The 57671-nt window shown below is 40.2% G+C and carries 64 protein-coding genes and 1 other annotated feature (1 of these 65 only partly in view); of the genes, 9 read left to right on the forward strand and 55 right to left on the reverse strand.

All coding sequences use genetic code 11. The features are described from left to right. Positions 1–112: 112 nt before the first annotated feature. From ileS to KH400_RS10925, 33 genes are all read right to left on the reverse strand, one after another. Positions 113–2872 carry an isoleucine--tRNA ligase gene (ileS, locus tag KH400_RS10765; RefSeq protein WP_217224543.1) on the reverse strand — a complete coding sequence of 920 codons (2760 nt, stop codon included), beginning with the start codon at positions 2870–2872 and terminating at the stop codon, positions 113–115. Between the two features lie 71 nt (positions 2873–2943). After that, positions 2944–3177: a binding site (T-box leader), on the reverse strand. A gap of 73 nt (positions 3178–3250) precedes the next feature. Next, positions 3251–3739: a DivIVA domain-containing protein gene (locus KH400_RS10770; RefSeq protein ID WP_217224546.1), complete on the reverse strand. Its 489-nt coding sequence runs from the start codon at positions 3737–3739 to the stop codon at positions 3251–3253. Positions 3740–3831: 92 nt separating this feature from the next. After that, positions 3832–4605, reverse strand: coding sequence for a YlmH family RNA-binding protein (locus KH400_RS10775; RefSeq protein ID WP_217224547.1), 774 nt, complete (start codon positions 4603–4605; stop codon positions 3832–3834). Positions 4606–4620: 15 nt separating this feature from the next. Next, positions 4621–4875, reverse strand: coding sequence for a YggT family protein (locus KH400_RS10780; protein WP_217224548.1), 255 nt, complete (start codon positions 4873–4875; stop codon positions 4621–4623). A gap of 22 nt (positions 4876–4897) precedes the next feature. After that, positions 4898–5332, reverse strand: coding sequence for a cell division protein SepF (locus KH400_RS10785; protein ID WP_217224549.1), 435 nt, complete (start codon positions 5330–5332; stop codon positions 4898–4900). Between the two features lie 14 nt (positions 5333–5346). Beyond that, positions 5347–6036, reverse strand: coding sequence for a YggS family pyridoxal phosphate-dependent enzyme (locus tag KH400_RS10790; protein ID WP_217224550.1), 690 nt, complete (start codon positions 6034–6036; stop codon positions 5347–5349). A gap of 26 nt (positions 6037–6062) precedes the next feature. Beyond that, positions 6063–6893: a peptidoglycan editing factor PgeF gene (gene pgeF, locus KH400_RS10795; RefSeq protein WP_312889132.1), complete on the reverse strand. Its 831-nt coding sequence runs from the start codon at positions 6891–6893 to the stop codon at positions 6063–6065. Between the two features lie 139 nt (positions 6894–7032). Next, positions 7033–7290 carry a YlmC/YmxH family sporulation protein gene (locus KH400_RS10800; protein ID WP_217224551.1) on the reverse strand — a complete coding sequence of 86 codons (258 nt, stop codon included), beginning with the start codon at positions 7288–7290 and terminating at the stop codon, positions 7033–7035. 179 nt (positions 7291–7469) lie between these two features. Beyond that, positions 7470–8255: an RNA polymerase sporulation sigma factor SigG gene (sigG, locus tag KH400_RS10805; protein WP_217224552.1), complete on the reverse strand. Its 786-nt coding sequence runs from the start codon at positions 8253–8255 to the stop codon at positions 7470–7472. A 182-nt stretch (positions 8256–8437) separates the two neighbouring features. Further along, entirely contained in the window at positions 8438–9151 is a 714-nt protein-coding gene (gene sigE, locus KH400_RS10810) for an RNA polymerase sporulation sigma factor SigE (RefSeq protein ID WP_217224554.1), read from the reverse strand. A 43-nt stretch (positions 9152–9194) separates the two neighbouring features. Beyond that, complete coding sequence (gene spoIIGA, locus KH400_RS10815; protein WP_217224556.1) at positions 9195–10124, reverse strand: sigma-E processing peptidase SpoIIGA; 930 nt, start codon at positions 10122–10124, stop codon at positions 9195–9197. 462 nt (positions 10125–10586) lie between these two features. Further along, positions 10587–11750, reverse strand: a complete 1164-nt coding sequence (ftsZ, locus tag KH400_RS10820) for a cell division protein FtsZ (protein WP_217224557.1) — start codon at positions 11748–11750, stop codon at positions 10587–10589. A 50-nt stretch (positions 11751–11800) separates the two neighbouring features. Next, complete coding sequence (gene ftsA / locus KH400_RS10825) at positions 11801–13078, reverse strand: cell division protein FtsA (RefSeq protein WP_217224558.1); 1278 nt, start codon at positions 13076–13078, stop codon at positions 11801–11803. 200 nt (positions 13079–13278) lie between these two features. Further along, positions 13279–13641 (reverse strand): small basic family protein, encoded by a 363-nt coding sequence (locus KH400_RS10830; RefSeq protein WP_217224559.1) that lies wholly within the window; start codon positions 13639–13641, stop codon positions 13279–13281. A 2-nt stretch (positions 13642–13643) separates the two neighbouring features. Continuing rightward, a complete protein-coding gene (locus KH400_RS10835) occupies positions 13644–14351 on the reverse strand; it encodes a DUF881 domain-containing protein (protein ID WP_217224560.1) in 708 nt (235 codons plus the stop codon). Between the two features lie 5 nt (positions 14352–14356). After that, positions 14357–15052, reverse strand: coding sequence for a DUF881 domain-containing protein (locus KH400_RS10840; RefSeq protein WP_312889137.1), 696 nt, complete (start codon positions 15050–15052; stop codon positions 14357–14359). Further along, positions 15042–15830, reverse strand: a complete 789-nt coding sequence (locus tag KH400_RS10845; protein ID WP_217224562.1) for a cell division protein FtsQ/DivIB — start codon at positions 15828–15830, stop codon at positions 15042–15044. Before KH400_RS10845 ends, KH400_RS10840 begins: the two co-directional genes overlap by 11 nt. Positions 15831–16106: 276 nt before the next feature. Then, positions 16107–17015 (reverse strand): UDP-N-acetylmuramate dehydrogenase, encoded by a 909-nt coding sequence (gene murB, locus KH400_RS10850; RefSeq protein WP_217224563.1) that lies wholly within the window; start codon positions 17013–17015, stop codon positions 16107–16109. Positions 17016–17092: 77 nt separating this feature from the next. Continuing rightward, positions 17093–18184 (reverse strand): undecaprenyldiphospho-muramoylpentapeptide beta-N-acetylglucosaminyltransferase, encoded by a 1092-nt coding sequence (gene murG / locus KH400_RS10855; RefSeq protein ID WP_217224564.1) that lies wholly within the window; start codon positions 18182–18184, stop codon positions 17093–17095. Positions 18185–18209: 25 nt separating this feature from the next. Then, positions 18210–18518 carry a hypothetical protein gene (locus KH400_RS10860; protein ID WP_217224565.1) on the reverse strand — a complete coding sequence of 103 codons (309 nt, stop codon included), beginning with the start codon at positions 18516–18518 and terminating at the stop codon, positions 18210–18212. Next, positions 18518–19618: a stage V sporulation protein E gene (gene spoVE / locus KH400_RS10865; protein ID WP_217224566.1), complete on the reverse strand. Its 1101-nt coding sequence runs from the start codon at positions 19616–19618 to the stop codon at positions 18518–18520. Before spoVE ends, KH400_RS10860 begins: the two co-directional genes overlap by 1 nt. A gap of 82 nt (positions 19619–19700) precedes the next feature. Next, complete coding sequence (gene murD, locus KH400_RS10870; protein ID WP_217224567.1) at positions 19701–21056, reverse strand: UDP-N-acetylmuramoyl-L-alanine--D-glutamate ligase; 1356 nt, start codon at positions 21054–21056, stop codon at positions 19701–19703. Beyond that, positions 21057–22031: a phospho-N-acetylmuramoyl-pentapeptide-transferase gene (gene mraY, locus KH400_RS10875; protein ID WP_217224569.1), complete on the reverse strand. Its 975-nt coding sequence runs from the start codon at positions 22029–22031 to the stop codon at positions 21057–21059. It lies immediately after the preceding gene. Between the two features lie 19 nt (positions 22032–22050). Next, positions 22051–23418, reverse strand: coding sequence for a UDP-N-acetylmuramoyl-tripeptide--D-alanyl-D-alanine ligase (locus KH400_RS10880; RefSeq protein WP_217224572.1), 1368 nt, complete (start codon positions 23416–23418; stop codon positions 22051–22053). Then, positions 23415–24881, reverse strand: a complete 1467-nt coding sequence (locus tag KH400_RS10885) for a UDP-N-acetylmuramoyl-L-alanyl-D-glutamate--2,6-diaminopimelate ligase (RefSeq protein WP_217224573.1) — start codon at positions 24879–24881, stop codon at positions 23415–23417. The genes KH400_RS10880 and KH400_RS10885 overlap by 4 nt, the downstream gene beginning before the upstream one ends. A 301-nt stretch (positions 24882–25182) precedes the next feature. Next, complete coding sequence (locus KH400_RS10890; RefSeq protein ID WP_217224575.1) at positions 25183–27108, reverse strand: stage V sporulation protein D; 1926 nt, start codon at positions 27106–27108, stop codon at positions 25183–25185. Positions 27109–27263: 155 nt separating this feature from the next. Beyond that, entirely contained in the window at positions 27264–29447 is a 2184-nt protein-coding gene (locus KH400_RS10895) for a penicillin-binding protein (protein ID WP_217224576.1), read from the reverse strand. A gap of 138 nt (positions 29448–29585) precedes the next feature. Next, positions 29586–29948, reverse strand: a complete 363-nt coding sequence (gene ftsL, locus KH400_RS10900; RefSeq protein ID WP_246589505.1) for a cell division protein FtsL — start codon at positions 29946–29948, stop codon at positions 29586–29588. A gap of 9 nt (positions 29949–29957) precedes the next feature. Beyond that, on the reverse strand, positions 29958–30890 hold the full coding sequence (gene rsmH / locus KH400_RS10905) for a 16S rRNA (cytosine(1402)-N(4))-methyltransferase RsmH (RefSeq protein WP_217224645.1): 933 nt from the start codon (positions 30888–30890) through the stop codon (positions 29958–29960). Positions 30891–31015: 125 nt separating this feature from the next. Then, entirely contained in the window at positions 31016–31447 is a 432-nt protein-coding gene (mraZ, locus tag KH400_RS10910; RefSeq protein WP_217224578.1) for a division/cell wall cluster transcriptional repressor MraZ, read from the reverse strand. A 154-nt stretch (positions 31448–31601) separates the two neighbouring features. Continuing rightward, positions 31602–33224 carry a bacillithiol biosynthesis cysteine-adding enzyme BshC gene (bshC, locus tag KH400_RS10915; RefSeq protein ID WP_217224580.1) on the reverse strand — a complete coding sequence of 541 codons (1623 nt, stop codon included), beginning with the start codon at positions 33222–33224 and terminating at the stop codon, positions 31602–31604. A gap of 90 nt (positions 33225–33314) precedes the next feature. After that, positions 33315–33701 (reverse strand): DUF3397 domain-containing protein, encoded by a 387-nt coding sequence (locus KH400_RS10920; protein ID WP_217224582.1) that lies wholly within the window; start codon positions 33699–33701, stop codon positions 33315–33317. Further along, a complete protein-coding gene (locus tag KH400_RS10925; RefSeq protein ID WP_217224584.1) occupies positions 33698–34618 on the reverse strand; it encodes a 2-dehydropantoate 2-reductase in 921 nt (306 codons plus the stop codon). The genes KH400_RS10920 and KH400_RS10925 overlap by 4 nt, the downstream gene beginning before the upstream one ends. Positions 34619–34977: 359 nt before the next feature. On the opposite strand from KH400_RS10925, the gene KH400_RS10930 reads away from it, so the two are divergent. Further along, on the forward strand, positions 34978–35457 hold the full coding sequence (locus KH400_RS10930) for an N-acetyltransferase (protein ID WP_217224585.1): 480 nt from the start codon (positions 34978–34980) through the stop codon (positions 35455–35457). Between the two features lie 86 nt (positions 35458–35543). On the opposite strand, the gene KH400_RS10935 is transcribed toward KH400_RS10930, so the two are convergent. The 4 genes from KH400_RS10935 to KH400_RS10950 all read right to left on the reverse strand — a co-directional run bounded on the left by KH400_RS10935 (position 35544) and on the right by KH400_RS10950 (position 38016). Continuing rightward, positions 35544–36197 carry an RsfA family transcriptional regulator gene (locus KH400_RS10935; RefSeq protein ID WP_217224586.1) on the reverse strand — a complete coding sequence of 218 codons (654 nt, stop codon included), beginning with the start codon at positions 36195–36197 and terminating at the stop codon, positions 35544–35546. 128 nt (positions 36198–36325) lie between these two features. Then, positions 36326–37099, reverse strand: a complete 774-nt coding sequence (locus KH400_RS10940) for an enoyl-CoA hydratase/isomerase family protein (protein WP_217224587.1) — start codon at positions 37097–37099, stop codon at positions 36326–36328. Positions 37100–37250: 151 nt separating this feature from the next. Further along, positions 37251–37424 carry a 50S ribosomal protein L32 gene (gene rpmF / locus KH400_RS10945; RefSeq protein WP_217224647.1) on the reverse strand — a complete coding sequence of 58 codons (174 nt, stop codon included), beginning with the start codon at positions 37422–37424 and terminating at the stop codon, positions 37251–37253. 79 nt (positions 37425–37503) lie between these two features. Then, positions 37504–38016, reverse strand: coding sequence for a YceD family protein (locus tag KH400_RS10950; protein WP_217224588.1), 513 nt, complete (start codon positions 38014–38016; stop codon positions 37504–37506). Between the two features lie 338 nt (positions 38017–38354). Between KH400_RS10950 and KH400_RS10955 the strand changes: the two genes are divergently transcribed. Then, positions 38355–39593: a nucleotidyltransferase gene (locus tag KH400_RS10955; RefSeq protein ID WP_217224589.1), complete on the forward strand. Its 1239-nt coding sequence runs from the start codon at positions 38355–38357 to the stop codon at positions 39591–39593. 18 nt (positions 39594–39611) lie between these two features. Here KH400_RS10955 and KH400_RS10960 read toward each other — a convergent pair whose 3' ends face one another. Together KH400_RS10960 and KH400_RS10965 are read right to left on the reverse strand one after the other, a co-directional pair. After that, the gene (locus tag KH400_RS10960; protein WP_217224591.1) at positions 39612–40658 is read right to left on the reverse strand and encodes a SepM family pheromone-processing serine protease; all 1047 of its coding nucleotides are present in this window, start codon (positions 40656–40658) and stop codon (positions 39612–39614) included. Then, a complete protein-coding gene (locus KH400_RS10965) occupies positions 40624–41442 on the reverse strand; it encodes a patatin-like phospholipase family protein (protein WP_217224593.1) in 819 nt (272 codons plus the stop codon). Before KH400_RS10965 ends, KH400_RS10960 begins: the two co-directional genes overlap by 35 nt. A 162-nt stretch (positions 41443–41604) precedes the next feature. Here KH400_RS10965 and spoVV point away from each other — a divergent pair, with 162 nt between their 5' ends. Continuing rightward, a complete protein-coding gene (spoVV, locus tag KH400_RS10970; RefSeq protein WP_217224595.1) occupies positions 41605–42846 on the forward strand; it encodes a dipicolinic acid transporter SpoVV in 1242 nt (413 codons plus the stop codon). A 23-nt stretch (positions 42847–42869) separates the two neighbouring features. Here the strand turns inward: spoVV and coaD are convergent, their stop codons facing one another. After that, positions 42870–43349: a pantetheine-phosphate adenylyltransferase gene (gene coaD / locus KH400_RS10975; RefSeq protein WP_217224597.1), complete on the reverse strand. Its 480-nt coding sequence runs from the start codon at positions 43347–43349 to the stop codon at positions 42870–42872. Between the two features lie 25 nt (positions 43350–43374). Then, the gene (rsmD, locus tag KH400_RS10980; RefSeq protein ID WP_217224598.1) at positions 43375–43944 is read right to left on the reverse strand and encodes a 16S rRNA (guanine(966)-N(2))-methyltransferase RsmD; all 570 of its coding nucleotides are present in this window, start codon (positions 43942–43944) and stop codon (positions 43375–43377) included. 420 nt (positions 43945–44364) lie between these two features. Here rsmD and KH400_RS10985 point away from each other — a divergent pair, with 420 nt between their 5' ends. Further along, positions 44365–44754, forward strand: coding sequence for a DUF7147 family protein (locus KH400_RS10985; RefSeq protein WP_217224599.1), 390 nt, complete (start codon positions 44365–44367; stop codon positions 44752–44754). 31 nt (positions 44755–44785) lie between these two features. Here the strand turns inward: KH400_RS10985 and KH400_RS10990 are convergent, their stop codons facing one another. The 4 genes from KH400_RS10990 to uvsE all read right to left on the reverse strand — a co-directional run bounded on the left by KH400_RS10990 (position 44786) and on the right by uvsE (position 48171). Then, positions 44786–46012, reverse strand: a complete 1227-nt coding sequence (locus KH400_RS10990) for an MFS transporter (RefSeq protein WP_217224600.1) — start codon at positions 46010–46012, stop codon at positions 44786–44788. A 312-nt stretch (positions 46013–46324) separates the two neighbouring features. After that, positions 46325–46603, reverse strand: coding sequence for a YlbG family protein (locus KH400_RS10995; protein WP_217224601.1), 279 nt, complete (start codon positions 46601–46603; stop codon positions 46325–46327). 101 nt (positions 46604–46704) lie between these two features. After that, on the reverse strand, positions 46705–47145 hold the full coding sequence (locus KH400_RS11000; protein ID WP_217224602.1) for a YlbF/YmcA family competence regulator: 441 nt from the start codon (positions 47143–47145) through the stop codon (positions 46705–46707). Between the two features lie 60 nt (positions 47146–47205). Further along, the gene (gene uvsE / locus KH400_RS11005; RefSeq protein WP_217224603.1) at positions 47206–48171 is read right to left on the reverse strand and encodes a UV DNA damage repair endonuclease UvsE; all 966 of its coding nucleotides are present in this window, start codon (positions 48169–48171) and stop codon (positions 47206–47208) included. A gap of 116 nt (positions 48172–48287) precedes the next feature. Between uvsE and KH400_RS11010 the strand changes: the two genes are divergently transcribed. Next, the gene (locus tag KH400_RS11010) at positions 48288–49055 is read left to right on the forward strand and encodes an ATP-grasp domain-containing protein (protein WP_217224604.1); all 768 of its coding nucleotides are present in this window, start codon (positions 48288–48290) and stop codon (positions 49053–49055) included. A gap of 114 nt (positions 49056–49169) precedes the next feature. Here the strand turns inward: KH400_RS11010 and KH400_RS11015 are convergent, their stop codons facing one another. The 3 genes from KH400_RS11015 to ylbD all read right to left on the reverse strand — a co-directional run bounded on the left by KH400_RS11015 (position 49170) and on the right by ylbD (position 50570). Then, positions 49170–49622 carry a hypothetical protein gene (locus KH400_RS11015; RefSeq protein ID WP_217224605.1) on the reverse strand — a complete coding sequence of 151 codons (453 nt, stop codon included), beginning with the start codon at positions 49620–49622 and terminating at the stop codon, positions 49170–49172. A gap of 222 nt (positions 49623–49844) precedes the next feature. Then, positions 49845–50111, reverse strand: coding sequence for a YlbE-like family protein (locus KH400_RS11020; protein WP_217224606.1), 267 nt, complete (start codon positions 50109–50111; stop codon positions 49845–49847). Positions 50112–50141: 30 nt separating this feature from the next. After that, positions 50142–50570, reverse strand: a complete 429-nt coding sequence (gene ylbD / locus KH400_RS11025; RefSeq protein WP_217224608.1) for a spore coat protein YlbD — start codon at positions 50568–50570, stop codon at positions 50142–50144. A gap of 162 nt (positions 50571–50732) precedes the next feature. Here ylbD and KH400_RS11030 point away from each other — a divergent pair, with 162 nt between their 5' ends. Both KH400_RS11030 and KH400_RS11035 read left to right on the forward strand, forming a co-directional pair. Next, positions 50733–51236 (forward strand): PaaI family thioesterase, encoded by a 504-nt coding sequence (locus KH400_RS11030; protein WP_246589509.1) that lies wholly within the window; start codon positions 50733–50735, stop codon positions 51234–51236. A 12-nt stretch (positions 51237–51248) separates the two neighbouring features. Next, positions 51249–51617, forward strand: a complete 369-nt coding sequence (locus KH400_RS11035) for a hypothetical protein (protein WP_217224610.1) — start codon at positions 51249–51251, stop codon at positions 51615–51617. Between the two features lie 80 nt (positions 51618–51697). Here KH400_RS11035 and KH400_RS11040 read toward each other — a convergent pair whose 3' ends face one another. Continuing rightward, on the reverse strand, positions 51698–51925 hold the full coding sequence (locus KH400_RS11040; RefSeq protein ID WP_217224612.1) for a DUF5683 domain-containing protein: 228 nt from the start codon (positions 51923–51925) through the stop codon (positions 51698–51700). Between the two features lie 102 nt (positions 51926–52027). Further along, positions 52028–53083, reverse strand: a complete 1056-nt coding sequence (locus tag KH400_RS11045; protein WP_217224613.1) for a CAP domain-containing protein — start codon at positions 53081–53083, stop codon at positions 52028–52030. Positions 53084–53337: 254 nt separating this feature from the next. Here KH400_RS11045 and KH400_RS11050 point away from each other — a divergent pair, with 254 nt between their 5' ends. Continuing rightward, positions 53338–53688, forward strand: a complete 351-nt coding sequence (locus KH400_RS11050; RefSeq protein WP_217224614.1) for a YugN family protein — start codon at positions 53338–53340, stop codon at positions 53686–53688. Between the two features lie 94 nt (positions 53689–53782). Here KH400_RS11050 and KH400_RS11055 read toward each other — a convergent pair whose 3' ends face one another. Further along, entirely contained in the window at positions 53783–54244 is a 462-nt protein-coding gene (locus KH400_RS11055; RefSeq protein ID WP_217224615.1) for a TcaA NTF2-like domain-containing protein, read from the reverse strand. Positions 54245–54598: 354 nt separating this feature from the next. Here KH400_RS11055 and ytvI point away from each other — a divergent pair, with 354 nt between their 5' ends. Further along, a complete protein-coding gene (gene ytvI, locus KH400_RS11060) occupies positions 54599–55657 on the forward strand; it encodes a sporulation integral membrane protein YtvI (RefSeq protein ID WP_217224616.1) in 1059 nt (352 codons plus the stop codon). A 176-nt stretch (positions 55658–55833) separates the two neighbouring features. On the opposite strand, the gene KH400_RS11065 is transcribed toward ytvI, so the two are convergent. The 4 genes from KH400_RS11065 to ctaD all read right to left on the reverse strand — a co-directional run. After that, a complete protein-coding gene (locus KH400_RS11065; RefSeq protein ID WP_217224617.1) occupies positions 55834–56391 on the reverse strand; it encodes a DUF420 domain-containing protein in 558 nt (185 codons plus the stop codon). A gap of 220 nt (positions 56392–56611) precedes the next feature. Continuing rightward, on the reverse strand, positions 56612–56956 hold the full coding sequence (locus tag KH400_RS11070) for a cytochrome C oxidase subunit IV family protein (RefSeq protein ID WP_217224619.1): 345 nt from the start codon (positions 56954–56956) through the stop codon (positions 56612–56614). Between the two features lie 6 nt (positions 56957–56962). After that, on the reverse strand, positions 56963–57586 hold the full coding sequence (locus KH400_RS11075; protein WP_217224621.1) for a cytochrome c oxidase subunit 3: 624 nt from the start codon (positions 57584–57586) through the stop codon (positions 56963–56965). Positions 57587–57588: 2 nt separating this feature from the next. Then, positions 57589–57671: the 3' portion of a cytochrome c oxidase subunit I gene (gene ctaD / locus KH400_RS11080; RefSeq protein WP_217224622.1), read on the reverse strand. The gene runs 1774 nt beyond the window's last position; 83 of the gene's 1857 nt are visible here — the last part of the coding sequence; its start codon lies beyond the right edge, outside the window — the gene reads right to left on this strand; the stop codon is at positions 57589–57591.

A 57671-nucleotide genomic window follows, 5' to 3' on the forward strand; every position in this document is an offset into this window, starting at 1 on the left:
TGGCAAGTAGAAGCGCTTTTTTGCTTCTCTTGTCAGTCCGAAGTGACCTCGAGCCGATGGCGCCTGGAGCTAGACAAAAACCGCGCTGTCAACTGACAACGCGGTTATCATCTTAATAATGAGCCGAAACAGTTGTTGCGCAATCAGAGCATAACGATGGATGTTCATCGTTTTCTCCAACTGTTGGTGAGACAACCCAACAACGTTCACAAGTCTCTCCATCTGCTTTTTTAACAACGATCGCTAATTCCTCAAATTGTTCAGCCTCAGCTGGTGCATCCGTTTGCTCTCCAGCAATGCTCACTTTCGATACGATAAAGAGCTTATGAAGACTTGGCAAGGCTTCTAGCAGCTGCTTAACTTCTTGATTCGGATATAGTGTAATCGCTGCGGTTAATGACTTCCCGATCACCTTTTCATTACGAGCATTTTCCAGTGCTTTTAATACATCATCACGAACAGTCATGATGTGATCCCATTTTCCCTTTAATGTGTCTGCTTGTTCGAAAGACTCAACTTTTGGCATGTCCGTTAATTGCACACTCTCTTCACTCACATTAGGAATGAACGACCATACCTCATCGGCGGTATGAGATAAAATTGGAGAGACAAGCTTAGTAAGTGTGACTAGAATCTCATACATAACCGTCTGAATCGCACGACGTTCCTCACTATCTGCATGATGAATATAAAGTGTATCTTTTGCAATATCCATGTAAAAAGAGCTTAATTCAATCGTACAGAAGTTATGGATCGTGTGATAAACCGTTGAAAATTGATAGTTATCATAAGCCTTCGTTACACGCTCAATCACATCGTTTAACTTGATTAGCATATATTGATCCATCTCAGTAAGATTTTCCCTTTGGACCGTGTGAACCGTAGGGTCAAAATCGTTTAAGTTCCCAAGCAAGAAACGGAATGTATTACGAATCTTACGATATACTTCTGAGACTTGCTTTAAGATCTTATCTGAGACGCGAACATCCGCTTGGTAGTCAACCGAAGCTACCCACAGACGTAAAATGTCAGCTCCTAATTGCTTCATAACATTGTTTGGTACAACCACATTACCTAATGACTTACTCATCTTACGTCCATCACCATCTAATGCAAAACCGTGACTTAATACCCCTTTGTATGGAGATTGACCAGTAACAGCCACACTAGTTGATAACGATGAGTTAAACCAACCTCGATATTGATCTGATCCTTCTAAATAAAGGTCTGCAGGACGTTGTAGTTCCTCACGCTCCACTAGGACAGCTTGGTGTGAAGAACCAGAGTCAAACCAAACGTCCATAATATCCATTTCACGTGTAAACGTACCATTCGGGCTGTGAGGTGACGTATACCCTTCAGGAAGAAGATCTTTAGTCTCCCACTCAAACCAGATGTTAGATCCATGTTCTCTAAATAAGTCTGAGACATGATTGATCGTTTCATCGGTCACAATCTCTTCACCGTCCTCCCCATAAAAGATTGGGATCGGTACGCCCCATGCACGTTGTCTTGAAATACACCAATCACCACGGTCTCTGACCATATTAAACAAGCGTGTTTCCCCCCATTCCGGGATCCACTCAACACCTTTGATCGCTTCTAATAAGTCCTCACGGAAGTCTTTAATGGAAGCGAACCATTGCGCTGTCGCTCTAAAGATGACTGGCTTCTTTGTTCTCCAATCATGTGGGTAGGAATGTGTCATAAATGACAGTTTTAATAAAGCACCAACTTCTTGTAATTTTTCAGTAATCGGCTTATTCGCAGCATCATAGAATAAACCTTCAAAACCAGGCGCCTCAGCTGTCATTTTCCCTTTATCGTCAACTGGACACAATACGTCTAGGTTATATTTTTGTCCAACAATATAGTCATCTTCCCCGTGTCCGGGAGCCGTGTGAACACAGCCCGTACCAGCATCTAATGTTACATGTTCTCCAAGCATAACGAGAGATTCACGTTCATAAAATGGATGTTGTGCCTTGACATGCTCGAGTTTATGGCCTTTAAATGTGCTAACGACCTCATGGTTTTCCCATTCTAATTCCTTGACCAATGTTTCAAATAGACCTGAGGCAACAACAAACTTATCTTCGCCGACTTTCACCACGCTATACTCTAAATCAGGATGAACAGAGATCCCCAAGTTTGCTGGAATCGTCCATGGCGTCGTCGTCCAGATAACAATCTTTTCATCTCCTGTTAGCACGTCTTTACCATCTTTCACTGGAAAAGCAACATAAATGGAAGGAGATCGTTTGTCATGGTATTCAATTTCCGCTTCTGCTAAGGCAGACTCAGACGATGGTGACCAATAGACCGGCTTTTTCCCTTTGTAAATATAGCCTTTCTTCGCCATATCACCAAATACTTTAATTTGCTGCGCTTCGTATTCTTTCGTAAGTGTCACATATGGATTGTCCCAATCCCCACGAACACCTAATCGTTTAAATTGCTCACGCTGACGATCAATTTGTTCAAGAGCATATTCCTCACATAACTTCCGAAACTCAGCAACAGTCATTGATTTACGATCGACTTTGCCGTTTTTCGTTAATGCTGTTTCAATTGGAAGGCCGTGTGTATCCCAGCCCGGAACATATGGCGCATGGAATCCTGCCATTGATTTATAGCGAACAATAAAATCTTTGAGGATTTTATTTAGGGCATGTCCCATATGGATATCACCATTTGCATACGGAGGTCCATCATGCAAAATAAACAACGGTCTCCCTTCTGTACGTCCTTGCACTTTCTCATATATCTTTTGACTTTCCCACTTCTCTTGCATTTCAGGTTCACGTTTCGGTAAATTCCCACGCATTGGAAATTCTGTTTTTGGCATCAATAAGGTTTCTTTGTAATCCATTACTCTTCCTCCTATTTATCTTTCTACGCGCCTCAAGGGTTTTTTATGTACAAAAAAACCTCCTCTCCCATATTAGGGACGAGAAGGTTACCCGTGGTACCACCCTATTAGATGAATGTTACCATCCATCCACTTGTTCATTCGTAACGTAAATGACGCGCCATAGCCTACTTATATTCTTACATATGTTCGATATGGAACTTCAGGGTGATTTTCCTTTTAGCTCTTTATCTTGGGCTTACACCGTCCCCAATTCGCTTTTCATAAAGACGTACTAAAAGTACTCTCCCTTTCAATGTTTTTAACATTATTCATCATTATTAGAGTATGAAAAAATTATATGATAACGAATCAACGCCAGTCAAGCGTCTACAGAAATTACTCTTTGATAAGCTCTTCTTCCATTGATTGACTTAGCTCATCCCAATCATCGCTCTTTAGCATTTCGAGTTGCGCTTCAATCAGCATTTTAAAACGCATTTTATAAACAGATGATTGCTTCTTTAGTTCTTCAATATCCATTGAAATCTTTCTTGATTTTGCAAGCGAATCATTAATAATCCGATCCGCATTTTTCTCGGCCTCTTTTACGATCAACTGAGCTTCCTTCTCAGCATTTCTTCTTACCTCTTCGGCGGATTCCTGAGCGACAAGAATTGATTTATTTAATGTCTCTTCAATATTTTTAAAGTGTTCTAGCTTCTCATCGAGTTCTGTTACCCGCTCAAATAACTCTTTTTTTTCACGTAGGACTGCTTCGTAATCCTTTATCACTTGATCTAAAAATTCGTTAACCTCATCCTCATCATAGCCACGAAATCCACGATTAAATTCCTTATTATGAATATCTAGTGGGGTTAAAGGCACGTTCTCCACCTCCAGCTTTAAGTCAGAAATTTCAATTATCTTCTAGGGAATCTATTCGACAACAACTCATAAAATCCTGCAAAAGCAACGAGTCATTTCCGTTTCCCAACAGAAACCCGCCATTTTCCTTTTTTCGTTTTGCCTTCAATAGACAAAAGTTTACTGCGACCAAGACCACGGACAGATAGATAGTCCCCTTCATCCAATTGAAAAGAGGGTTGTTCAACCGTTCTCCAATTCACTTTCACAAGTTTTTTTTGAATAAACGGAGTAACCTTCGTGCGCGACAGGTGATACATCTCTGCTAAAACAACATCTAATCGTAAAGAGGAAAGGGTCGTCACTTCCTCATCCCACTCCTCTTCTATACTCAATTGCTCATTAGCCTCAATCCGTTGTAGTCGAGCCTTAGCCTTTCCGATTGATTCAACATTCATTTCAACAAAGTCAGCAATCTCAGCTGCTACGACGACTTGGATGAGATTGTCCTTCATCAAAATATCACCAAATTTCTCTCGTTTTATACCTAGCCCCATAAGTGCCCCTAGAACATCACGATGTTCTAGTGTGACAAACTTCTTCGGATAGTCAACCTGAAACAAGCATAAAGCGAAAACGTCTTCGGTGGACTCCAAATAAGGAGGGGACAGATACGCTCTTTTCCGTTCGGAAAAACGAGTGCCTCCCCAAAAGGAGAGGCGAACATCCTCATCATGTCCAATCACACTTCTGACAATGTCTTGTTCACGCGGGTCTAGAAAATCCGTTACTCTATCGATAAAACGTGAACTGACGTCATCTTTCCATTGTAACACTTGGTCAACAAATGCACGCTCTTCTTCACGGAAGTGCTGATAAATACTCATTTGCTTGTTCCCCTTCTACATAAAGATCGCAACGACACCGTAACGTGCAAACGAAAGCGCTAAGATGGCTACGATTGGCGATATATCAATCATCCCGAGTGGCGGAATGAACTTTCGAAATGGAGCCAAATAAGGTTCTACGATTGAACCGAGAAATTGTCCGATACTTGATTCTCTAGCATTCGGAAACCAAGACATCAAAATGTACGCAATAATCATGTACGAATACAATTGCAATAATAATAAAATTAATGAACCAATTCCTTGCATTAAACGTCACCACCTTCAATTCCTATGTATCATATCGATCTTGCAGCATTTCTGTTATGGTTCCTGATACATCTACATTATCAGGTGTACAAAGGAAGATATTTGTCCCAAGCTTTTGAATATCTCCTCCTATAGCATACACTGTTCCGCTTAAAAAATCGACAATTCGTTTCGCTTGATCATGCGAAATCCGTTGCAGGTTAATGATTACAGCCTTGCGGTTTTTTAACTGATCAGCAATTTCTTGTGTTTCTTCATAGGTTCGAGGTTCAATTAACATCACTTTAGCTGATTGCTGTACACTCTGTAAGCTGACAACGTTTTGTTTTCCTGGTGCTTTCTTTTCATCTCGACGTTCATTGATATTTACTGCCTCAGATGACTCTTCTTCATAATTTTCCACTTCTTCATAATCATCTAATTCAAAAAAGCGTTTAAACTTGGATTTAAGCCCCATACGTTCCACTCCCCTTATTCATTCATTTCATTGCCAACTAACGAAGAACCTAAACGGATAAAAGTCGCACCTTCCTCAATCGCCACCGTATAATCATTAGACATCCCCATTGATAATTCATCACATGGTGCATGAGATAAGTGAAGAGCTTGTACCTTTTTTTGTAAAGCACACAAGCCCCTAAAAACAGGTCTCGTTTCTTCAATATCTTCCACAAAAGGTGCCATTGTCATTAAACCGACTACTTTAATAGCTGGAAATTGAGCTAGCGACTCAATAAATTCAATCACCTCATCAGGTTCAAGCCCAGCCTTTGACTCCTCACCTGAAACATTCACTTGCACAAAACAACGAACGATGTCATCCTCTTCCGCTCGTTTTTGAATTTCTTTCGCTAAACTGATGCGATCGAGGGAATGAAAATATGTGAATTTCCCAATCACTTTTTTAACCTTTTTCGATTGAAGGGAGCCAATAAAATGCCATGTTCCTCTAGAACCTAGTGCTTCCCATTTATCAAGGCCCCCTTCTACGCGGTTTTCACCAATATGTTCAATCCCAGCATCAAGGGCCTCACGTGTTGTCTCTTCACTTACATACTTCGTGACGGCTATGACCTTCACTTCCTTTGGATCACGGCCTACACGTTGACATGCTGCGTGAATTTGCTCGTTGATTGTTTGAAGATTTTCTTGAACTGTCAACGTAGTCACTCTCCTTTCAAACGTCGTCATTCGTCATTTTTTAAAGCAATAAATCCAATCATTCTTCCTGTCTTCTTCCCACCTTCTCGACGGTGAGAGAAGAAAAGTTCTTTTTCCGTTGCAGTACAGTATGAAGAGATTTGTATTTGCTCCTCTTTTATGCCTGCTTTTAACAGCTGTCGCTTATTACATTCCTTTAAGTCTAACTGAAAAGTGCCATGGTTCGTTCGTTTATACGGACGTCTCTCATCACTTGCTAATTGCTCATCAATCTTAGTAATGATGCGTTCATCAACTTCATAGGCCTCTTTGCTGATGGCAGGACCAATCACAACATAAATATCCGACACTGGTATAAGTTCATCCTCCACCCAACACTCGATCATCTTAGCAGTAATTGTTGCCACCGTTCCTTTCCAGCCGGCATGAGCAATTCCAATTAGCCCATGCTTTGGGGCAAAAAAGTAAACAGGTACACAATCGGCAAATACACTTGCTAACAAAACGTTTGGGCTGCGTGTATATAATCCATCAACGTTTGCGATCGACGTATCAAGCGAATAAACGCCTGAACCTTTATCAGCCTCACTCACGTTTTGTATCACCGCCTGGTGCACTTGCTCACCAAGCACCCAATCATCCATCCCTATGTTCAATTCTTTTCCAAGTTCTTTTCGATTGTTCATCACATGTGTATCCCGATCACCAACATGTAGCCCAAAGTTTAACGTATCGTACGGAGCATGACTATGCCCACCATTTCTCGTTGAAAAACCGACAACAAGTCGATGATCCAACACTTCCCATTCTGGTATGGTTAAATATAGATTCGCTTTTTGAACAAACGGTTCCTTCACGATTTTCGACACTTCCTTATTTTTCTTTCGTTTTTGACAGAATGAGGAACATTTTTTTATCTATTCTAACATATTTTTCTTCATGCTAGAACGCACTTTATCAACGATGGGTCCGAATGGCTACATTTTTTCAGATCTTTTATTCACTTGTCACTGTTCCACTTGGTGGTAATTGAACGAGAATGCAATCTGCACCGATCTTGATAATGTTGCTCCACGGAATAATGACCTCATCTTGTTTACCAAAAAAACTCATCATCTTCCCAGTCCCATTAATAATAATCGCTTCAATTTGACCTGTATATAAATTAATATCAAGATCACCTAAATTTCCTAATCGGCTGCCATCGTCAATATTGACAATATCTTTGGTTTGCATATCTGATATTTTCATCATCAAAACCACCACCTTTCCCTACACTATATGAACGAATACAAGAAATTATTAAAATAAAGCCTATCTCATATGAGGTCGCTATTAAAGGTAAACAGAGAAATAACATTCACTTCCACGACGCAATTCGCTGATAAGTGCACATCGTCAAACCATAAAAAAACCTGTTGGAATCCAACAGGTCAACTGTGCGCATGTTTATTCATTTGTTGAATGGCCGCTTTTTCTAATCTTGATACTTGCGCTTGCGATATCCCGATTTCATCGGCGACTTCCATTTGTGTTTTTCCTTGGAAAAAGCGCATATCAAGAATCATTTTTTCACGTTCATTTAAACGAACCATTGCTTCTTTAATCGCTATTTCTTCTACCCAATTAACATCTTTTTGCTTATCATCACTGATCTGATCCATCACATAAATTGGGTCTCCACCATCATTATAAATCGGCTCAAATAAGGATACTGGATCTTGGATCGCATCCAGTGCAAAAACAACATCTTCCTTAGGAACATCTAACACTTTTGAAATTTCTTGTACCGTTGGTTCTCGGTCTCTTGATTTTTCATTCATGAGGTTGTCCCTAACCTGCAAAGCCTTATAAGCGATATCACGCAATGACCTTGATACACGAATCGGGTTATTATCACGTAAATAGCGACGAATTTCACCGATGATCATCGGAACTGCATAGGTAGAGAATTTTACATTTTGACTTAAATCAAAGTTGTCAATCGATTTCATCAAACCTATACAACCGACCTGAAAAAGGTCATCAACATATTCACCTCGATTATTAAAGCGTTGTATCACGCTTAAGACTAACCGAAGATTTCCACTTACAAGCTCTTCTCTTGCAGACGTATCACCATTTTGAAGTTGTTCGAATAACTCCCTCATTTCCTTGTTCTTTAGTACTGGTAATTTTGATGTGTCAACTCCACAAATTTCAACTTTATTTCGTGTCAATTCTTTCCCTCCTAACAGGAGATGATGTTCAAGTTAAGTATCTCCTCAGGAGGGAAAAATATGCACAACCTTGTTTTAGAAACGACTGTATATCTTCCATAAACAGGGTCATACAGCGGTTTCAAAAAGATTTATTTTTTTATTACTAAAGGGTCATCATCAAATCACAATGGATGAGCTGCTTACACCATTTTATTAAATTCTTTCCGTAGACGCTTGATGATTCGCTTTTCCAATCGTGAAATGTATGATTGTGATATCCCTAACATATCAGCGACATCTTTTTGTGTTTTTTCTTCATCACCAGCTAGTCCGAATCGAAGTTCCATAATCTGTTTTTCGCGATCATTTAACGTATGAAGTGCTTTTACTAACAACTTGCGATCAACCTTATCTTCGATCCCTCTCGTAATGATATCCTCTTCAGTTCCGAGCACATCTGAAAGCAGTAGTTCATTGCCATCCCAGTCAATGTTAAGTGGTTCATCAAATGATACTTCTGAGCGAATTTTATTGTTTCGTCGTAAGTACATTAAAATTTCATTCTCGATACAACGTGAGGCATAAGTTGCGAGCTTAATTTTCTTTTCTGGATTAAACGTATTGACAGCTTTAATTAAACCAATTGTACCGATACTGATTAAATCTTCTATGTTTATTCCTGTATTTTCAAATTTACGTGCGATATAAACAACCAATCGCAAGTTTCTTTCAATAAGCATCGAACGAACCGCTTGATCCCCAGAATTTAATTTACTTAACAGGTGCGCTTCTTCTTCTTTAGAAAGCGGAGGTGGTAAGGCCTCACTACCGCCAATATAATAAATTTCATCAGCTTTGACCCCAATTTTATATAGAAATCTGTACCAAAATAATGTAACCTTCAGCTTCAACATTTACAGTCCTCCCATTTTTTCTCTACTTTCAGCTTCTCTCCTATTAGGCAAGCTTTTTTCCTTGATCTGAAATCATCATTTTTGGATGAAGAATGCACTGATACTCATCTTCACTTGATAAAGGTGTATGGTTTAATCCGAGTAACACTTTTTTTATTAAATGCTCTTCACCCTTTTCCTTCACTTTGACATAATCAGGCTTTAACGCCATTAAAAATTGGTTTTGTTGACCGACACCTCGATAGGGGATAATCCGCATTCGGTGTTCTAATTCTTGACTTTCCTCGTCCATTGTCTGATTGCCAAGTTGATCGACCTGTGCAATATTTTCAATGAATGACGCTGGAAAGTAACCTGAAAGCTTAGTCATATCTAAAATCATGACAGGTGCTTTCGAGATTGGATCTTGCAATTGGTTCCCACTATCTATTAAGCCTCTCGTTTCTATGAAAATATCACCAATCGTAATCTCTACCTCTGTCAATTGGTCATATCGTACTTTTTTCACTTTAATCGCAGTGACTCTTCGCTTTGAAAAATACCACACACACGGAAAAGCAATAAGGACAAATAACCAACTAATTGGACTTCCAAAACCAGTACTGGTCGTTATGACAAGTCCATTTAAAATGGCTGCATCTGATTGTAAGAAGTAATGAATGGCAAACATCCCACCCCCAATTGCAAAAGTCACAAAATAAAACATAAAGAGGTTTTCTAAGAAGTAAGACAATCGCTTGAAACCAAAGGCCATCAGTACAATCGACATGGAGAAAAGAATCTTCATCCACGGTTGATAGAACAAAAAAGACAGTGGTGTAAATAAAAGAAAGACAATGCTCGATGCAAAAAGACTACTGATCAGTAATCTCCATTTACTTATTGACCGTTTTAATACAGTCGCTGTTAGATAAAGTAACAATAGGTCGATGCATACGTTCAGAAACCATATAACATCCAAATAGACGGTCATCAGTGATCCTCTCTACTTTTAAATTTGAAACAAGTATATATCAGATTCTATTTGAAAGTCTGTCATTTCATGACGACATTACCATTATAATTTTGAAAGAAATCCATTTTTTTTGTCATCGAAACCTATCTGCATCGACAAGACTCCAGGCCTCTCCTACAAAGTTTGCTACAAATATAAAAAGAGGCTGAGACACTATGACAGTTACTTCCGCTTCGGATCGTCGATTTCCACGGGCAACCATCATTCCAACTTATATTTATATCAGCTAGGGGTATTGAACCAATCCTTGAAAATTTACATTCTCAGCTTCCTATACTATAACCGATCGTATATAGAATAAAAGTTTTTAGTTATGTCCCATCACCATAAACCCATTCCGAAGTGACCTTGAGGCGATGGTGCCTGAGCTAAACATAAAAAAACACACCTTATGATCATAAGGTGTGTTTTTAACATCCATTATTTACGTCTGCGACGGTTTCTTAAGAATGTTGGAATATCTAATGTATCCATTTGTTCATTTTGTTGAGGTGCTGACTTTGTCACTCTATTCGGTTCACTAGCGACGGGCTCCTCTTGCTTAGGTGCGCTTGTGCTTGTCGGTTGATTAACCGTTTTCGTCGCGTTTAATCCACCTGAACGTTGATTTTTCGATGGAGGCGTATTCTCGGTATCATCAAAACCAGTTGCAATCACCGTAACAACAATCTCGTCCTTTAAATTTTCATTAATGACTGAACCAAAGATCATATTTACTTCTGAATCGGATGCACCAGAAACAATTTCAGCCGCTTCATGAACTTCGAATAAACTTAAATTCGAACCACCCGTAATATTCATCAGCACCCCTTGAGCACCATCTACAGATGTTTCTAAGAGCGGACTAGAGATTGCCTTTTTAGCAGCTTCAGTTGCCCGATTTTCACCTGTTGCGATCCCAATTCCCATCAATGCTGAACCTTTATCAGTCATAATCGTCTTCACATCGGCAAAGTCGAGGTTAATGAGTCCTGGTACTGCAATTAGATCTGAAATCCCTTGCACCCCTTGACGAAGAACGTTATCTGCTTCTCGGAACGCCTCAAGCATTGGTGTGTTTTTATCAACGATCTCCAACAATCGATCGTTTGGAATAACAATTAATGTATCAACCTTTTCCTTCAACCCATTAATACCTGCAGCAGCCTGTGTTGAACGTTTTCGCCCTTCAAATGTAAACGGACGAGTGACTACACCAACAGTCAACGCACCTATTTCCTTGGCTACCTCGGCGATGACCGGAGCGGCACCAGTACCTGTTCCACCACCCATACCAGCAGTGATAAATACCATATCCGCACCTGTCAACGCCTCTTCTAGCTGTTCCTTGCTCTCTTCCGCTGCTTTCTTTCCTATTTCCGGATTTGCTCCTGCACCGAGGCCTCTTGTTAGCTTACCTCCTAGTTGAAGCTTTGTTTCAGCTTTAGAAAGGTGAAGAGCTTGAGCATCTGTATTGACAGCGATAAATTCTACACCTTGTAATCCATTTTCAATCATTCGGTTGACAGCGTTACTTCCACCGCCACCAACACCGATAACTTTTATTTGCGCTAACTGATCCATATCCATTTCAAACTCTAACATTTAAGGTCCCCCTAATCAATCGTGTATGCCATCATATGAGTTATATTTCATTATTCAAAAAAGACTTTTAGCCATTTCTTCATCTTCTTTTTTATCCCAGGGTCTTCCTTCGATTTCTTTTCTTCATTTTCCTGCTTATTTACTGGTTTTTCTACCTCTTCGGCAGAAGAAACTGAAGAAGCAACCTCTTTCCCTTGGATCTTCACATTCCGATAAGCGAACTGAATTAAACCAACACCCGTTGTATATTGAGGTTCTCGAACTCCAATATAGTCAGGGATCGCAACGCGAACATTACTTTCTAAAATTTCCTTAGCTAACTCAAGTACGCCAGGAATCATAACCGATCCACCTGTTAACACATAGCCACCCGGTAGATTATCATACCCTAGGCGGCGAATTTCATTTTCAATTAATTCAATGATTTCTTCCATCCGTGGTTCGATAATATGAGCCAGTTCGAACTGTGAAAACGTCTCATCTTCATTGCTACCAATAGTCGTAACTGTAAATGTTTCTTCATCAGAAGCTTCATCAATATAAGCATGACCATGCTTTCGTTTGATTCGTTCCGCTTCCTCTGTTGTGGTTTTCAAACCAACCGAGATATCGTTGGTGATATGGTCACCACCGATAGGTAGGACAGATGTCGCCTGCAGGACACCGTGCTCAAAAACTGAGACCGTGACTGATCCGCCACCGATATCAACAAGCGCAACACCTAACCCTTTTTCGTCTTTTGATATAGCAACGGCTCCAGCCGCTAGCGGCTGTAAGCAAATATCAGCAATTTGTAAGCCAGCACGTTCAACGCAACGTAATAAATTATGTAAAATTGTTTTCGAACCTGTAATGATTGTTCCTTCCATTTCAAGTCGAACCCCAATCATCCCTCTTGGGTCATTAATTTCTTCCAAGCCATCAACAATAAATTGTTTTGGGATAACATCAATAATTTCTCTCTCAGGTGGAATCGAAACAACTTGTGCTGCATCAATCACACGTCCGATATCTTCATCTCCAATTTCCCTATCTGAGCTTGATACAGCGACAACACCATGACAAGGCTGCAACTGTACGTGATTACCATTTACGCCGACAATCACTTGATTAATTGATAAGCCAATCATCCGTTCAGCCTCTTCAACGGCTCTACGTATCGATTGTACTGTTTCGTCAATATCTACGATTGAGCCTTTTTTTATCCCTTCAGAACTTGCATTACCGACACCAATAATATTTAATGAGCCATTCGCCATTTCTCCAATGATTATCCTAACATTGGATGTACCGATGTCTAAACTAACATAAATCTCATTGCTGTTCACTCTGTGGCACCTCCTTTAATTATGTATAGCGCTGTATTCGTTGCTATATTTTTTTCGTACACGTAATTGCTAAATGTCATGCGACTTACGAGTCGTAGTATTTCGTAGTAAGAAATGTATTCAACATTTGTTATGCATTCCCTTTTTTAATTTTACATTTTTTCGAATCATCGTCATATATTGTTAATAAAAGTTCCTTTTCACAAAGACGTGCTGTTTTCTCTTCGAGTTTTCCATTGTGAAAGTAATATACGACGAATGACAGCAATATTGTTAAAAAGTCGAACACCGAATGCAAAAATTGCTGCTAAATATAAGTCTACACCAAGATGAACACCTAGAAAAGCTAAACCTGCAGCAAGTAAAATATTGAAAAAGAAACCAGTGACAAAGACCGTAGCCTCAAAATTTTGCTGCAGGTGGGCACGAATCCCACCAAATAACGTGTCTAAAGCTGCAAGTACAGCGATTGACAAATAATTCGAATATTCATTCGGCACACGGAACTCGGTCATAAACCCTAACAAAAGACCTATAAGTAGCCCTAGTAGAGGTAACCACATTGCTACGAATCCCCCTCTCTTACTTGCTCCATATATCGAACTCTGATCGTTTGTTCGTAAGGAGGTAATGTTAATTCATTAATGGGCGTTGATGTCAGTTCTAAATTCTCAATTGCAAAGTAATCTACCGATTCAGATACGACCATTTGGTTATGTAGCTTCTCGGCATCATCGGAGAGTACTTTAATTTCAAGTGGCAAAGGGGGGATCCGACGCCCATTGACATGAGTAATACCGTTAACATCTCGAAATGCCGTTGTTGATACGACTCGTTGATCTCCTATCGCAATTCCTTGGGCATTATACATATTTAACTCGTTCATCAAGAATTGAAGGAGTTGAGGGGAAACAGTTCGATTTTGTCCACCTAGTAGACGATCATTGTAGAGTGGTTCAACAGTTAAGATGACCCCTTCTCCAGTCACTTCGGTTATTCCCGCCTCTTCACGCAATTCATCAAGTGCCTCCTCAATAAATAAATCCACATTTTCACTTTGATCAAGTAAATAATTGTCTCGTTGTGCCTCGTACCTTTCGATCTCTTCTAGGAGCTGTTGATATCTTTCCTGCTCTAGTTTAAGTTCCTCTCGTAATTCTAAAACATTTCTTGTATCACGAACGACCGGTTCTTTCGTCGTTTGAAATTGAATCGCCAACATAAAACCAATAACAGCTAAAATGAGAGTAAAAACGACTCGATGATCCTTCATTCGTTTCACCCCTTCTCAGACAAAAACGGATCAAGAACGATGTTATCCCTTTTTTGTATTCGCACTTCAATTTGATCATTGACAAGCTGATCCTTAACTCCACCAATGATATTTAACGATTGTTCAAATTTATCCGGGTCACCAATCGCTGTAATCACAAACGGAGCATAAGATGTATGTCCATCGATCCGTATGACTGGTCCTGCGCATTGAATGTACGAATGGTGTGAAATCCGCTGACCGTTAATCGCAATTGCTTCAGCATCACTGACGATTAATTCGTGAACGACTTTATGGATATGTTGTTCATGGACGATATAATCATTCGGGTTACCCTCTTCAGGGACATAAGAATAATCAGATAAGGACACTTCAATTCCCGGCCCTTGTACCTCAACCTTTCCCGTCACTTTACGTAATTTCTCAAGATCCTCGACAAGATTAAAATAGGTTGCTTCTTGCTGTGCAATTTCTGCTTCTAACTCTCTTACATTTCGCTGCACTTGACGTAATTGCTCTTGACGATCTCGATTTGCGGTTTGTTGCATTAAAATTTCTCGACGAAGCTCATCTTCATGGCGCCACTGACTTTCACTTACCGTTGGGTCTGCTTGATTTTCATTTGCGTACTGATAAGATAGCGAGACGATAAAACCAGTCACCAGTAACACAAATGAGAGAATCACATGCTTACCTCTCACCTTCAATTTCTACTTCCTCCTCGTCTACTACACGTTCAAATTCCTCAAAATAAGGCGTCATTCTCAAGTGGATAATCCCTTCAGCTTCCGGATCAATCTCTTCGACGATCGAAGGATAAGCAGTGAACTTGTCTGAAAATTGCCGGATCGTTGACTGGACTTCAAAGCCATCGTTCATAAATAAAGTCATGCGTAATGGGTCATTTTCGGTTGGTGTATGGTAAATTTCTGAGATCCGATGAATTAACGCCTCTGGCAATTTGATTAATTCAGCAGCAAGCTCTTGTACCTCTTCCCCTTGCTCCCAATTCACAAGAATTGGAGCATCAACAGGCAAATAGTTACGGTCCATTTCATCAAGAAATGTCCCTGTTTCAATGATCGGATAATATTTCCCTTCATCCATTAAATAAGCAACGCGTGGGTATTCTAAAACTTCAATCTCTATTTTATTTGGAAAACGACGATAAACGGTTGCTTCTTTAATTTCATCAAGTGCCTCTAGAGTCGTGGCAACCACACTTCGATCTACATTCCATATACTTGTCCCTTCTGCTAGACCACTTTCAGCGATAATCAGTTCATCATTTACATAATAATGCCCAGTCACCTCAATGCTACGAATATGACTTAATGACGACTGAAAGTAAACAACAATTAAGATTAGTAGGAAGAAAATCGATAAGTAGAAAATCAAACGTCGATTTGTTCGCTGTCTGCGTTGCTCCTTCAATTTCGGAATACGGTCGTTAATTGTTATAACCTTATCATTTGCCATGATGCTTCCTCCATTGTAAAGCAATAGTATTTGACTAAAAATCAGTCGTTAGACTCACATAATACATCATATGGACGTAAAATCTCGAAAACGGCATACACGTGTTATGCCGCTACTTAAATCTTTATTTATAAAAACTGTATCATGTTTCCTGACTCGTAGATTGACCAGCACGATTGTACATAAAATAAAGAAAAGATAACGTCCAATTTTCCTTTAAATTATATCATAATCACTGCTTAAAAAGTGTACAACCGTGTTGTTTTTTAAAGTTTTTCAACTTTGTTGACCAACAATTTCAACTTCAGTCTCCATCCTTACTTGAAAGCGATCATAAACTGTACGTTTAACATGCTCAATTAGACCAAGAACATCTTCTGCTTTTGCATCTGCAACATTGACGATAAAATTCCCATGCATCTCTGAGATCTGCGCGCCACCAATCTGATATCCTTTTAACCCAGCTTTTTCAACAAGTTGGCCAGCATAATTAGGAAGCGGGTTACGAAATACGCTGCCTGCACATGGATAATTCCATGGCTGTGATTCACGGCGGTAATCCTTATTTTTTTGCATCTCTTTTACAATTTTATCGCGATCACCGGATGTTAAGTTAAAAACCGCCTCGACACAAACCCCTTTTTCTTTTTGAAGTTTCGACGTTCGATAGGAAAAATCCATCTCATCGTTTGTCAGCCATTTCATCGATCCATCTGGAAATAAAATATGCGCTTCTTTAAGTATATTTGAGATATCAGATCCATGCGCACCTGCATTCATAAAAACAGCCCCACCGACAGAGCCCGGGATACCCCCAGCAAACTCAAGACCAGATAACCCTTTCTTACTAATAATCGTCGCAAGTTTAATGAGGGAATAACCGCCTCCAACTCGTATCTCTTCACCATTTAATTCTAAATGGTCGAGACCTTCCGCTAACTTAATCACAACACCTCGTATGCCCCCATCACGGACAAGCATATTTGAGCCGCGACCAATCATGCGCCAAGGTAGCTGATGCGTCATTACAAGGTCGACAACTTTCTTAAGCTCCTCTATCGTAGCAGGTTTAATTAACACATCGGCAGGACCGCCAATTTTCCATGTCGTATGGTTAGCTAGCGGTTCATCGATATAAACATTTTCTATATTCTCCTCGTGAAGTTGATCAATAAATCGTTTCATGGTGTGTCCCCCTCCTAAACCTAAATTAGCGTTATCATTGTTAGTTTACTCTATGCGATTGTCATGCATTTAGTGTGTTAGTTCGAAAGCTCCTTCATTAAACCGTATAAATCCTGGGCTGCACGAGGCATTCCTAGGCTTTGTGAGGACTGGTGCATCTCCTCCCATTTACCGTTTGTCGTTAAGATTTCGTCAATATCTTTCATCAGTTTTTCTCCATTCATTTCCTGTTCCAGTCGTACATATGCTGCCCCTTCTTTCCTTAAGGCTTGCGCATTTTTTTCCTGATGGTTATTTGTCACATACGGACTCGGTATTAAGATACTTGGAATTCCGAGCGCTGTGATTTCAGCAAGCGATGTTGCTCCAGCTCTTGCTACCACAAGATCAACACCAGCTAATACTTCTGGCATGTTATGAATAAATGGGCGGATCAATACATTTTCGGGATTTCCTTGTTTCTTCACTTCATTCATGACGGAATCATAATGAACATCCCCTGTAACATACAAAAATTGATAATCTCTTATTTTAGCTTCAGGTAGAACTTCCAAGAAAGCTTCATTAATCGGTCTTGCCCCTCTACTTCCGCCAACGATTAGAACCGTTTTCTTTCCGTCCGCTAGACCGACAGAGGCCCTTCCCCTTTCACCATCCGTATCGATTACTTCTGTAGCTCTCGGGTTTCCCGTATAAACAACTTTTTCTTGTGGAAAATAACGAGTAGATTCCGAGAATGAAATCGCCACTTTATCGACATAACGACTTAAAAACTTATTCGTTAAGCCGGGCACACTATTTTGTTCATGTATGATCGTCGGGATGTTTAACTTCGCTGCTGCATAAACGACAGGCCCACAAACATAACCACCTGTACCAACCACGACATCCGGCCTGAAATCTTTGATCATTTTTTTAGCATCACGAACCCCTTTTAGAAAACGATAAATCGTTTTAACATTTTCTACTGATAGCTTCCTTCTAAAACCCGAAATTGTAATTGTCTTAAAGGGAATACCCTCTCTTGGTACAATTTTACTTTCTAGTCCATTTTCTGTTCCTATGTACAACAAGTCTGCATGTTCATTTGTTTTTTTTATTTCTTTGACTAAGGAAAGAGCAGGATAAATATGGCCTCCTGTTCCTCCACCGCTAATTATCACTCTCATTGAGAACCTCCATGACCCCATAGTTTTAAGCCCTTCTTTGTAAACGGTTATCATTTATTTTATTAGATAGAGCCTGTTTGAATACCCATTCTTTGACTTTCAATTTCATTACTAGAGCGTGTTCAAAAAAAGAAAAAACAGCCTTTTTTGAACAGACCCTACTACCCATTTTATCATGATTTAATAATGGATTATACATTGCTGGTTTCGAAAACTCGTGATCGTTTTCAACTATTTTTTGTAGAAAAATTCCAGCAAAAAAGCCTTGCTTGAAGGTCAAAGAGAAGTGATCTTTTCTACCCTTTAAGCAAGGCTGTTGAATTGATCGAATCATTAGTACCTGGCATAACGACTTACATTTAAAAGGACGCCAACCGCCACTAGCATTAACGTCAACGATGATCCACCATAGCTTAAGAATGGTAACGTAATCCCTGTTACAGGCATCAAGCCAGTCACAACGCCTATATTTATCATGACTTGAATCGCAATCATACCTATGATACCGACCGCTAATAAACTACCATAGAGATCTTGTGCACCAAGCGCCACGCGAATCCCTCGCCACAGCAACACACCGAAAAGGAAAATCACAAATACACCGCCAATAAATCCTAACTCCTCAGATAAAATCGCAAAAATAAAGTCCGTTTGTGGCTCCGGTAAATAGAAATACTTTTGCCTACTTTCACCCAGCCCTAAGCCCATAAGTCCACCTGGGCCAATCGAGTACAGCGATTGGATGATTTGAAAGCCACTTCCAAGGGGGTCTGACCAAGGATCAAGGAACGATGTAATACGCTTTATCCGATATGGAGCAGAGGCAATCAGTGCAACCAAACCAGCTAGTCCGACTACACCTAACCCGACAAAGTGGCTAACCTTTGCACCTGCCACATAAATCATAATCACGCACGTCCCAACCATGACTGCACCTGTTCCTAAATCAGGTTGCAACATAATCATACCAAATGCGAGAAGAACGAGTGACAATGACGGTAATAACCCTTTTTTAAACGAGGTGATTTTCTTTTGGTTTTCTGATAAGTATTTTGCTAAGAAAGCAATCATCGCTAATTTCATAAATTCAGAGGGCTGAATAGAAAATGCACCAACCCCTAACCAACTCCTCGCCCCCCCACGGACGAGACCTACACCTGGGATTAAAACGATGATTAGCAAAAGAAAACAAATCAGTAAAAGAACTTTTGCCCACGTTCGCCATGTCCAATAATCAATATTCATGACAAAGAACATCGCTAGCACGCCTAGTCCTGCAAAAAATAATTGCCGTTTCGCAAAGAAGAACGAATCATCGAAACGATAGGTCGCCCAAGCGGCACTTGCACTATACACCATGATCATTCCAACAGTTAGTAATGCTAAGGTCGTAATAATAAGTATCATATCCGGTGCTGTTTTGTTTTTAGGCACTATCGACACCTCATTCACACAATGAATTCAAGGTACAACCTCTATTACCTATACGTATGCACCGGATATGAAAACATGTCCCCTATTCCATAAGTTTACCGATGGCAGCGATAAACTTATCACCTCTTTCTTCAAATGTACGATATTGATCCCAGCTCGCACACGCAGGAGATAACAGAATAACATCTCCACGCTCAGAAAGGTTATACGCCTCTTGGACGGCTGTTTCTGCATTTTTAGTTTCTCTAATCCATTGAACACCAGCTACTTGTGCTGTTTTCACCAACTTCGATTTCGTCTCACCAAATGTGATCACAGCTTTCACCTTCTTTAGATAAGGCAATAAGTCATCAAAACCATTGCCACGGTCCAAACCACCTGCAAGTAAGACGATCGGTGCATCAAATGCTGTGAGTGCTTTTTGAGTCGCAAGACTATTTGTTGCTTTTGAATCATTAAAAAATTTCCTTCCGTTCTTTGTCCCCACATATTGAAGACGGTGTTTAACACCTGAGAAGGTTTTAAGAACTTCGGTGATTTGTTTTCGAGTTGCCCCCATTAATAAAGATGCGGCAACGGCCGCCAAGACATTTTCAAGATTATGTTTTCCTGGTAGGACAATATCCGCAACTGAAATGATTTCTTCTCCCTGGAAATAGACCACTTCATCTTTTATATAAGCACCATCAGAGACCTCTTTTGTTACTGAAAAAGGGATAAGTCTCGCCTTTGTTTGCGAGGCTAACGATACGACGTCACGATCTTCTGCATTTATGACGGCAAAGTCATCCTCTGTTAGGTTAGCAAAAATTTTCGCCTTTGCTTTTCCATATTCTTCTCTTGTGCCATGATAATCGAGGTGAGCATCAAATAAATTCAAAAACACACTCACCTTTGGATGAAACCGCTCTGTGCCCATTAACTGAAAGCTCGATACTTCAGTCACAATAATATTGTTTATCGTCGCTGTTTCTGCAACTTCACATGCAACTGTACCAATATTACCAGCGACTAAAGGTTCACGCCCACTACCTTTTAACATGTCAACAATGAGCGTCGTTGTCGTTGTTTTTCCATTTGAACCAGTAATAGCAATCATATCTGCCTCTGAAAGTAACGAGGCTAGCTCAATTTCTGTTACAACCGATATTCCTCTCTCGATCGCTGCTTTTACAATCGGATTTGAGTAAGGTACTCCAGGGTTTTTCACAATAAAGTCAACTGGCTCATCCAGTAATGAGACAGGATGAGCTCCACAGACGACATCGATTCCAATTTGTTCTAGCTGCTTGGCTTGCTCGTTCTCTTCTAACGGTTTAGCATCATTCACTATGATCGTTGCCCCTAATCGGTGCAACAGCTGACTGGCTGCAAAGCCACTCTTTGCGAGCCCTAACACAAGTACTCGTTTTCCACGAAATTGATTCATATCTTTCATCTACATCCACACCTCTAAGTAAATAGCTATAATCGCAAACAACATTCCAATGAGCCAAAAGGTGACTACGACTCGCCACTCTGACCATCCTGATAACTCATAATGGTGGTGCAGTGGACTCATCTTAAACACACGTTTCCCTCTTGTTTTAAATGAGATCACTTGAATAATGACCGATAACGTTTCAATGACAAATACGCCACCAATAATAATTAGTAAAATCTCCATTTTCGTAAGAATCGCAACGGCTGCAATCGCACCACCTAATGCTAACGAACCAGTATCACCCATAAACACTTTTGCAGGGTGAGCATTAAAAACAAGAAAACCGAGAACCGCCCCAACGACGGCTGCACAAAAGATCGCAACATCAATCATTGACGCATTCCAAGCGAGTACAGCAAACGCACCAAATGCTATGGCACCAGTACCAGCTAACAACCCATCTAACCCATCTGTTAAATTAACGGCATTCGATGCGCCTACGAGCATGATGATCACAAGCGGTAAATAGAACCAACCAATATCAATGGAAAGATTTGTAGTTGGTATGGTTAGATCTGTACTGTATCCTGCTTGGATTAAACCATAATAAAAAATAAGAGCAATAATCAGTTGACCAATCAGTTTTTGCTTCGACGTTAACCCTAAATTCCGTTTCATAACGACTTTGATAAAATCATCCAAAAACCCTAACAAACCGTAACCAAACGTAACAATTAAAAGCAACAGCAATTCGGTTGAGAAGCTTAAGAATTTGTTCGACATGATTAAAGTCGTTATGATAATTGAAATAATAATCATCACACCGCCCATTGTCGGCGTCCCACTCTTTTTTTGGTGTGATTTCGGCCCCTCCTCACGAATACTCTGACCAAATTTTAAACGCCTTAAAAACGGGATGAGTATGGGAGATAAAAGGACAGCAACAAGAAATGAAGCAAGCAATGTAAAAAATAAGACACGTTCTAACATATCGTTTTCCCCCTTCCCCTTAAGACGTCACTTTCTCAATGATGGTTTCTAATTGTAGTCCACGTGATGCTTTGAATAGAATCACTGTATTTTCATCTAACAAGCTTTCGATCATTGGTATCGCTTCTTCCTTTGTTTGATAAGAGTTTATATCCATTGTATGGCTGTTTTCTTTGCGTAATTCATCAGCAATCCATTGCCCTCTGTCTCCAATCGTAATGACAGCCGTAATCGGATCAGAAATCGAAGCAGCTACCGAACGATGCAGGTCTTCTTCATCATTTCCTAATTCGTACATATCTCCTAAGACAACGACTTTGTTCATATAATTATTAAGTGACTTAATCGTCTCAACAGCTGCGATCATCGACGTCGGGCTCGCATTGTAGGCATCATTGACGATTAACGCGTTACGCTTCCCTTTTAATGTTTGCAAGCGCATCGTCGTTATCGCTAGTTCCTCAAGTCCTGCTTGGATCGTCTGATCATCAATCGCTAGATCTCTAGCAAGCGCAATCGCAAATGTAGTATTTTTGACATTGTGCTTACCTAACAACGGCACCATAAATGAAGACGTTTCATTGGCTAGCTTGAATACGTAGCCCTTTTCATTACCATTGACTGACGTGATCCTAACATCATTACGCTCACCATACCCACAACAAACGGTTTTTGGAGTCAAATATGGAGTCAGTAATGGTTCATCACCATCAACGATCACCTTACCACCTGAATTTAATCCATCGACGATTTCCATCTTTGCTTTCGCTATTCCTTCTCTACTACCAAGCTGTTCAATATGAGACTCACCGATATTGGTCACAACGGCATAGTTTGGTTTGGCAAGTTTACTTAAAAATGAGATCTCACCAAAACCGCTCATACCCATCTCTAAAATAAGCAATTCTGTTTCTCGTGGCATATCCAAAATCGTTAATGGCAGTCCGATATGGTTATTAAAATTCCCTTCCGTTTTATGGGTTTGGTATGATTTTGACACAACGCTTTCGATGATATCTTTTGTCGTCGTTTTTCCGTTGCTCCCTGTCACACCCACAACGATTGGCTTTATATCTTGTACGTAGAGCTCTGCCAATTGCTGAAGTGCCTGTAGCGTATCTTTTACAAAATAGATATGCACATGAGATGGTAAATCGTCTGGGAGTGGATGCCCTTCCTGCCAAAGGGTTGCTGACGCGCCATTTTTGATCGCATCCTCTAAAAAGTCATGACCATCAAAACGTTCCCCGACGATTGGAACAAATAATCCATTCTCCAACGATACACGACTGTCAATGGTAACCTGATCATATCCAGTCCCATCATGATCATCTATGTGTTTTGTTTTAAGGCAAATTTGTTTGATCAGTGAACTAGTTACTTTCATATGTTTCCCCTCTCAATCACCGCTCTGGCCACTTCGCGATCATCAAAGTCATAGCTTTGGGTGCCAACAATTTGATAGGTTTCATGTCCTTTCCCGGCAATCACCACAACATCGTCTTTTCGTGCCTCGCGAGTGGCATATTCAATCGCTTTTTTTCGGTCCATTTCCACGAGATAATTTCTTCCAGTAACACCTGCTTCCATATCGGCTAAAATCGCCTTTGGATCTTCTGTTCGCGGATTATCAGACGTAAAGATGGCAACATCCGCCAAATCTACGGCGATTTCTGCCATTTTTGGACGCTTCGAGCGATCTCGATCACCACCACAGCCAACCACAACATAAACTCTACCTTTTGCAAATTCTTTCACCGTTGAAAGGACGTTTTCTAAACTATCAGCCGTATGGGCGTAGTCCACAATAACGGTATAGGACTGACCTGCATCAACGACTTCAAATCTTCCAGCAACACCTTCCACTTCCTCTAGGCTTGCTTTAATTTGTGATAAGCGAATCCCACTCGCCAAGCCAGCAGCAGTAGCTGCGAGTACGTTATAGACACTGAATGTACCAATTAATTTTAACTGGACTTGAACGGATTCACTAAATGCACTAATCGTAAAACGAGTACCATTTGCGGTCATCTTGATATCTGTGGCCATCACATCACTTTTCGTATCAAAACCATAGCTAATCACATGGGCAGCTGTCATTTTTTCGAGCTCTTTTGAGGCAGGGTCATCTTGATTTAAAACCGCTATTTTCTTTTGATCCCCAAACGTATTTCCTAGTTGAGCAAAAAGTAAGCCTTTAGCATGCAAGTACGCTTCCATCGTTCCATGATAATCGAGGTGATCGGGACTCAAGTTTGTAAAAATCGCTACATTAAAATCACAACCTCTAACTCTCCCTAAGTGAAGAGCATGTGAAGAAACTTCCATCACCGCAGTATCAACATTTTTGTCAACCATCTGACGAAATGTTTTCTGTAGAGGTAACGACTCAGGCGTAGTATTTACAGCTTCCGTCGTCTCTTCACCAATTTTCGTGTACATTGTACCGATTAAGCCTGTTCTTTGACCTGCATCACTGAAAATTTTCTCTATTAAATGGGTGATGGTCGTCTTCCCATTCGTTCCGGTCACGCCAATCAGGTTCAATTTCTTTGTCGGGTGGTCAAAAAACACATTAGCAATAATTGCCATCGAACGTTTTGTATCCTTAACCAGGATCACGGGTACCGAAGTTTCAACAGCTCTTTCGGCAAGAACCGCGACCGCCCCCGCATCAACTGCTTGAGAAACGAAGTCGTGCCCATCAACGGTATATCCATCGATACAAATAAACAAACTGCCTTCCGTTACCTCACGTGAATCCATTTCTATCGATGTTATGAGTGGATTATCGGAACCTATCTTTTCATAATGAACGAATGATTTTAGTAATTCATTTAATTCAACCATGTATATAACCTCACAATCTCAACTTGTAGAATCCTTTTTGCTAGAAGTACCTTAGACTAGATCAAGCTCACCCTACTACTGATTGTTCTCAATTAGAAAAAGATTCTTGATCTACCCTAACCAGTGAACATTCCACTAACCATTCGCTAGTCACACTAGTTTTATGTCGTATGCTTACATGTTTTTATCACTTTTATGTATATTAGGATTTATGACCAAACTTGCAAAAGGAAAAAGTGAATGAGAAAGCCAAGGTATAAAACACTTGGCTCTTCATACACATAGCACCATTTTAATCGTATCATTCGTTTTTGTCACCCATATAAATACGAATTGTTGAACCTGCTTCTACTTTTATCCCAGGTTCCGGAGCCTGAGCAAGGACGGTTTCTCCTTCACCAGATGCATTGACATTGAGTTCATAATACGATTCATTGAGATCACGTTTCGTTCTACCAATTAAATCTGGCACCTCTACAAGTGGCTCATCATTCCAGTCAAGTTCCTTTTCTATTTGATCCGTACGTTTCTCAACCCCTAAAGCCCGAAGACTATCACCGATGACATTGCCAACAATTGGTGCAGCTACAACCCCACCAAATTGCATCGTGTCTTTTGGATTATCAATCGCAACATAGACAACGATTTCAGGATCATCGGCTGGGGCAAAGCCAATAAAAGAAACAATGTGATTATTCTTTAGGTATTGACCGTCTTTGGCCTTTTGTGCAGTACCTGTCTTTCCCCCGACACGATAGCCATCAACATAGGCACCTTTTCCAGTCCCTAGTGCGACGACGTGTTCTAATGCATGTCGAACTTCTTTTGATGTTTCTTCTGAGATGATTTGTTCTTTCATGATCGGTGTTTGACTATCTACCACTTTTCCCGTTTCAGGATCAACCCATTCTTTTGCTATAAATGGTTGATATAAGTACCCTCCGTTAATCGCTGCTGAAACGGCTGTCACTTGTTGAAGCGGTGTAACTGAAACTCCTTGACCAAATGCGGTCGTCGCTTGCTCTAGAGGGCCAACCCGATCGCGATCAAATAAAATCCCTTTCCCTTCACCTTGAAGGTCAATCCCTGTTTTCTCTCCAAAGCCAAAGCCTTCAATGTAATCAAATAAACGATCTTTTCCTAAACGTTCACCTAATGTAACAAAACCAGGGTTACAGGAGTTTTGTACGACCTCTAAAAATGTTTGCTCACCATGTCCACCTTTTTTCCAACATCGCAGACGATGTCCAGAGACTTCAATAAATCCCGGATCATTAAACGTATCTTTTTCTAAGTCAACTTCACCTTCTTCAATCGCCGCTGCTAACGTGATAATCTTAAACGTCGACCCCGGTTCATATTGACTCCAAACCGGCTTATTTTGATTATACACTTCAGGTGGGACCTCTTGGAAATTTTCAGGATTAAAATGTGGTCGACTCGACATCCCAAGGATTTCACCGGTATTCGGGTTCATCGCAATTCCAATCGCCCCATCTGGATTATACTGTGCTTCAGCAATGTCTAGCTCTCGTTCAAGGATGGTTTGCACTCTAGTATCGACCGTTAACCTTAAATTTAATCCATCAACCGGGGGGGTATACTCATCTGCTAAATCAGGCATCCGTTGCCCTTTTGCATCTGAAAAGAAGGACACATGGCCATCTTCCCCGTTAAGCCGTTCGTCATAATAGAGTTCGAGTCCCGTTAACCCTTGATTATCAATACCTGCGAACCCAAGCACATGAGAAAGGTACTTTCCATTCGGATAATGACGTAAGCTATCTTCGGCAATATAAACCCCATCAATATCGAGGGCCCGAACTTCACTCGCCTTTTGTTTATCAATTTTTCTACCTTCCGGATTAATGCGGACAATCGATTCCTGTTTTGTCAAAAATTCATAGGCTCTTTCCCGATCCATATTAAGGGTTACTGCCAATTTTTCAGCTGCTTCAGATGGGTTTGTCACTTGCCTTGGGACGACAAGAACAGAAGGCGCACTGACATTTGTCGCTAACACTGTGTCATTTCGGTCCAGAATTTCACCTCTCTTTGCCTCAAACGGAATATTACGGCTCCAAGAGTCTTCCGCTTGATCCGTTAACCAATCTCCAAGGGCAAACTGCACATAACCGAGCCGGATGGCAATAATGGTAAACACAAGGAGACCAACCAATAAAACGAAAATTAGCCGTTTACGTACCGTCACATTAGATACTCGCACTGCATGTACCTCCAATTTACTTGCTAATGCCTTCTATCATCAGCTAGAATAGCTTGTTTCACTATATGCTTGTACGTAAACGTTTAGAACCTGAGAGCCTCTCGAATCGTCCGTGCTTATTAGCCTTTCAGTGCTCATAACCACTAGGGTGGGTTTTATTCTATTATTGGTAGTTGATCTTCATCATCTAAAGATTCCTCGATCACCTCATTTGGCTTTCGTAGCTCAACAGCAAGGTAATCACGAATTTGGATCTCGCTACCTGGAGCTATGCTTTGATCGACAACGAACCCTGAACCGACTAGATTCGGTTGCAGCTCCATCACTTGTGAAAATTTCATCACATCGCGTAGTGACCACCCTTCAAGGTCTGGCATCTCCCACCGTTGCCCATCGGAGCGCAGAATTACTCTTTCACCTGCAAATACATGTGAGCCAACAAGTGGCATTTGATCTTCAACGGCCGAGCCAGTTCCGACGACCGTAACATCCACACCTTCTGCTTCTAACTCCTCTTTTACAGACGCAATCGGCTGCCCTTGATAATCCTCGATTAAGACCCCTTCTTCAGCTTTTTCTTCAATCTCTTCTATGGTTGGTGTGATATTTAAATATTGTAAACTGTGCTTCATCACACTGTTAAACACATTTGAAACAGGTGCTGAACCTACTTCAGTTGGCTCCAACTTCGGACGATCTACAGCAACATAGACGACAACTTGTGGGTCATCTTTTGGTGCCATACCAATAAACGAAAAGATATTTTGATTTCCACCTGATAGATAACCACCTTCAGGATCTGGAATTTGTGCAGTACCTGTCTTACCTGCTACTTCAAAACCTTCGATGTAGTATGGTTTCCCGGTACCAGCAGGGGATGTGACAACCGTTTCTAAAATATCCCGAACCTCAGCTGCTGTTTGCTCTGAGATTGGCTCTCCAGCCACCTCTGCTTCTGTTTCACGCACAACTGTTCCTGTTTCAGGGTTAACAATTCGGTCAATCACATACGGCTTCATCATTTTGCCACCATTGGCAACTGCTGTTGCCGCTTGAATTTGCTGAATGGGCGTAACAGCTGTCGCTTGTCCAATCGCAGTCGTTGCCGCATCAATCGGATACTGGTTGGCAATTAGCCCTGTTGCTTCATTCGGTAAGTCAATCCCTGTCGGCTCTGTGAATCCAAAGCGTTCAATGTATTCGTAAAAGGCTTCACGACCGAGGTCTTCCATCACAAGTTTTGAGAAGGCAACATTCGATGACCGCTGCACGCCTTCATTATACGTAATTTCACCCCAGCCTCGACCATAGTTATGATCGGATATATATCTGTCAAACACTTGGTAACTTCCTGATTGGAACGTATCCTCACCGTTATATACTCCTTCTTCTATCGCCGCTGCTAGCGTAAATACTTTAAATGTAGATCCCGGCTCAAATCGGTCGGACACAGCATAATTCGTATAATTAGTGATCTGTTCATAAAGATTCGGATTGAAACTAGGACGATTACTCATCGCTAATATTTCACCTGATTTCGGATCTGCGACAATCGCAATCATTCGCTCTGGTTCATACTGCTCTTCAACCTGAGTCATCGTTTGCTCAAGTGCCGTCTGAATATTCGAGTCAAGAGTTAAATATACATCATAGCCATGCTTTGGCTCCTGAATCGTCTCATTTGGGCTTGGCAACCTTACCCCTGTACGATCACTTTGATAGCGAACAAACCCATCTTCAGGAACGAGAAAATCATTCAAGCTACTTTCTAATCCCATTCTCGCATTCCCCATATCACGATCGGTATAACCAAGAACATGAGAGGCATAGGTTTGCTTAGGATAATAGCGACGTGGCTCTTTTCGAAATAAGATTCCAGGCAACTCGAGTGTTTCAACCTCCTCTTTCTTCTCAAAGCTTAAATGCTTCGCACGGACCCCAAATTCTACTTGAAATCGTTCATTAGCGATTCCTGCCTCCAAACGCTGTTCAAGTTCGTCAACAGGTATATCTAGTACAGGCCCCAACTCTTCAGCTGTTCGACGCGGGTCCCTAACTGAATTTGGATAGCTTTCATCTAGAACCGCATATACGGTATAGGAACTGATCTCCTGAGCAAGGGTTCCTCCATTTCGATCAAAAATCGTTCCTCTTCTTCCTTCTAGCACCGTCTCTCTCGTCCATCGTTCTTCCGCCAATGCTTGTAAATCTTGCCCATGAGCTTCTTTTGTTACTTGAAGATAGACAATACGACCAAACAAACCGGAAAATAACAACAGAAAGAAAGCTAACAACAAAATCGCTCGGTAGTTAAATGCGACATTTCGTTTCTCCTCCACAAGTTTTCACATCCATCCTTATCAATTCAATTTACCTATTTTATTATACTAACTCTATGATCTGTTATATAGCCCCTGAACGTTCATAGCACTATTTTTTTCTGTTAAGACTAGCGAAAAAACTAGTCCGAATTCGGACTAGTTTTGAATTACCCGCACCTTATTATCATCAAGGGTCATGCCTAACTCTTCAGTAGCAATATGTAAAATTCGATCTGGAGCACTTAATTCAATCACTTGTAGCTGCAGGCCATCATTGACATTTGCTTGCTGTGAGATGGAACGCTCTAATGAATGAATATCTTTATTAACAGCGTAAATCGTCGCGAAGTTTGTAACCATAATTGAAACAAGTACAACAACTCCCACAAGCAACATCGACCATAGTACTTTTTCTCCTCTAGTAATCGTCATTTTCCCAGTCTTGCGAACTTGCCTCTTAACCTGCTTTTGTTCAGTCCTTTGCTGTTGTTGAATGTCACGTGCAAGATTCCCCATCATTATACCCCCTTATTGTTTTTCAGCAATACGCAACTTAGATGAGCGTGCTCGTTTATTTCCTTTTACTTCTTCTTCGCTAGGTATGATTGGCTTTCTAGTAACCACTTTTAATTCAGGTTCATATCCTTCTGGTATGACCGGTAATCCTGGAGGTAAATCCGGCCCTTTACTGGCTTCTTTAAACATATCCTTACAGATCCGATCCTCTAAGGAGTGAAACGTAATTACACACACCCTACCTCCATGGTTTAACATCGAAATCGTGTCCTCAAGCGCCTCCTCAAAGGCAGTAAGTTCATCATTCACTGCAATCCGAATCGCTTGGAACGTTCGTTTTGCAGGGTGACCTCCTGTCCTTCTTGCTGGGGCTGGGATCGCTTCCTTAATGAGCTCTACCAATTCACCTGTCGTTTCAATGGCTTTCTTCTCTCGGGCGTTTTCAATTTTCCTTGCAATCTGTTTTGCAAATTTCTCTTCCCCATAACGATAAATTGTTTTCACTAACCGGGAATACTCCCACTCATTCACAACCTTGTAAGCCGTCAACTCTGAGCTTTGATCCATACGCATATCAAGTGGAGCATCTTGGTGATAACTAAAGCCCCTTTCCGCTTCATCAAGCTGAGGTGATGACACACCGAGGTCAAACAACACCCCATCTACCGATAAAACCCCTCGTTCTTCTAGCTCTTGACGAAGAAAACGAAAATTACTTTTAATGAGGGTGAATCTCCCCTCATAATGATTCAACTTCTCTCTAGCGTTGGCAAGGGCTACATCATCTTGATCAAAAGCATAGAGGTGCCCCCCCTCTGTAAGTTTTGATAAAATCAACTCACTATGACCTGCACCACCTAATGTACAATCAACATAGATGCCACCTGGCTTTATTTGTAACCCGTTGACGGATTCTTCCTTCAGAACCGTTACGTGATCGAACATATTTCCACCTTCTTTTCTGTTAAACTTTGCTGTCTTACTTACCAAACATGTACACATTTGTCAGTGAAGGCCTCCTCGGGGCGGAGCCCCACCTTCTTATCCTTGTTTGAAGCGTTACTCTGTACCTACAAATCAAAATCAACAATATTTTCGGCAATCTCTGAAAAGGATTCTTCCGCTTCAGCAAAGTATTTCTCCCAGATCGCTTTACTCCAGATTTCCACCCGATTAGAAACACCAATCACTACACACTCTTTCTTCAGATCCGCATAATGACGAAGGGGGGATACAATGGTTACTCTCCCCTGTTTATCTAATTCGCATTCTGTCGCACCCGAGAAGAAAAATCGAGTAAAGGCTCTGGCATCCTTTTTTGTAAACGGCAAGTCCTTTAACTTCGCTTCAAGCTTTTGCCATTCTTCATAGGGATACACAAATAAACTATGGTCGAGTCCCCGCGTCATCACAAAGGTCTCACCAAGAGCTTGACGGAATTTCGCCGGGATAATGATTCGTCCCTTCTCATCTATATTGTGTTGATACTCCCCCATGAACATAGGCTGGTCCATCCTCTCCACAATCTACCTTTAATTTACCACACCCCTCCACTTTGTACCACTTCACTTTTAAATTTCTCTAATTTCAAAAAAAATCCTGCTCATAAGAGCAGGATTTTAAAAATAGTCCTTTCGGCTATTTTAATTCAACTTTTTAGACATATATGACCTTATGTGAATGAGTTTGCGGAAAGTCGACACGACTCATCCTAGTCAAAAAGTCTGATCCATATAGATTTAAAAAATAAAAAATATTCCAGATGCGTTCTTGCGGAGCCCCACCAAGGGGTGATAAATGGCGTTCTACATGATCGTAACGCCGCAATTCAACCTCATACCCTTCACGAATTCTCTCTTCCATTTTCTGTTCTAAGAAACGAACTTCCGAATGAATTTTTTGTCCATTTTTCTCCGATAAAGCTGCTAAGCCAGGATCGATGTCCGTCGCGAGCGAACGTAATCTTTCATGCGCCTGCTCCACTTGAGCGATGACATCATTAGCAACAGTAGAGACATCCCACTGTCTCTGCTCACGATACCAGCGTTCCTTCTCCGCTTGAAGACTTTCTTGTAAGACCGTTTCAAGCGCCAAACCTTTTTTTTCGAGCCATTTTCCACTTTCACGATCAACAATGGTTATATTCATTCGCGGGATTAATGGAGGCATCGTGTAATGAAAGGAATGAAAAACTTGTTTCAACGTGGCCCAATATGCAATTTCACCCGGACCAGCCACAAAAGCTAATACTGGTAAAACCATTTCTTGCATCAGTGGTCTTGTCACAACATTGTTACTTAAGCGCTGAGGTTCTTTTTCTGCAATCTCTAACAGTTCAACCTGCGAAAACCTTACAGCTTCATTTTTCGAAAAATAATAAGTACCTTCAGCATCTCGTTTTAGCAGCTGTCGCTGACCATCATGTAAATAAAATAAATTCGCCTGATCATTTGCAAGTTCAATCGGTGTCCCGTACCCCATTGCTTGTAATTTCTCTGCTTGCGCTAAAAAACTCGTCTGAATCTGCTCATTTTGTTCAATCATTTGCTTAAAATGAGGAGATTCAATCGTACGCAACTGTTCATCCCCTGAGTCAATCAGCACAAGGTTCGTATCCTTGAATAACCAACGAATAACTTCCGCAAAGAAATGGACATACGTGGACGAACGTTCAATCAGCTCTTCAAGTTTAAGAAGTATTTCCTTTGTAGATTTCGTTTCACCGAAATAACGAAACAAATCTGTTACCCACTCCTGCACAAGTGATTGATCCATATGAATGGTAGAAGCTGGGGCTTTGTTCGTTGCTTGCGGAATAACATGTTTCTTTAGCTGATCACCTTTTGTGACAAATAGATGATTAATTTCATCAAAATCGTGATCCTCTCCCGCAATCCAAAAAAGCGGAACAACCGGAACACCAAGCTTTTGCTCTTGTTTATGTGCTACATTTAGAATCGTCAACACTTTATGAATGGTATATAGTGGTCCAGTCAAGATGCCTGCTTGCTGCCCCCCAACGACAGCAACACTCTTTTCATCTGCTAGCTTATCAACTTCTGTTAGTGCGCCTTCGTGGTATAAGAACTGCTTATTATACATTTTCAAGTGAGAAACCAAACGTTTACGCTCATATGACCTCGCCTGTAGATCGTGATAACGTTTGGCAAGACACTCATCACTAAAACCATAATCAAAAAAACGAGTGACGTTCTGTTGATTTATGTAATCATTAGCTACCTTCGTTTTTGGTGAAAGCTCTACATCTTTCACAATCATAGATAAACGCCCCTTCATTGGTGATGGTTTCAACCGACTGTCATTATAGCAAAGATTACAAAAACAACCAACAACTTTGCTCGCTAGTTTTCATATAATCCCCACCGCACTAATCACTAGCCCATACACACTTAGACAGACATAGCCAATTGCAAATAAAAGGAAGTTAAATCGCCAAATCCCACGAATGAGGCGTACCATATGGATATCATCAGATAACTTCCAATGCAGCAGCGTAAAAACAATCGCCACCATTAGTATGATAATCATAAGTAACCAAAGAAACGACTGCCCCCACAGTTCATACATAATAAAATAGACAGCACATATTAAAAACAGAGTAGAAACATCCGATGCTACCCGGATCGCCTTCGATTTCTTTCGGGTTAATTTAACCGTAAATAGATAAACGAGATACCAGCCAAACAGCGGCAAGGTAATCACCGTCGCCATCAACCAAGCTAAGGCACTACTCAACGTTCCTCCCCCCTTGCCTCTTTTTGTTTAGATTCGAGCCCTTTGATACTATCATAAACAAAGCGAGTATACGGAACAGTCAGACCTCGGTCATCAGCCTGTTTCACCAGATAACCCGTAATCGCATCAACTTCAGTCTTACGGTTCAATTCAATGTCTCGTAACATTGAGGACCGGTTTGTAGATGTTTGCTCACAAACCGCACACACCTGTTCCCAAAGGTCGATTTGTTCAATCCCTAATACGCTTATAGCCTCTTTATACAAACGGTACATATTTGTTTTCATCGAAGTGTTTGTCATCAACTGCCCGTTATTCACACGATAAAGGGCGGTAAGTGGGTTGATCACAGCATTGACAACCAACTTTTGCTTCATGATCATCTCCCAATCAGACTGAATCATAGTCGAAAAACCAACCTCTGTTAATTGAGTGAAGAGCTCGCGATCTCGTTTACGCTCTTGACGGTAGATACCAACCTTCAGACACCCAGCACCAGTATGAATAACCTCATGCTCTGATGTTTTCAAGGCGCCATGCTCTACAATACCAAGGTAAACCTTACATTCACTAAGCGCTTCTACAATTGAAAGATGTGACATCCCATTTTGTAAAAAAACTAGAGCACCAACTTTTCGGGTAAGTTTCTCCACTTCTTCTCTATGTTCCGCCAACTGATATTGTTTCAATGCAATAAAAACGATCTCCTCTGCCTCTACTGCATCAGCAGAAAAAGGCACTGCACGCACGTCATGCGTCGTTGTCATTTGCCAAACCGAACGACGGATACCGACACCTGAAATCCGCTCCGCTTGTTCAGCTCTTTTCGTATATACCGTTACCCGGTGACCACAATCATCTAAGTAGCTGGCGATCAATAATCCTATTGCACCCGCACCAATTACTCCAATTTTCAAAACTTCTCATCCCCTACACAGTTTCATTTAAACAAAAACATACCATACTTACGAAAACTTGGCGAGCACCGATCATTCACCTCTATATTTGTTCATACTTAACTAATACATTTTTCGTGGTTTGCTTTAAACGGATATATGTAAAAATGACTGTCAATTTTCTACGTTGACTTGCTCGTACGCGGCTCACGCAAGAAAAGTATACCCTCCACTACTCCAAGCTACGCCGCCTTGAACCTCTTTTTGAATACGCACTTTTAGTAAAGATTTCTTATAATTTTTTAATTTCTGTTTATCTTTGATATATTTTTGTAGTAAAATAAATACTAGAATGACAAGTTTCGAGAGGAGGAACAGTAATGGACAGCATCAAAGTTGAACGATTACTGATTAATTTTAAAACATTAGAAGACTTTCAGGATTTCCGTGAATACGGGATCCAAGAGCTATCAATGAAAGAGGACCTCGAAGGAAACATTATTGAAAACGATAGCGAATCGCCCTTTTATGGGATTTACTTCGGCAATAAGCTTGTTGCTAGAATGAGTTTGTATTTAATAGAAGGGAAATTCGATCGTTATTTTGAGCCACGACAAGATTACCTAGAGCTTTGGAAACTAGAAGTACTTGAACCATATCGAAGCAAAGGGTTTGGAACAGCACTTGTAAATCATGCAAAATCATTTAATTTACCTATAAAAACAAACGCAAGGCAACGTTCTTCTCACTTTTGGGAGAAAATGGGCTTTGAAGCAATTACTTATCAAGAACAGCGCGACCGCGGTGAAAACCCATACGTCTGGTTCCCCGAAGGTGTAAAGGAGCAAAAAAAGGACTAACAAACGCTTAAACCCAAAATGAATCTAGAAATCCCCTATCTCTTCACATAACTGTAGATAGGGGATTTTCTATATCTTCTTGCACTTCAACGCTTAACACGTTCTTGTTTGCTAGGAGCTTCATCGATAATCGCCATCTTACGCGCCCGTTCCATAATACCAATCAAAGCTTTATAGTCTTCGTTTATCACTTCATTGTCCTTCTCTAACCCATGTAAACGCGCTTTTAACTCATCATTTTCGCGCTGAAGCGCTTCAACCTGTTTACGAAGCTCGTTATTTTCGTTGATCGTATACAGCTCATGTCCTGCTTCATCCCTTTGGGTTTGCAAAAATGAAATAACATCATCAAACGTTAACTCACGATTCGTTGAGGGTCCTTTGCTCACCTCTTTTTCTTCGGAACTCGTTTGTTCGAGATCAATTCCACTCGCTTCAACCTTATCGTAAACATTCGTTTCAGCTGCCGCTTCGACGGCATGTAGTTGTGATTGGTCATCTACTAACTCTCGCTGCGCTTTCTTACGCTGCTTCTTTGCTAGAGATATCGCAGCTTCGTATTTTTTCCGAATTGCTGAGTTCCAACGAAACCCACAAGCGGCAGCCGTACGTGACAAGCGTTCCCCCACTTCTTCAAACGCCGCTAACTGGGTACTACCTTCTCGGATATGACGCAAAACAACTTCTGCTAGGATAAGATCCTCATCACTGCTCCATGCATCTTGACGAACCATAGACATACAATCCCTCCAATACGTCTTTTGTCTATCCATATGCATATGGTAGATAAGATAGACTTCACTTCTATTAAAGGATTATGTCCTAGTTTTTGTACTTCTATTCGAAAATGCAATCAAATATAGGATGCTCACTTACTAGCTGTTGATTTATTCAAGAAACGTTCGACCGCCTCATGATGCTCATCCGATGCCCACAAGGTAGAACAATGATCAATTTCTTTATAAAAACGCTCTTTCACTTCCGCTTTATCATACGAGTCTGTAAAGCGTTTTTTATAGGCTTGTAGAACCGCTACACTTTGTCTCGTATACGGGCGTAGGTACGATTCAACATCCGCTCTAAAGTCATCACCAGAAACGACATGCTGCACGAAACCGGTTTCATTTGCATGCTGAGCTGTCATCACCTTACACGTCATTAACAACTCCATAGCAACCGTTGCAGGTAAGCGTTCATAAAGCAACGTTGAACCGCCCCACCCAGTTGTAATCCCCAGCGTCCCTTGAACAAATCCAATTTTCGCTGTACTAGCAGCCACACGAAAGTCACACGCCGTCGCAAGCTCACAGCCCCCACCAACAGCTGTACCATTTATCGCAGCAACGGTCGGTTTCGGAAAGAAAAATAATCGATACAAGACCTTCCCCATCTTTGATAACATCGGAAATGCCTGCTTTTTTGTATAAAGGTCTTGGAAAAGAGCTACATCCCCACCAGAACAAAATGCTTCATTGCCTTGTCCGGTAATCACGAGCACCTTATCGTCCTGATTGTCTTCAACCTCATCTAATACCTGATCTAATTCTTCCATCACATCATAATCGACTGCATTTCGTTTATAGGGTCGATTCAATGTCACCCAAACAAGTCCATGATTACGTTCTACAACTACTTTCGACAAAATCTCCCTCTCCCTTCATAAACATGTACGTTTTTTATTATAGTAGTTACATAGAGGTCGTTTGAATACAAAAAACATCGCTTACAGCCAGACTGGATATAAAAATAAGCAAGGAGTTGTCCTCCTTGCTTACATCTTAAATCGCTTCACCTTACTTGTTCAATACATCTTGGCCTTTGTATGAACCGCATTCTTTACATACACGGTGAGCAAGTTTTAATTCTCCACACTCAGGGCACTTTACCATACCTGGTACTTCTAATTTATAGTGAGTACGGCGCTTATTTTTGCGAGTTTTTGAAGTCTTTCTAAAAGGTACTGCCATCATTCCCACCTCCTTACAGGATATTAAATATGATAAAAAGAAGGCCGGAAATTAAAAGCCGGTGCTTCTATTTTTCACATTACTTGTCAAAAAACTTAGCTAAATCTGCCAATCTCGGATCGATCCGATTCTTTTTATCAGCTTCTGTTAGAACTTCCCAATCCTTACCAGAGCTTGGCGCTTCTCCTTCTGCATCTTCACTAAAAATCTGCATCGGAATTTGCAAAAGAATATGCTCTTTTATGTAAGGTAATAAATCAATTTGCTCACCTTCGACAATGTGAATATCATCATCACTGTCCTCTTCTTCAGTGAAATAAGATTCATTAAGGCGGAAGTTTTCAGTCACATGAATATCAAATGGCAGTTCAACATCTGCTAATGTTCGCGAACATGGCAGTGTTAGTGTCCCTTGAATCACTAAAGGAAAGGAAACCATATCACTTGAAAATTCAGCCTTCCCTTTCACGTGAACTGGACTAATGTTACGAATTTCACGATCTCGTTCTTTGATCTCAGATAAGTCAAGGATCTCATCAAATGTAATACCTTTTGATTTCAAGGCATTTAATTGTTGAATGGTCCATTTCATATTGATCACCTCAAGGCAACAAGAGTAATTATATCTATGTCTTTATTATTTGTCAACCTTTCAACTTTACACGAACATTCCTTGAAAAAGGGTCAAAACATGCGATAAAGTTGAGTTAACGTTTAGTGCGTGTTCAAAAAGAACCGAGAAGTTCTAGGCGGTGTAGCTAGGAGCAGTGGAGCGTATGCTTTTCATACGCAAGCCGCGCACGAGCAAGCCAATGAAGAAATTCGACAGTTATTTTACCGGACTTTTTGAACAACCTCTGTTAGGGTTCTCATTCTAACACTTTTCAACTCGTAGATCAAAATAAAATTGTTCTTAAAGGAGACGATCGTATGAAATCGGCTGGCGTAATCGTCGAATACAATCCATTTCACAATGGACATTATTATCATCTACAACAAACGAAAAAAGTTACAGGTGCGGATATTATTATTGCAGTGATGAGTGGATATTTTTTACAACGGGGTGAACCGGCGCTAGTCTCAAAATGGCAGCGAACGAAAATGGCGCTTCAAGGAGGGGCAGATCTCGTCATTGAATTGCCTTATGTATACTCGACTCAAAAAGCAGAACAGTTCGCAAGCGGAGCGGTTTCTATCTTAGGAGCACTTGGTACAGACGCGATCTGCTTCGGGAGCGAATCCGGTGATATTCGTCAATTTCATCAACTTGTCTCGTTTATGGACGAACATAAACAATCGTACGAGTATTATGTACAGTATTATATAAAAGAAGGAAATAGCTATCCTAAGGCAGCAGCTCTGGCGTTTCAAGCCATCACTCAAAGTGATGAGCTCCTTGATTTGTCGCAACCAAACAACATCTTGGGCTATCATTATATAAAAGCCATTCGGGATCAAAGGCTTTCGATCAAAGCGCATACGATCGCTCGACACACCGCAGGTTATCACGACAAAGAAGTGACAGACGAAAAAATCGCAAGTGCCACAAGCATACGGAATCAATTGCACGATCAAGGGAAAATTGCAACCATCGAAGGGGTGATCCCTCCATTTACTAAGGAGCACCTTGTCGATTACAAGAACACGTACGGAAACTTTCACGCTTGGGAAGATTATTTTCAGTTTTTAAAGTATCGCTTACTAACGATGACGAGCCAACAAATTCACTTGATCTATGAAGCCGAAGAAGGATTGGAAAATCGTGTAAAACAAATGATCTCAACATCTGACTCGTTTTCATCGTTTATGAAAGCGATCAAAACGAAACGCTACACTTGGAACAGGTTACAACGACTCTGTTTGCATATCCTGACGAACACAACAAAAGAAGACATGCAACAGGCCGTTTCGTTTCCACAAGCTCCCTACCTTCGATTGTTAGGAATGAGTGATGTCGGCCAAACCTATTTACGATCGATCAAAAAACAGCTCGACACACCCATCGTGTCGACTGTTTCGCAACATCATCACCCAATGCTTACGATCGATCAAAAGGCAGCATCGATTTATTCCCTTGCTCTCTCACAGAAGCAACAACAATACTTACACAAACAAGAATACGCTACACCACCCATCCGTTATAATAAAAACACAGGTGCTTTTAAATAAATGCACCTGTGTTTCCATTTAATCCAGTTCTAACTGTTGTAAATACGACAACGCATCCTCAAACGTATCAACAGGAACAATCTTCATATGTGTACCGATATCATCTGCAGCTTCGACTGCTTGTTCGTAATTGGAACCTACTCTACCACCCTCATTTGGGGCAAAAAACACATGCGCTCCTGCTCGATCGGCTGCAACTACTTTTTGCTTAACCCCACCAATACTGCCAACAACACCTTCTTCATTGATCGTGCCTGTACCAGCGATTGGATACCCTTTTGTAATGTCCTCTTCAATTAATTTGTTATAAATTTGTAAGGAGAACATCAAACCAGCCGATGGCCCACCAATTTGATCCGTATCGATTGATACATCTGGATCTAGAAGAAGAGACCGATCAGTTACTGGGTAAGCAATCCCAATACCACCTGCACCTTCCTCAGCTCCATATTCTTTAGGAAATGGAGCCACTGACAACGTAACATCAAACTCTTCTTCATTCCGGTTCACGGTTAAATGTACGTTATCACCGATCGCCTTATCACCAAGTAACGCTAGCAATTCATCGGTCGTTTGAATATGTTCACCATCTACTGCAATGATCCGATCCTCTAGTTGTAGATGCTCTTCTGCAGGCATCCCCTCAATCGTACTTGTCACTAGCACACCACGATAATCATAATCAATTTGCTTACCTGCATGTGTATAAGCAACAATTTTCGCTGCTTCCTGTGAGCTAGTCATCATCATCAATTGACGATGGTGGTATTCAGCATCTGATTCATCAGGGCGCCGAATTTCTTCTTCCTTAAACAACTCCCGGTAATCACTAAATTGGGCCCATGTGTAAAATAATAAATTAGCCTTCCCCATTTGTACGGTTGTTAACATAAAGGAACCATCTTCTTCATAGCCATCCTCGATATTAATAATTGAAGCTAATACTTTCGCATCTCCTGGTTGGGTATAGTAGTAAGGAAGTTGATAAAAGTGGATTGCTAACAAGATAACAATCAATATTACCCACTTTTTATTGTTTGTCTTCGGGCTCTTCTTCGTGACCATTGCCGTTCTCCTTCCACGCTTTGATGATGTTTTCAATATCTTTTATTTTCTTTTTTGTTTCCTCTTCTCCAAGATCAATAAATGTCTCAACATTTGTGAAGTTGATCGAGCTTTGCTGGTACCCAATCGGGCGAATCATCACATCCGAATCAATTTCACGGTGCCGAACCATCTCACGCTCCATAATATCCATACTTTGTAAAATCACATCATAGATGGAAGTAATTTCAGGCTCAACATTAAAGAAAGACACATCAACCGCAATCGTTACGTCTGCTCCCATTTCCTTAACCACCGTAACCGGAACTCGGTCAATAACGCCACCATCAACGAGCAAACGGCCATCAACTTTTTCTGGAACAAAAATTCCTGGTATCGATATGCTTGCTCTTGTCGCCACGGCGAGGTTCCCCTCATTAAAGACGACACGTTCACCTTTCATTAGATCTGTAGCAACAACAGCGACTGGTGGTGATAAATCTTGGAGCTGTTTGCCTTTTGAAAGGAGATGAATCAGTTCTTTTACTTTTTTACCCGAAACAAAACCCATCTTTGGGACGGTGAAATCAACATAATATTTTCGTCGAAAGAGTGTTGCAAACTTACGTAAATCTTCAGGTGTATGTCCAACACCATATAAGCTACCGATCAATGCCCCCATACTACTCCCAGCTATATAATCTATAGGGATCTTTGCATCTGCCAGTGCTTTTATCACACCAATATGTGCAAACCCTCTGACTCCTCCTGAACCTAAAGCTAGGCCAATTTTTGGTCTACACAAAAATACCATCTCCTATCTTACGTTTTCCCACATCCGTTTTCAATCATATGGTCTAAATTCAATGTCTATACGTATAGTATTTAGTGGGACATGTTTCTAAAAAAAGTTACCCAAAGATATTACAAAAAAAATTAAACTTTAACTGAAGGAGGCGGCCCGCCCTTGAAACCCTCATTCATCAAAACTATCTTCCTTGCACTACTAGCGATAAGCTTGGCAGCCTCGTTAATGATCTATCCGAATGAAGCGTTTGATGCATCATTACGTGGGTTAGAAATGTGGTGGGAAGTCGTATTCCCTTCCCTGCTTCCGTTTTTTATTGTATCTGAATTGCTGATTGGTTTTGGTGTTGTTACTTTTATCGGTGCATTGCTAGAACCTTTAATGCGCCCATTTTTCCGCGTTCCTGGCGTTGGTGGGTTTGTTTGGGCGATGGGGCTGGCTTCTGGATATCCAGCAGGAGCAAAATTAACAGCTCGATTACGTCAAGAAAAGAAGCTTACTGCCATCGAAGCAGAGCGACTCGTGTCCTTTACGAACTCATCGAATCCACTGTTTATTTTTGGAGCTATCGCAGTTGGCTTTTTTCACAATGCCGCACTTGGCATCGTTCTTGCCCTGGCCCATTATTTTGGCAACATCTGTGTTGGGCTACTAATGCGTTTTCACCGCGTTGACGAAGAACAACCACAAAAGGATAGCAAAAAGCCAAAGTTATCACTAAAGAATGCACTAGAACTACTTCATCAAGAACGAGTAAAAGACGGACGACCAATCGGACAACTTTTAGGTGATGCGGTTCAGTCATCCGTACAAACCTTATTGATGATTGGTGGCTTTGTCATTTTATTTTCTGTCTTTAATAGACTGTTGAGTCTGCTTGAGATCACCACCATTATCTCATATTTTTTCACTATTATACTAACATTCTTCCAACTACCAAAAGAATTAAGCTTACCACTCATTTCTGGTATGTTTGAAATTACTCTAGGTGGACAAATGGCTAGTCAGACAGATACTGCAACATTATTCGAACAGATCGTAGTTACTAGCTTTATCCTTGCCTTTAGCGGTTTTTCTGTTCAAGCTCAAGTGGCGAGTATTTTAGCTGAAACAGATATCCGATTCAAACCGTTTTTTTTCGCACGAATCTTCCATGGGTTCTTCGCTGCTGGTTTTGCCATGCTTTTATGGAAGCCACTTTATCTTAACCGGCAGGGCGATGATCTTCACAACCAAGCAGTGCCAGCACTCGCAGGAGAAGCATCACTATCATGGATCAGCACATGGTGGGACACTCTTGTGCAATACGGACCAGCCTTTACCTTGCTTTTTTTATGTACGTATATCCTAATACGTGCTAAACGAGCCTTACAACCTACAAAAAAAACAATCCATTTCTAACACTGGAAATGGATTGTTTTTTCTTATTTATACTTTTCTTGTAACGCACTCTCAACAACCTCTGGCACTAAGTCGGTCACCGTTGCTTGGTACTTGGCTACTTCCTTTACAATACTAGAGCTTAAATAAGAGTATTGATTATTCGTCATCATAAAGAACGTTTCAATCTCTGGGTTCAATTTACGGTTAATTGATGCTGCCTGCATTTCATACTCAAAGTCAGAGACAGCACGAAGTCCACGAATGATTGTTGTTGCCTTTTTTTCACTAATATAATCAACCAACAAACCATTAAAATGGTCGATTTCGACATTGTCCATGTCCTTTGTCACTTCTTTTAACAACTGAACACGCTCTTCCACTGAAAATAATGGCACTTTATTACGATTATGTAGTACTGCTACAACGACTTTATCAAAGACCCTCGCTCCTCGTGAAATGATATCTAAATGCCCATGGGTCACAGGATCAAAGCTTCCCGGGTATACTGCTATACTTGCCATATCTGCATCTCCCCTTTTCCTAGGTTTATGTATCGGTGTTTACACGTGCATATTGATAAATTGATATTTGCGTATCACCATACACCTCAGACCTCACGCTCGTTAACCGACCTATTTGCATCGGCAAGTCAACCTCTACATCGTGTTCGCACACAATAACACCGCTTTCATTTAATAGTTGATGATCATCAATCAATTCTATTTCTTTGGCGATATTCTGTTTCGCATATGGAGGATCAAGAAAAATATACGTAAAAGCAACCTCTCGCTTAATTAACGCCTTTAATGCTCGCATAGCATCATTACGGTAAATTTCTGTACGGTCAGTATATCTGCATTGCTTTACATTAAAGTTAATCGTCTCAATCGCTTTACGGTTCGTATCAACAAAGATCATCTGATCTAACCCTCGGCTCAGCGCTTCAATGCCAAGCCCTCCACTACCACCATATAAATCAAGGCCAATACCTCCATCGAAGTAAGGACCAATCATATTAAAAATTGATTCCTTTACTTTATCCGTCGTAGGCCTCGTCGTTGAGCCAGAAACCGCTCGCAAAGGCTGTCCTCGTCGCTCACCTGAAATGACTCTCACACTTTTCACACCTTACTACCTGTATAAGCTTTTTATTTTTCTTTTATATCCTATCACAAATTCAAAAAAACATTAATAATATTCTCCAGAAATCAAAAAAATTTATACGAACATCACCAGTTTTAATAATTATCACGTATAAAATATGATGTACCGGTCATACTATGATTAGCAACGTTAAGTTGCTAACAACCGCGGAGAAGGCTTACGTTTCCCCATAAGTTCTTCCTCCGGTTTCTCCTCTCCCATAGCCTAGTACATACTGTCGTATGTTGCAAGGCACCTCGTAGGGTTATTTCCTACGAGGTTTTTTTGTCTTCATCCATCACGTAAGATTTGTCATCCAATCCTACAATAGTCGACAATCGTTCTGAACAAGTGCTAGAGTATGAAAAGAAAACATAGAAAGGGAGAGTTAAGATGATCCAACGTTTTATTGAACTCGGTGAAGGCTTATCAGATTTATATGAATTAATCGAACTCGCTCGTACAAATAGCAACCGTATCCACCGTTTCATTCGCCTCAATACAACGATTAACGAGCGACCAGTTACATCACTCGTTGTCGTTTTACAACCAGCAAGCCCAGGTAAACTGCAGCCACTCTACATCTGTCGTGAAGGAGTACCACAGCCTGAATGGAAAGAAAATAAACGATACAACCTATTTGCCGAGGCTGCCAGCGAATTAAAGCAAGAAATCGTAACGATTGATGTTAAACCCTCATCTGTTTTTAACGAACGAGAGCTTTATTATCAATACTTAACCGGAATTCTACGAATGAATAACTACATTCCAGCACTCTCTTAGTGGTTAGTTGGTTAGCAAAAAAGTTGCAGTTTTATTTCATTGCTGCAACTTTTTTGTTAGTATCATATTGTTTCGCTTCTACCGCCGGTAACACTTTCCATTTCACAATGATAACATTTGTAAATAAGACAACACTGGCAACAATAAATAACCCACGTAGCCCAACGAGCGATACTGTCCACCCACCTACGAGAGGACCCAACATATTTCCTAAATAAAGCGCACTATTAGAAAAACCATAGGTGCGTCCTTCCATCCCTTCTGGTGAATGATGACGTATGAGCGTATTCACTGCGGGAAGCAACCCACCTAAACAAAGACCGACCATAAAACGCAAGATGATCAATTGCCACAAACTCGTAACAAATGCCTGTGGGATCGAAACGACCGCGACACCAATTAACGCAAACACCAACACACGTTCTGCACCTTTTTTATCACTCATTTTACCTAATATCGGGGAGGTTAACATATTCGCAAACCCCATCACCGATACGGCCAGCCCGGCGTATAACGCGAGATTTCCGTACGAGCTTAATTCTTGCACATATAACGAAATAAAAGGGTTAACACCGATCAGAGCAAATTGAATCAAGAACGTTACAACATATAAAGACAAGATTGGGGCATAAGCTGTAGCTTTCTTAAAGTCCTTTATCGTATTTGTTTTCTCTTGTTCCTTTTGCGGAGTAAAGGATTCCTTAACAAAAAAAAGCACGACAAACGCAGCGATAAGTATAAAAAAGCCCGTGACATAAAAGATCATCCGGTATCCCATCACTTCAGCCATCAGTCCGCCTAATAATGGTCCACAAATCGAACCAGCTACGGCACCTGATTGAAGCATTCCGAGTGCATACCCGACTTTTTGCTTTGGTGTATTTGTGGCTACTAAACCGATAGATGCAGGGATAAACCCAGAAATCACTCCATTTAAAAGTCGTAATCCAAGCAATGATAACGGACCTGTCGCAAAACCAGTTAGCGTTAAAACAACCGCCATCCCAAATCCAGACCGTAAAACCATCGATTTTCGACCATAACGATCTGCGAGTCTCCCCCAAAATGGGGAAAATAAAAACGCTGTTAAAAAGTTTGCTCCAAAAATGAGCCCTGTCCATAAACTTACTTTCTCAGGATCGCTTACACCAAGCTCCTGTAAATATAAAGGTAAAAATGGGATAATCATAGACATTGATCCCATTACAAAAAACTGACAAGCCATAAGAATCCATAAATTTCGTTTCCATAATTCCACTGTTGATCACTTCCTTAGATTCTCTCCATTATATGTTTCGTAAGGCAACATCATCAACAACAGTCTTCTCCGGTTATCTTTGAAAAAGGATTGTATTTCAAAGGAGATCAACGACTATCTTTCTCGTTTGCCATTAATCACACAACGTCATCCTTGCCTCCTTCGAACAAGATTCTTCTACTTCAGTGAATTCACCCTATTACTTAACTCTAAGGCGGTGCGAGTAAGCTTACTTCTATGACTTCTCCTCATTGCTAGCGCACTCCGCCCCTTAACCATTAAAAAAAGAACTGCTCCAAGATGGAACAGCCCTTAAAGACCCATTCGATAATCATATTCTTTAGCCTTATCCGGCTGAGAATTTTGATATTCTGTTTTAATAAACGGACGCATTGACTTTTTCACTGACTTCACATAATGATTTGACTCAAGGCGTTCAACCGTATCATCAATCGTTTCCGCATTACAATACAAAATCACATATTTCATTTTTTTTGAGACATAATGGACATTACCATAGCGTCTTAACTGACGGGCATACTTTAATGAATGTAACCAAACGGCAAGTCCTTGTCGATTTCCACCAATCATATTGGTTTCTCCTTTTTTGTCATTTATGTTCAGTCTAGCATGTTCACTGGTGTTCGGCAATGTTAAATCAGCATCCGTATGGTACTAAGAATCAGTCGTATTTATCCACAACTACAACCAGCACCAGAACCACACCCTCCACTACAAGAGAGGTTATCAAAAAATGGATTCCCCGTTGGTACTTTAATTGATTCCGAAACTGCCCTTGCGACATGTGCACTCACTTCATTTAGAAGCGTTTCTAGCTCCTTTTCTAGCCGTTTATATTCGGCTACAGAATCATGCATATCAAGTTCTCTTTTTAGCACCCGAATCTCCTTTGAGACCCGATCATAATCTGGGTGATATTTACCAAACCGTTGCACCTCTTCATAACTTTCTTTCATCTTTATAAATCGAGCAACTAACTGCTGTGCATGCTCGTCAGTTTGTAATTTATGTTTACTTTCCTTATATGCTTGAAAAAGATCCGAAGAAAGAATCATGCGCGCTAATTCATCAGCTTCTTCGAGGACTTCCATACTTGTAACTGCTGTAAGCATCTAGACACCTCCTACATTCATTATATCATCTACAAGCCAAAATGATAAATGCCACGTTTGTTATGGCATATAGTGAATGCTTGCCTCACTTGTCAACTCGCAAGAGGGTTCAGCTGACAACTGCTCCATTAATGTGAATAAGGCAACATCTTTTTTCTTCGCTTCAATCATGATATCAAGCTCTTCACACGTCCCGTTAATCGTCTCTAGAAAATGCAACAGACGATCTTTATCAATATAATCATGGTGACGCTTATCTAGCTCCCCATCGATAGGACTTGATATATGCATTTTTACTGGTAATGGACTATTTGACCAAGTAGCGACAACTCGTGGCCAAAGCTCTGAAAGAGGTGTTTCCGGATGATTTACGTCATGATGATGGAGATCAAAAACCACAGGGATTCCAAGTTTTTCCCCAAGATAAAGAGCGTCCTCTGTATGGTATACTGTATCATCATTTTCAATCATAATCATTTTCTGAAGTTGGCTTGGAATATTTTCAAAGTTATCAATAAACGTCTCAAGCCCACTTACTTTCCCATGCTTTTTCCCTCCGATATGTAGGACACAACGATGCGTTGGATCAACGCCCAGACCTTTTAGTAACTTATAGTGATACAACAGTGTTTGTAACGATCGATTGAAAACTTCTTCATCCGGATTATTTAGGACGACAAAATGATCTGGGTGAAAATCAACGCGCATTTGTTTTGATCGGATATACTCACCTAATTGCTTCAAATTCGGAAAGATCGCTTTTTCATATTTCCACCCTTCCGTTAGTGGGTGATTTACAAGCGGAATAAGTCTAGAAGACAGTCTAAAGAATGAAATGTCATGTGCGGCATTATGCTTAACAAGGCGCAAGCAATTGTCCAAGTTAGCATTTGAAATTCTTTCTAACCGCCGCAGCCTAGCCTCTCGATCCACGATTTTTTCAAACTGTGTAGCCGTCATTGTCTGAGAGGGTGAAGCATTTTGCAACAGTTCACTCATCGCAACATACCCAAACCGTACATACACGATTATCGCCCCCTTTTCCATTGTTATTTTTCTCTACCTATTTTTAAAGCTACCAGGTAATTATTTTCTCGTTTATAATCAATTTGAACAACAAAAACTAAATAAAGGGTGACGTCATGAAAATCGTAACTTTTAACCCGTTTCGAACAATCGGGATCCCAAACATTAACTATGTTAAACCGGAACATATGTATAAAGAACGTGAAAAAATTGCAAGTGCAGATATCTGCCTTTTCCCTGAATATTGGCAAATAAATCCGCTCGTATATGGGATGAAAAAAGAGATCTTCCCAAACATCCAATCTTTTCATCTCGGTCATAATAAAATTGAAGTCACACGAGCACTTTGGAGTGTCTGCCCTGAAAATGTGCCGCGTACTGAAATTCTCGGAAGAAACCAAGAAAACATCAACTATGTGTTAAACACCTTTGCTTTCCCTTTTGTCGCTAAAGAGATCAAAAATTCAATGGGAAAAGGTGTCTTCTTAATTAAAAATGAAGCTCAATTTATGGAGTACACAAAAAATAATCCATATTTCTATATTCAAGAATATTTACCGATTGATCGTGACCTTCGTGTTTGTTTTGTTGGTGATGACATCCTAACGGCCTATTGGCGTATCAACGAAGGTGATGGGTTTCAAAATAATGTAGCCCAAGGCGGACAAATCTCCTTTGAGAATATTCCACCAGAGGCGATTGAATTAGTGAAAAAGACCGCTAAACAACTCGGTATCAATCATGCGGGGTTCGATCTCGTATTCGCCCATGGTCATATGTACTTTCTGGAATTTAATATATTATTTGGAAACCAAGGCCTCCAACAGCGCGGCATTTCCGTTGAAAAAACGATTTACGACTATATCACATTGAACCACTCTTGAATACTCGTTTAGCGGTTGAACGCATAACAATTCATAAAGAGGCCCAACCTCGATTGTTGAACCAGCCTTATTTAACCCCCTTTATCTTCAGACCTCAAGATAAAGGGGACTTCACTATGGAATAGACACTTCGAATTCTTCTTCTAACCCATAGGATGTATGATCATTTTTAGCTAGTTCTAGTTTTATTGTATGGTTACCTGTTGGAAGTCCTTTAATGATAAACGCAGCTTGATAGATGGAGTCTACACGTTTGTCATCAACAAATAAATGGATATGACCTTCACCATCTACATGACTTCCCCCAGCACGTTCTTCACTAAACGTAAAATCGGAAACAATGCAATCCACGTAGACATCCTTGTCCTTTACTTCATGATTCACCTTCATAGTACGTTTTTCTGATTGGTCCGTACTTACCTCAATGACGCCAGTTGATTGTAAGGGAACGACCTCCACTTCACTTTGGTCTGGACTTGCTTGTACTTGGTCTCCTCCAGTCATGATCGAACCACTAACACCTACAATAACAACCAAGCTCATCAGTCGTATTAGTAACATTATCATAAGTAACCCTCCTTATTATCAGTAGTTTTATTGTTAACCATGACTTGGCAGTTTATCCTAAATTGACTTCATTTCTATATACTGAAGCGCAGAACGATGTATATTCACAGAAAGAGGCTGGGACAAAAGGTAGGTTTACCTTTTGTCCCAGCCATCGATTTAACTAGTTTTGTCCTGCCCTCTATTATTTGTTCACTCTGTTAACCGAACTTGCTAATCCCCCTACGTCAAATCATTTGACCCTGTTTCATGATTCGGTTCGCTCGTTGACCGAAGGAACTCTAAAAGCATCATGACCATATTGATGTTCGATTGAAAACGCTCCATTCGTTGTGGGATTGTTTTTCCATAAAAGTAATTGGCCTCTCGTTCCATTTCTTTCACCAAACGAGGGTCTCTGCTTAGCCTACGATACCAAATGGGTTGCTCACGTAAGTATCGTTTCAAGTCAGGCCGTGTTTGCAAATACGTTTGTACATCCCTTCGCACCCCTTACCCTCCTAAACCTTACGTCCGTTATTAATCCTTCCGAAATGAAAAAGGCTGTTGACCTTGCTGACTTTCTGACTGTTGATTCGAACTCGATCCTTGAAATTGTTTCATAATGGTTTGAACGTTAGAAATAAGTCCATTAAATTGAGACAAGTGATGCTGTATATCATTAAAATTCACTTTTTTCAAGAGAGACATTAGCTGCGTGATTGACTCTGAATTTTCAGTTGCTTGATCGCTACTCTCCACATTTTCTGACTCCGACCGATCTTGTTTCAAATGACGTTTTTTGTACTTTTCCCACTGTGGATCATCATCTCCTAATAACATCCACTCTTCATACAATTGTTGCCAAGTCGTTCGTTTTTGTCTTACCTCCTTGATTAGTAACGGGTGATCTTTTACAAACGTTTTAAACTTCTGTACTGAAGGGTGAAGTGATCGTTGATCACTCATGTCGTCACCTCCTATTCAAATCCTGTCAAAGTAACTGTATTCACTTATATCATACAAAATAGCCTATAGGAACGTTCGCCCATTTTTTAAAATATTTGCTGAGCGATGTAAGTATTGCTAAACTATAAGAAAACTTGCAATGACGAAAGAAAGGAATCACACATGCAAACTGAAATCCAAAATACGAATATAACAAAAATGGTTAATGATTATTTAGAAGAAGCAAATCGAGAAGAAAAAGAAGTACTATTATCAATCCTCAAAGGATTAAAACAAAAACAAGAGGAAGACCACTCAACCTATTTAGGGGCGCTCACACAAATTGAATCCCGTTCGTTAGAAAATGGTGACCTTGAAATGACGTTACCGATTCAACCGATTATAGAAAACCCATTAAAGATGGTCCATGGAGGGATCACAGCCACCCTGCTCGACACAACAATGGGAACAGTTATTAATGAACACCTTCCAAAAACACAAACGGTCGTCACGTCAGAAATCAAAGTTAATTACTTAAAGCCTGGAATTGGAAATTATTTACGATGTGTTGCCTCGCTCGTACATCATGGCAAGCAATTATGCGTTACAGAGGCGAAGGTCTATACAGATACTGATCAACTGGTCGCTATGGGGACAGGAACCTTTTTTATTATTGAACGACCATAAGGGGATGAGGTTATGCTGGTTGCCGCAATCGTTTTACCTGCTCTCTTCTTAACTTTTTTTATTATCGTTAAACGTGATCAAAAAGAGCATATCAAAAAATGGGAGCAAATCGGCACAATCGAAGAGGCAAAAGTACTATCAGGTCAGGTTAGCCGTTTCCATATTGATAAAAAACGCTTTTATCAGTCGATGTTTATTTGGTCAATCGAGCTCATGATCAGCAATGATGCTGGACAACATAAAGTCATCATTGAGCAGCCAATGAAACAAGAAAATCAACCCCTTACTGTAAAAGCCAATGATTTGGTTGTAGCCTTTGGTCAATGGCAGGGGGATTATTTTTATGCTAATCGTGTTGAAATAAAAAATGAGCAACCTTAAAATGATAAACACTCGATCAAATACACGAATTGGGGATGCCCTCTAACATTAACATTTTCCTTAGAGGACATCCCAGTACTTCAATTAGTAATCCCTTTATTCAATCTCTCTGCATCCTTATATGCATCTACCATACCCCAAATCCACAGAATCGGTGTCGTTATAAAACCAATCAAGATCGTCATTAATAATGCTGAAATGAAATAAGCAACGATAAAAGCAATACCTTTTGCGATCTTTCCGTTATAAATTTGACCAAGCCCTGCAATGAAGAAACTTAACACAGCTGCTAAACCTGGATTTTTCATGATGCGACCTCCTCATCGTTAGCTCCGATCTAAATGATCGTTGTTGTTCTCTTGTATTAAATAGATGTTTTTGATCGCTCATTTAGAACTTGAGGCTAAAACTTACCAGGGCGTCAAAAAATTTTGCGTGTAATACTTCTTATAGACACCAACTCCTAAATGGGTAAACTCATCACTTAACAGATTAACACGGTGACCTTCACTATTTAACCAACCTTCGACAGCTTCAATTGCATCCACGTATTTTGCCGCAATATTCTCACCAGCCATTTGGAAGCTAATGGAACTTGACTCTAAGCGATCTTTCAACTCTCCATGCATTGGTGATGTATGAGAAAAATATTGGTTTGTATACATATCTAAACTGTGTTGATACGCAACTTCAGAAACGTCATCGTGCCATGTAAATGGGGAATGACCGTGGCGCTGACGGAGAATGTTTGTCACATCTAATATTTGTCTGGATTGTCCATCTTCAACCTCTGCCCACTCCTCCTCAGATAATGGTTCAGGTTCATATAACTCCCCGCGATAGGTCAGTGAGTATGGCCGCTGCTTTACTAGCGTGGCAGAGTCAAGAAAACGTATACTCGACAGCTGCTTCGTAAACGTATCAAAATAAAGTTGGACCCAATAACTATCAAATTCGATTAACGGTCTCGCTTCAAGCTCATTATCAGTTAACTCAAACATATATGAATTTCCATTTTCTTTGAATGACACCTTTTTTTCAAAAGAAAGCTGCTCACTTATCTCCTCATACGTATCACCAATCGAAAAAGTCTCAAGTGGCAACTGATCTCCGATAGCATAGACGGTAACAACGCCCCCGTCCTCTACCCCAATCTGTATGTATTCGTTGTCATCTTTGTGATAGACCCACCAGTCATAATCATATGCAGAACGATCGATACGGTCTGGATTTCCATACGTATCACGAACCCAATCTGCACTTTTCTCGATTACTTGATGTAAACCGTCGCTTTCTTGTTCGCTATTTTGATTGACCATCCCAGCTGAATCAGTTTGTTCATCTCGTTCCATAACGGTGCCTTCATGATCAGATACCTGATCTAACGGATTCTGAAGCAAATGATCAACAAAAAAGATAACCACAGCGACTGTGACAATACTAAGTAAACAACCGGCTCTTTTCATTTCTAACTCCACTCCCAAAACTTGTAATATCTGTAGTTTCGTTTTTCCTGATTAGATTCCCTCCCGCCCACAAAGATAAGTGTTGAACTACTATGATTCGACAACAACAAAGCAGTTTTCGTCAAGAGTGAAACGAGTGAAGCAAGGGAAAAACCAACTATTCTATAGGAAAGTTTCAACATTATTTTTATTGCATCTTCTTTATTTTCATACTATGATAAGATAAGTATAGGTTAGACTTAGGAGGTTAAAAAATGAAATTTGAAAATATTGGGATTTCTGATCAAGAAATGAAGCTTTCAAAATTACAATATGCTGCAGAAAGCGTTGGATTTGTCCTTGCTGGTCAATGGGACTATGAGCGGGTATCATTTGATTATAAGTTTGAAGATCAAGTAGAGAACGCAGTTTATTATTTACGAGTTCAAGCCTACGCGATTGAAGGGGAGACACCCAAATCAAATGCCGTTGTAAAATTACTTGATCCTGTATTAGGTAGACATTACTACCCACATGGTGTTGAATATGATGAAGATTTCCCTAGCAAAATCGTTAGTAAAGCAACGAAGAAATTAGAAACGTTGAAAGAACAACTTGAAAAATAAAGTACATAAAAAGAAGAGGCTGTCCCACAGTCAAGCAACAATCGTCTCTCTACGAGCTGAACTGACACTTATGGGACAAGCCTCTTTTTATTTTTTACATACGCGATCGAATGGTAACAATGCGCAATCGATCATCCTTATTAGTTACAATATAATTGACATGATCATCCTTTATCGTTGGCTGTTGTTGAAAATCTTCAACTTCTACGATTTCATTTACGTAAATATGGTACTCCGTCAACTCTTCATCATAAAACACATCTTCTATTGTTATATCAACTAGTTCCATTTGCGTTCCCATCGACTGTAAATCACTCATATGACGGCGCAACGAATGATAGAAGCTATTGTTTGTGACAAGATAGGATTCAATCGTATTAAATCCCAATTCATTGACTGCAATGACTTCTTCTTGTTTATAATTCATAACAAAATCGACCACATCCCCGGCCTCTTCGATCGATACCTGTGTTAATTCAACATTTTCATTTGAACTACATGCTGTCAATATCACCAATATAATAAACAACGCAACTATAATTTTTATTCTTAACATTTTTCTCCCTCGTTTTAAAAAAATCGTACTAGACAAGCATAGGACAAGCGTACTCTACTTTTCAACAAACATCAATAGCTTTCTTTCATAAACAGATGAAATCTAGAATAGAAGTTGTCACGAGATCTTAATGTTACTAGAATTGAAAATTTAAAAATTTGCTTTATACTTAGTATTATATATGTGGAGTCTACATAACTAGGGGATTTTCCATCGGTGTCATCAGTGCTATGTAAAAATAATGATACCTACTCTCAGACTTCTTAAACAAGTAAGACTTTTATCTGTTCATCTAGCAAATAACATAATATAATCAAACTAACAGTTGTCTACATTTTAGAAAGGGGTTTACCATTGTCGACGATTTTCTCTAAGCGTGTTTTACTAATCACGATTACGGTCATTCTTTTAATTATCGCAGGATACTTTATTTTACCCGTTTCGTTACCAATTCTTTTAGCGCTATTTACAGCCTTAATACTTTCACCCGCGGTAAAAGCCTTGCACGTGCGGACAAAATTAAAACGAAACATCGCTGTCATGATCGTTTTTAGTTTATTTGTCTGCTTTATCGGACTTTCTGGCTACTTTATTACAACGAAGGCGGTTACTCAAGCGATCCAACTGGTGGAGCATTTGCCTACACATATTAATGACATCAATCGTGCTTGGCTTAATTTCCAACGAAATTTAGAACATACATACCAAGACTTACCACCAGAGTTGGTATACGAAATCAATTCTCAAGTAACCTCAACGTTAAATAACCTTCGTGAAGAAATTGGAAACCGAAATTTAATCAACGATATAACCGCATTCGTCACTCGAATACCCGGATATCTCGTTACATTTATTGTTTATTTGATCGCCCTATTTTTATTTTTGCTTGAATTACCACGCCTTAAGCGACAGTTGTTCACTTTCTTTACAGAAAAGACAGCTGATAAAGTTAATTTCATGGCTTCTAGACTTTCATTTGTTACTTTTGGTTTTTTTAAAGCTCAATTTTTGGTGAGTATCATTATATTCATTGTCACGTTAATAGGGCTGCTCATTATAGCTCCTGAAGTTGCTTTATTAATGGCCTTCATCATTTGGCTGATTGATTTCATCCCTATTATCGGTTCGATCGCCATTCTCGCGCCTTGGGCAATCTTCCAGTTCATTGCTGGAAACGTTGCTATAGGAACACAACTGCTGATTTTAGCGGCGATACTTCTAATCATTCGTCGTACAGTAGAACCTAAAGTTATGGGACAACAAATTGGTCTTTCACCTTTAGCGACACTCATTGCTATGTATATCGGTTTGATGCTCTTTGGTGTGATGGGCTTTATCATCGGTCCTCTGATCGTCATTGCTTTTACATCGGCACGTGAGGCGGGGATTATCCGTTTAAACTTTAAAATTTAAAATTCCCTTGAAATACACTTTTCTTCCCATACTCCAATCGAAGGCAATGTGAGGTAAGCACCCTTCTCTGATTATTCGTCCTCGTTCGCTCACTCCGTCCCTCTACAACAAAACAGCCGTTCAAAAGAACGGCTGTTTTTAACGTTGTATAACTAACTTCTTTAGCTTATTGATCGTTAATAATATGGAGAAATTAAAATATATACTAATACCCCAGTCAAACTTACATATAGCCATAACGGCATTGTCCACCGAGCGATCTTTCGGTGCCTCTCAATTTCCATATTCCATGCTCGCGTAACAGCCATTAATGCAAGTGGTACAATAACTGCAGCTAAAATAATATGCGTAATTAAAATAAAGAAGTAGATATAACGTAATGGCCCCTCACCACCATAAGAAGTTGACTCCGATAGCATGTGATGGGCGACATACGTCACCAAAAAGAACGTCGTTGTCGTAAATGCTGCATAAATAAAGCGACGATGTAACGTAACATTCTTTTTTATAATTGCAATAAGTGCAGCGAGTAAAAATAAAAATGTAAAGCTATTAAAGATTGCATTCATTAAAGGTAAGACCTTTACATCAAATAGATCAAACCCTTGAACAGGCGGGATTGACATTAGTGCAACAACAATCCCATTAATCACAATCGTTAAAATGATGATCAATGGTTTATAATTTCTTTTTTTCACAGGATCATTTGCAACCTCATGGCTAGAATTATACATACATGTTCTCTCCCCTATATTGTTATATAACTTGTCTCATCACTAAATTATACACTATTCACATATCAAAAGGTGAGCCCTGAGCTTTTAAGATTTTAACAATAATTTGAACTTCACAGAGACGATCGCCTAACCTGCCAAGAACCACCGCGCTTACCTGTAAAGTAAAATAAAAAATAAAACAACCCCGTTTAAAAAAACGAGGTTGTTTTGCTTACATTTAGTATTTTGTAATTCCTAATAAAAGCATTAGAGCTGCAATCGTTGGGATCGCAATGAATACACCTGACCAAATAAATGCATTAGCCCAGCCATGATCATTATCTTTCAAATGCATAAAATAGAACATTTGTAAAACGAACTGAACCAAGGCTAACAAAAGAATAAATGGAATTACAAACATAACTGGAAGAAAATCAGCAGCTACAGCTAGGAACGCAAGCAGTGTTAAAAAAATCATTAACACAAATGCTACTACTTGTTGCTTTTTCTCACGTTGAAATTGTACCTTCTCTTCCTCAGTCATTGCACTTTTGGAAAATGGTTGACTTAAGTTATCTGCCATATCATGTTACCCCCCTACTACACCTAAAAGATAAACAACCGTAAAGATAAACACCCATACGACGTCAATAAAGTGCCAGTACAGACTTGCTACATAAAACTTAGGTGCATTCGTTAATGTAATTCCGGAATTACGGTAACGAATAAGCAACGTGATGATCCAAGAAAGCCCGAAGACAACGTGGGCACCATGAAGACCAACTAACGTATAGAATGATGAAGCAAAAGCACTAGTCGTAAAACCTAATCCATAGTGGTGAACATACTCATAGAACTCATAAATTTCAAGCCCTAGGAAGCCTAAACCTAAAAGGACTGTAATCCACATCCAAATCATTAGGCCTCTAAAGTTATTCTTCTTCATTGCAAACATTGCTAATACACTTGTTAAACTACTCGTTAAAAGTAGCATCGTCATGATAAAAGCAAGAGGAAGTGCAAACACATCTTGTGATGTTGGGCCATCAGCTACACCACTACGTAACCCTAAAAACGTACCAAAGAAAGTTGCAAAGAGAACCGTTTCACCGCCTAGGAAAAACCAAAATCCTAGAAACTTATTCTTCGCTTCTAATGTTGCTTTCTCAGGATGACTCGGGAGGCCTTTTGAATGATCAACTGCATTTGCCATTATTAGTTAACCTCCTTTGCTTTAATTTCTTCAACTGGAATATGATAACCATGATCTTCTTTAACAGATCGCACAATCATACAAA

It is taken from the genome of Desertibacillus haloalkaliphilus (assembly GCF_019039105.1).
GTDB classification, from domain to species: Bacteria; Bacillota; Bacilli; order Bacillales; family KJ1-10-99; genus Desertibacillus; species Desertibacillus haloalkaliphilus.

Bases quoted from the DNA above. Each gene is read 5' to 3' on its own strand.
- KH400_RS10995 (WP_217224601.1), bottom strand. From the start codon at position 46,603: ATGATTGGTGGAAATCGACAAGGACTTGCCGTTTGGTTACATTCATTA.
- KH400_RS10800 (WP_217224551.1), bottom strand. From the start codon at position 7,290: ATGATGAAAATATCAGATATGCAAACCAAAGATATTGTCAATATTGAC.
- KH400_RS11075 (WP_217224621.1), bottom strand. From the start codon at position 57,586: ATGGCAAATGCAGTTGATCATTCAAAAGGCCTCCCGAGTCATCCTGAG.
- rsmH (WP_217224645.1), bottom strand. From the start codon at position 30,890: ATGTTCGATCACGTAACGGTTCTGAAGGAAGAATCCGTCAACGGGTTA.
- murD (WP_217224567.1), bottom strand. From the start codon at position 21,056: ATGAAAGATATGAATCAATTTCGTGGAAAACGAGTACTTGTGTTAGGG.
- KH400_RS11070 (WP_217224619.1), bottom strand. From the start codon at position 56,956: ATGGCAGATAACTTAAGTCAACCATTTTCCAAAAGTGCAATGACTGAG.
- mraZ (WP_217224578.1), bottom strand. From the start codon at position 31,447: ATGTTCATGGGGGAGTATCAACACAATATAGATGAGAAGGGACGAATC.
- ftsL (WP_246589505.1), bottom strand. From the start codon at position 29,948: ATGATGGGGAATCTTGCACGTGACATTCAACAACAGCAAAGGACTGAA.
- KH400_RS11015 (WP_217224605.1), bottom strand. From the start codon at position 49,622: ATGATAATGTTACTAATACGACTGATGAGCTTGGTTGTTATTGTAGGT.
- KH400_RS11055 (WP_217224615.1), bottom strand. From the start codon at position 54,244: ATGTTAAGAATAAAAATTATAGTTGCGTTGTTTATTATATTGGTGATA.
- bshC (WP_217224580.1), bottom strand. From the start codon at position 33,224: ATGATTGTGAAAGATGTAGAGCTTTCACCAAAAACGAAGGTAGCTAAT.
- KH400_RS11045 (WP_217224613.1), bottom strand. From the start codon at position 53,083: ATGAAAAGAGCCGGTTGTTTACTTAGTATTGTCACAGTCGCTGTGGTT.
- murB (WP_217224563.1), bottom strand. From the start codon at position 17,015: ATGAAACGATTTATTGATCAACTTCACGAGGAGAATATAGAAAATGTT.
- KH400_RS10780 (WP_217224548.1), bottom strand. From the start codon at position 4,875: ATGCAAGGAATTGGTTCATTAATTTTATTATTATTGCAATTGTATTCG.
- murG (WP_217224564.1), bottom strand. From the start codon at position 18,184: ATGAGAGTGATAATTAGCGGTGGAGGAACAGGAGGCCATATTTATCCT.
- KH400_RS10955 (WP_217224589.1), top strand. From the start codon at position 38,355: ATGAAATCGGCTGGCGTAATCGTCGAATACAATCCATTTCACAATGGA.
- KH400_RS10960 (WP_217224591.1), bottom strand. From the start codon at position 40,658: ATGGTCACGAAGAAGAGCCCGAAGACAAACAATAAAAAGTGGGTAATA.
- spoIIGA (WP_217224556.1), bottom strand. From the start codon at position 10,124: ATGACCGTCTATTTGGATGTTATATGGTTTCTGAACGTATGCATCGAC.
- KH400_RS10930 (WP_217224585.1), top strand. From the start codon at position 34,978: ATGGACAGCATCAAAGTTGAACGATTACTGATTAATTTTAAAACATTA.
- KH400_RS11030 (WP_246589509.1), top strand. From the start codon at position 50,733: ATGCAAACTGAAATCCAAAATACGAATATAACAAAAATGGTTAATGAT.
- rpmF (WP_217224647.1), bottom strand. From the start codon at position 37,424: ATGGCAGTACCTTTTAGAAAGACTTCAAAAACTCGCAAAAATAAGCGC.
- KH400_RS11040 (WP_217224612.1), bottom strand. From the start codon at position 51,925: ATGAAAAATCCAGGTTTAGCAGCTGTGTTAAGTTTCTTCATTGCAGGG.
- KH400_RS10860 (WP_217224565.1), bottom strand. From the start codon at position 18,518: ATGATTCGATCAATTCAACAGCCTTGCTTAAAGGGTAGAAAAGATCAC.
- KH400_RS10785 (WP_217224549.1), bottom strand. From the start codon at position 5,332: ATGGGGCTTAAATCCAAGTTTAAACGCTTTTTTGAATTAGATGATTAT.
- KH400_RS10880 (WP_217224572.1), bottom strand. From the start codon at position 23,418: ATGAAAGTAACTAGTTCACTGATCAAACAAATTTGCCTTAAAACAAAA.
- ileS (WP_217224543.1), bottom strand. From the start codon at position 2,872: ATGGATTACAAAGAAACCTTATTGATGCCAAAAACAGAATTTCCAATG.
- KH400_RS11010 (WP_217224604.1), top strand. From the start codon at position 48,288: ATGAAAATCGTAACTTTTAACCCGTTTCGAACAATCGGGATCCCAAAC.
- ylbD (WP_217224608.1), bottom strand. From the start codon at position 50,570: ATGAGTGATCAACGATCACTTCACCCTTCAGTACAGAAGTTTAAAACG.
- ftsZ (WP_217224557.1), bottom strand. From the start codon at position 11,750: ATGTTAGAGTTTGAAATGGATATGGATCAGTTAGCGCAAATAAAAGTT.
- coaD (WP_217224597.1), bottom strand. From the start codon at position 43,349: ATGGCAAGTATAGCAGTATACCCGGGAAGCTTTGATCCTGTGACCCAT.
- KH400_RS11000 (WP_217224602.1), bottom strand. From the start codon at position 47,145: ATGCTTACAGCAGTTACAAGTATGGAAGTCCTCGAAGAAGCTGATGAA.
- KH400_RS10775 (WP_217224547.1), bottom strand. From the start codon at position 4,605: ATGAGTATTTATCAGCACTTCCGTGAAGAAGAGCGTGCATTTGTTGAC.
- KH400_RS11065 (WP_217224617.1), bottom strand. From the start codon at position 56,391: ATGTATAATTCTAGCCATGAGGTTGCAAATGATCCTGTGAAAAAAAGA.
- KH400_RS11050 (WP_217224614.1), top strand. From the start codon at position 53,338: ATGAAATTTGAAAATATTGGGATTTCTGATCAAGAAATGAAGCTTTCA.
- KH400_RS10950 (WP_217224588.1), bottom strand. From the start codon at position 38,016: ATGAAATGGACCATTCAACAATTAAATGCCTTGAAATCAAAAGGTATT.
- mraY (WP_217224569.1), bottom strand. From the start codon at position 22,031: ATGTTAGAACGTGTCTTATTTTTTACATTGCTTGCTTCATTTCTTGTT.
- KH400_RS10935 (WP_217224586.1), bottom strand. From the start codon at position 36,197: ATGTCTATGGTTCGTCAAGATGCATGGAGCAGTGATGAGGATCTTATC.
- sigE (WP_217224554.1), bottom strand. From the start codon at position 9,151: ATGTTGAAGCTGAAGGTTACATTATTTTGGTACAGATTTCTATATAAA.
- KH400_RS11035 (WP_217224610.1), top strand. From the start codon at position 51,249: ATGCTGGTTGCCGCAATCGTTTTACCTGCTCTCTTCTTAACTTTTTTT.
- KH400_RS10845 (WP_217224562.1), bottom strand. From the start codon at position 15,830: ATGGCAAATGATAAGGTTATAACAATTAACGACCGTATTCCGAAATTG.
- KH400_RS10830 (WP_217224559.1), bottom strand. From the start codon at position 13,641: ATGTGGTTACCTCTACTAGGGCTACTTATAGGTCTTTTGTTAGGGTTT.
- KH400_RS10885 (WP_217224573.1), bottom strand. From the start codon at position 24,881: ATGGTTGAATTAAATGAATTACTAAAATCATTCGTTCATTATGAAAAG.
- KH400_RS10835 (WP_217224560.1), bottom strand. From the start codon at position 14,351: ATGAAGGATCATCGAGTCGTTTTTACTCTCATTTTAGCTGTTATTGGT.
- KH400_RS10985 (WP_217224599.1), top strand. From the start codon at position 44,365: ATGATCCAACGTTTTATTGAACTCGGTGAAGGCTTATCAGATTTATAT.